50 protein-coding genes and 2 pseudogenes are annotated in these 56,812 nt (G+C 71.6%); 29 read left to right on the plus strand and 23 right to left on the minus strand.

The window, feature by feature from the left end; all coding sequences use genetic code 11:
• Positions 1-134: 134 nt before the first annotated feature.
• Positions 135-2,249 (minus strand): protein kinase, encoded by a 2,115-nt coding sequence (locus tag ACIRA5_RS07760; RefSeq protein WP_403688366.1) that lies wholly within the window; start codon positions 2,247-2,249, stop codon positions 135-137.
• Positions 2,250-2,481: 232 nt separating this feature from the next.
• On the opposite strand from ACIRA5_RS07760, the gene ACIRA5_RS07765 reads away from it, so the two are divergent.
• Positions 2,482-3,207, plus strand: a complete 726-nt coding sequence (locus ACIRA5_RS07765; RefSeq protein WP_403688368.1) for an LPXTG cell wall anchor domain-containing protein — start codon at positions 2,482-2,484, stop codon at positions 3,205-3,207.
• A 68-nt stretch (positions 3,208-3,275) separates the two neighbouring features.
• Here the strand turns inward: ACIRA5_RS07765 and ACIRA5_RS07770 are convergent, their stop codons facing one another.
• Positions 3,276-3,866, minus strand: a complete 591-nt coding sequence (locus ACIRA5_RS07770; RefSeq protein ID WP_101405161.1) for a biotin transporter BioY — start codon at positions 3,864-3,866, stop codon at positions 3,276-3,278.
• A gap of 508 nt (positions 3,867-4,374) precedes the next feature.
• Here ACIRA5_RS07770 and ACIRA5_RS07775 point away from each other — a divergent pair.
• From ACIRA5_RS07775 to ACIRA5_RS07810, 8 genes are all read left to right on the plus strand, one after another.
• A complete protein-coding gene (locus ACIRA5_RS07775; RefSeq protein WP_403688370.1) occupies positions 4,375-5,580 on the plus strand; it encodes an ROK family protein in 1,206 nt (401 codons plus the stop codon).
• Between the two features lie 346 nt (positions 5,581-5,926).
• Positions 5,927-7,012, plus strand: a complete 1,086-nt coding sequence (locus ACIRA5_RS07780) for an ABC transporter substrate-binding protein (RefSeq protein WP_403688373.1) — start codon at positions 5,927-5,929, stop codon at positions 7,010-7,012.
• 5 nt (positions 7,013-7,017) lie between these two features.
• On the plus strand, positions 7,018-7,869 hold the full coding sequence (locus ACIRA5_RS07785) for an ABC transporter permease (RefSeq protein WP_403688375.1): 852 nt from the start codon (positions 7,018-7,020) through the stop codon (positions 7,867-7,869).
• Positions 7,845-8,582 (plus strand): ABC transporter ATP-binding protein, encoded by a 738-nt coding sequence (locus ACIRA5_RS07790; protein ID WP_403688377.1) that lies wholly within the window; start codon positions 7,845-7,847, stop codon positions 8,580-8,582. The genes ACIRA5_RS07785 and ACIRA5_RS07790 overlap by 25 nt, the downstream gene beginning before the upstream one ends.
• Positions 8,579-9,913: an LLM class flavin-dependent oxidoreductase gene (locus ACIRA5_RS07795; protein ID WP_403688380.1), complete on the plus strand. Its 1,335-nt coding sequence runs from the start codon at positions 8,579-8,581 to the stop codon at positions 9,911-9,913. Before ACIRA5_RS07790 ends, ACIRA5_RS07795 begins: the two co-directional genes overlap by 4 nt.
• Positions 9,914-9,924: 11 nt before the next feature.
• Positions 9,925-10,815, plus strand: a complete 891-nt coding sequence (locus ACIRA5_RS07800; protein WP_403688382.1) for a TauD/TfdA dioxygenase family protein — start codon at positions 9,925-9,927, stop codon at positions 10,813-10,815.
• A gap of 150 nt (positions 10,816-10,965) precedes the next feature.
• Positions 10,966-12,360, plus strand: coding sequence for an amino acid permease (locus tag ACIRA5_RS07805; RefSeq protein WP_403688385.1), 1,395 nt, complete (start codon positions 10,966-10,968; stop codon positions 12,358-12,360).
• A gap of 141 nt (positions 12,361-12,501) precedes the next feature.
• A complete protein-coding gene (locus ACIRA5_RS07810) occupies positions 12,502-13,143 on the plus strand; it encodes a superoxide dismutase (protein WP_403688386.1) in 642 nt (213 codons plus the stop codon).
• A gap of 119 nt (positions 13,144-13,262) precedes the next feature.
• On the opposite strand, the gene ACIRA5_RS07815 is transcribed toward ACIRA5_RS07810, so the two are convergent.
• A complete protein-coding gene (locus ACIRA5_RS07815) occupies positions 13,263-13,919 on the minus strand; it encodes a histidine phosphatase family protein (protein ID WP_403688388.1) in 657 nt (218 codons plus the stop codon).
• Positions 13,920-14,075: 156 nt separating this feature from the next.
• On the opposite strand from ACIRA5_RS07815, the gene ACIRA5_RS07820 reads away from it, so the two are divergent.
• Positions 14,076-14,312, plus strand: a complete 237-nt coding sequence (locus tag ACIRA5_RS07820) for a hypothetical protein (RefSeq protein ID WP_403688390.1) — start codon at positions 14,076-14,078, stop codon at positions 14,310-14,312.
• 13 nt (positions 14,313-14,325) lie between these two features.
• Here ACIRA5_RS07820 and ACIRA5_RS07825 read toward each other — a convergent pair whose 3' ends face one another.
• Positions 14,326-14,982 carry a DsbA family protein gene (locus ACIRA5_RS07825; RefSeq protein ID WP_403688392.1) on the minus strand — a complete coding sequence of 219 codons (657 nt, stop codon included), beginning with the start codon at positions 14,980-14,982 and terminating at the stop codon, positions 14,326-14,328.
• A gap of 173 nt (positions 14,983-15,155) precedes the next feature.
• Here ACIRA5_RS07825 and pepN (ACIRA5_RS07830) point away from each other — a divergent pair, with 173 nt between their 5' ends.
• The 3 genes and pseudogenes from pepN (ACIRA5_RS07830) to ACIRA5_RS07840 form a co-directional block, all read left to right on the plus strand.
• The gene (pepN, locus tag ACIRA5_RS07830; protein ID WP_403688395.1) at positions 15,156-17,735 is read left to right on the plus strand and encodes an aminopeptidase N; all 2,580 of its coding nucleotides are present in this window, start codon (positions 15,156-15,158) and stop codon (positions 17,733-17,735) included.
• Between the two features lie 212 nt (positions 17,736-17,947).
• Positions 17,948-19,012 (plus strand): hypothetical protein, encoded by a 1,065-nt coding sequence (locus ACIRA5_RS07835; protein WP_403688397.1) that lies wholly within the window; start codon positions 17,948-17,950, stop codon positions 19,010-19,012.
• Positions 19,013-19,131: 119 nt separating this feature from the next.
• A pseudogene (locus tag ACIRA5_RS07840) lies at positions 19,132-19,272 on the plus strand (sigma factor); the annotation flags it as partial.
• A gap of 89 nt (positions 19,273-19,361) precedes the next feature.
• Here ACIRA5_RS07840 and ACIRA5_RS07845 read toward each other — a convergent pair.
• From ACIRA5_RS07845 to ACIRA5_RS07865, 5 genes are all read right to left on the minus strand, one after another.
• Entirely contained in the window at positions 19,362-20,501 is a 1,140-nt protein-coding gene (locus ACIRA5_RS07845) for a serine hydrolase domain-containing protein (RefSeq protein WP_403688399.1), read from the minus strand.
• Between the two features lie 114 nt (positions 20,502-20,615).
• Positions 20,616-22,370 carry a TIGR03767 family metallophosphoesterase gene (locus ACIRA5_RS07850; RefSeq protein ID WP_382182636.1) on the minus strand — a complete coding sequence of 585 codons (1,755 nt, stop codon included), beginning with the start codon at positions 22,368-22,370 and terminating at the stop codon, positions 20,616-20,618.
• A 267-nt stretch (positions 22,371-22,637) separates the two neighbouring features.
• Positions 22,638-23,102, minus strand: a complete 465-nt coding sequence (locus ACIRA5_RS07855; protein WP_352051021.1) for an NUDIX hydrolase — start codon at positions 23,100-23,102, stop codon at positions 22,638-22,640.
• 36 nt (positions 23,103-23,138) lie between these two features.
• The gene (locus ACIRA5_RS07860; protein WP_403688401.1) at positions 23,139-24,020 is read right to left on the minus strand and encodes a pyridoxamine 5'-phosphate oxidase family protein; all 882 of its coding nucleotides are present in this window, start codon (positions 24,018-24,020) and stop codon (positions 23,139-23,141) included.
• Positions 24,021-24,044: 24 nt separating this feature from the next.
• Positions 24,045-24,497, minus strand: a complete 453-nt coding sequence (locus ACIRA5_RS07865; RefSeq protein ID WP_403688644.1) for a VOC family protein — start codon at positions 24,495-24,497, stop codon at positions 24,045-24,047.
• A 125-nt stretch (positions 24,498-24,622) separates the two neighbouring features.
• Here ACIRA5_RS07865 and ACIRA5_RS07870 point away from each other — a divergent pair, with 125 nt between their 5' ends.
• Positions 24,623-25,159 carry a CGNR zinc finger domain-containing protein gene (locus tag ACIRA5_RS07870; RefSeq protein WP_403688403.1) on the plus strand — a complete coding sequence of 179 codons (537 nt, stop codon included), beginning with the start codon at positions 24,623-24,625 and terminating at the stop codon, positions 25,157-25,159.
• Positions 25,160-25,423: 264 nt separating this feature from the next.
• Positions 25,424-28,741, plus strand: coding sequence for a S8 family serine peptidase (locus ACIRA5_RS07875; RefSeq protein WP_403688405.1), 3,318 nt, complete (start codon positions 25,424-25,426; stop codon positions 28,739-28,741).
• A gap of 72 nt (positions 28,742-28,813) precedes the next feature.
• On the opposite strand, the gene ACIRA5_RS07880 is transcribed toward ACIRA5_RS07875, so the two are convergent.
• Positions 28,814-29,551 (minus strand): hypothetical protein, encoded by a 738-nt coding sequence (locus tag ACIRA5_RS07880; protein ID WP_403688408.1) that lies wholly within the window; start codon positions 29,549-29,551, stop codon positions 28,814-28,816.
• A gap of 1 nt (position 29,552) precedes the next feature.
• Positions 29,553-30,074: a sigma-70 family RNA polymerase sigma factor gene (locus ACIRA5_RS07885; protein ID WP_382117810.1), complete on the minus strand. Its 522-nt coding sequence runs from the start codon at positions 30,072-30,074 to the stop codon at positions 29,553-29,555.
• Positions 30,075-30,368: 294 nt separating this feature from the next.
• Here ACIRA5_RS07885 and ACIRA5_RS07890 point away from each other — a divergent pair, with 294 nt between their 5' ends.
• On the plus strand, positions 30,369-31,385 hold the full coding sequence (locus tag ACIRA5_RS07890; protein ID WP_403688411.1) for an aspartate-semialdehyde dehydrogenase: 1,017 nt from the start codon (positions 30,369-30,371) through the stop codon (positions 31,383-31,385).
• 51 nt (positions 31,386-31,436) lie between these two features.
• Here ACIRA5_RS07890 and ACIRA5_RS07895 read toward each other — a convergent pair whose 3' ends face one another.
• Complete coding sequence (locus tag ACIRA5_RS07895; RefSeq protein WP_403688412.1) at positions 31,437-31,961, minus strand: DUF1203 domain-containing protein; 525 nt, start codon at positions 31,959-31,961, stop codon at positions 31,437-31,439.
• Between the two features lie 111 nt (positions 31,962-32,072).
• On the opposite strand from ACIRA5_RS07895, the gene pepN (ACIRA5_RS07900) reads away from it, so the two are divergent.
• Positions 32,073-34,652 (plus strand): aminopeptidase N, encoded by a 2,580-nt coding sequence (gene pepN / locus ACIRA5_RS07900; RefSeq protein ID WP_403688415.1) that lies wholly within the window; start codon positions 32,073-32,075, stop codon positions 34,650-34,652.
• Between the two features lie 89 nt (positions 34,653-34,741).
• On the opposite strand, the gene ACIRA5_RS07905 is transcribed toward pepN (ACIRA5_RS07900), so the two are convergent.
• Entirely contained in the window at positions 34,742-36,073 is a 1,332-nt protein-coding gene (locus ACIRA5_RS07905) for a M14 family zinc carboxypeptidase (protein ID WP_403688418.1), read from the minus strand.
• A 382-nt stretch (positions 36,074-36,455) separates the two neighbouring features.
• On the opposite strand from ACIRA5_RS07905, the gene ACIRA5_RS07910 reads away from it, so the two are divergent.
• Both ACIRA5_RS07910 and ACIRA5_RS07915 read left to right on the plus strand, forming a co-directional pair.
• Positions 36,456-37,709 (plus strand): HesA/MoeB/ThiF family protein, encoded by a 1,254-nt coding sequence (locus ACIRA5_RS07910; RefSeq protein ID WP_403688647.1) that lies wholly within the window; start codon positions 36,456-36,458, stop codon positions 37,707-37,709.
• Positions 37,706-38,866, plus strand: a complete 1,161-nt coding sequence (locus ACIRA5_RS07915; protein WP_403688419.1) for a hypothetical protein — start codon at positions 37,706-37,708, stop codon at positions 38,864-38,866. Before ACIRA5_RS07910 ends, ACIRA5_RS07915 begins: the two co-directional genes overlap by 4 nt.
• A gap of 87 nt (positions 38,867-38,953) precedes the next feature.
• Here ACIRA5_RS07915 and ACIRA5_RS07920 read toward each other — a convergent pair whose 3' ends face one another.
• From ACIRA5_RS07920 to ACIRA5_RS07930, 3 genes are all read right to left on the minus strand, one after another.
• The gene (locus tag ACIRA5_RS07920) at positions 38,954-39,730 is read right to left on the minus strand and encodes an SDR family NAD(P)-dependent oxidoreductase (protein ID WP_403688421.1); all 777 of its coding nucleotides are present in this window, start codon (positions 39,728-39,730) and stop codon (positions 38,954-38,956) included.
• Positions 39,731-39,831: 101 nt separating this feature from the next.
• Positions 39,832-41,190 carry a sigma-70 family RNA polymerase sigma factor gene (locus ACIRA5_RS07925; protein WP_403688424.1) on the minus strand — a complete coding sequence of 453 codons (1,359 nt, stop codon included), beginning with the start codon at positions 41,188-41,190 and terminating at the stop codon, positions 39,832-39,834.
• A gap of 98 nt (positions 41,191-41,288) precedes the next feature.
• The gene (locus ACIRA5_RS07930; protein ID WP_403688426.1) at positions 41,289-42,392 is read right to left on the minus strand and encodes an EamA family transporter; all 1,104 of its coding nucleotides are present in this window, start codon (positions 42,390-42,392) and stop codon (positions 41,289-41,291) included.
• Between the two features lie 185 nt (positions 42,393-42,577).
• On the opposite strand from ACIRA5_RS07930, the gene ACIRA5_RS07935 reads away from it, so the two are divergent.
• The gene (locus ACIRA5_RS07935) at positions 42,578-43,075 is read left to right on the plus strand and encodes a MarR family winged helix-turn-helix transcriptional regulator (protein ID WP_403688428.1); all 498 of its coding nucleotides are present in this window, start codon (positions 42,578-42,580) and stop codon (positions 43,073-43,075) included.
• 155 nt (positions 43,076-43,230) lie between these two features.
• Here ACIRA5_RS07935 and ACIRA5_RS07940 read toward each other — a convergent pair.
• Positions 43,231-43,908 (minus strand): annotated as a pseudogene (locus ACIRA5_RS07940) (FAD-dependent monooxygenase); the annotation flags it as partial.
• Between the two features lie 93 nt (positions 43,909-44,001).
• On the opposite strand from ACIRA5_RS07940, the gene ACIRA5_RS07945 reads away from it, so the two are divergent.
• The gene (locus ACIRA5_RS07945; RefSeq protein ID WP_403688431.1) at positions 44,002-44,595 is read left to right on the plus strand and encodes a TetR family transcriptional regulator; all 594 of its coding nucleotides are present in this window, start codon (positions 44,002-44,004) and stop codon (positions 44,593-44,595) included.
• A 129-nt stretch (positions 44,596-44,724) separates the two neighbouring features.
• Here the strand turns inward: ACIRA5_RS07945 and ACIRA5_RS07950 are convergent, their stop codons facing one another.
• The 3 genes from ACIRA5_RS07950 to ACIRA5_RS07960 form a co-directional block, all read right to left on the minus strand.
• Entirely contained in the window at positions 44,725-44,964 is a 240-nt protein-coding gene (locus ACIRA5_RS07950) for a hypothetical protein (protein ID WP_054231770.1), read from the minus strand.
• Positions 44,965-45,163: 199 nt separating this feature from the next.
• On the minus strand, positions 45,164-47,302 hold the full coding sequence (gene malQ, locus ACIRA5_RS07955; RefSeq protein ID WP_403688434.1) for a 4-alpha-glucanotransferase: 2,139 nt from the start codon (positions 47,300-47,302) through the stop codon (positions 45,164-45,166).
• Entirely contained in the window at positions 47,303-47,542 is a 240-nt protein-coding gene (locus tag ACIRA5_RS07960) for a hypothetical protein (protein ID WP_067370291.1), read from the minus strand. It lies immediately after the preceding gene.
• Positions 47,543-47,888: 346 nt separating this feature from the next.
• Between ACIRA5_RS07960 and ACIRA5_RS07965 the strand changes: the two genes are divergently transcribed.
• From ACIRA5_RS07965 to ACIRA5_RS07985, 5 genes are read left to right on the plus strand one after another with little or no spacing between them, the layout of a single operon-like run.
• On the plus strand, positions 47,889-48,479 hold the full coding sequence (locus ACIRA5_RS07965; protein ID WP_352051002.1) for an RNA polymerase sigma factor: 591 nt from the start codon (positions 47,889-47,891) through the stop codon (positions 48,477-48,479).
• Complete coding sequence (locus ACIRA5_RS07970; RefSeq protein ID WP_403688437.1) at positions 48,476-49,534, plus strand: zf-HC2 domain-containing protein; 1,059 nt, start codon at positions 48,476-48,478, stop codon at positions 49,532-49,534. The genes ACIRA5_RS07965 and ACIRA5_RS07970 overlap by 4 nt, the downstream gene beginning before the upstream one ends.
• 41 nt (positions 49,535-49,575) lie before the next feature.
• Entirely contained in the window at positions 49,576-50,355 is a 780-nt protein-coding gene (locus tag ACIRA5_RS07975; RefSeq protein ID WP_403688439.1) for an ATP-binding cassette domain-containing protein, read from the plus strand.
• Entirely contained in the window at positions 50,352-51,746 is a 1,395-nt protein-coding gene (locus tag ACIRA5_RS07980) for a hypothetical protein (RefSeq protein ID WP_403688441.1), read from the plus strand. Before ACIRA5_RS07975 ends, ACIRA5_RS07980 begins: the two co-directional genes overlap by 4 nt.
• A complete protein-coding gene (locus ACIRA5_RS07985; protein ID WP_403688444.1) occupies positions 51,743-52,372 on the plus strand; it encodes a hypothetical protein in 630 nt (209 codons plus the stop codon). The genes ACIRA5_RS07980 and ACIRA5_RS07985 overlap by 4 nt, the downstream gene beginning before the upstream one ends.
• A gap of 62 nt (positions 52,373-52,434) precedes the next feature.
• Here the strand turns inward: ACIRA5_RS07985 and ACIRA5_RS07990 are convergent, their stop codons facing one another.
• A complete protein-coding gene (locus ACIRA5_RS07990; protein ID WP_067370302.1) occupies positions 52,435-52,971 on the minus strand; it encodes an HNH endonuclease in 537 nt (178 codons plus the stop codon).
• Positions 52,972-53,244: 273 nt separating this feature from the next.
• Here ACIRA5_RS07990 and ACIRA5_RS07995 point away from each other — a divergent pair, with 273 nt between their 5' ends.
• On the plus strand, positions 53,245-54,354 hold the full coding sequence (locus ACIRA5_RS07995) for a mechanosensitive ion channel family protein (RefSeq protein WP_403688447.1): 1,110 nt from the start codon (positions 53,245-53,247) through the stop codon (positions 54,352-54,354).
• A 167-nt stretch (positions 54,355-54,521) separates the two neighbouring features.
• Positions 54,522-54,731 (plus strand): DUF397 domain-containing protein, encoded by a 210-nt coding sequence (locus tag ACIRA5_RS08000; protein WP_403688449.1) that lies wholly within the window; start codon positions 54,522-54,524, stop codon positions 54,729-54,731.
• On the opposite strand, the gene ACIRA5_RS08005 is transcribed toward ACIRA5_RS08000, so the two are convergent.
• The gene (locus ACIRA5_RS08005; protein ID WP_403688451.1) at positions 54,686-54,994 is read right to left on the minus strand and encodes a hypothetical protein; all 309 of its coding nucleotides are present in this window, start codon (positions 54,992-54,994) and stop codon (positions 54,686-54,688) included. The genes ACIRA5_RS08000 and ACIRA5_RS08005 overlap by 46 nt on opposite strands.
• Positions 54,987-55,562, minus strand: coding sequence for a hypothetical protein (locus ACIRA5_RS08010; RefSeq protein WP_403688453.1), 576 nt, complete (start codon positions 55,560-55,562; stop codon positions 54,987-54,989). The genes ACIRA5_RS08005 and ACIRA5_RS08010 overlap by 8 nt, the downstream gene beginning before the upstream one ends.
• 357 nt (positions 55,563-55,919) lie before the next feature.
• Between ACIRA5_RS08010 and ACIRA5_RS08015 the strand changes: the two genes are divergently transcribed.
• Positions 55,920-56,756, plus strand: a complete 837-nt coding sequence (locus ACIRA5_RS08015; protein WP_403688455.1) for a hypothetical protein — start codon at positions 55,920-55,922, stop codon at positions 56,754-56,756.
• The last annotated feature ends 56 nt before the right edge of the window (positions 56,757-56,812 follow it).

A 56,812-nucleotide genomic window follows, 5' to 3' on the forward strand; every position in this document is an offset into this window, starting at 1 on the left:
CCCGGCGGCGGGCCGGCCCCGGGGGGGGCGGGGGTGGGCTCCCGCGGGGGGGGGGGGGGGGGGGGGGGGGGGTGGGGGGGGGGGGTGGGGGGGGGGGGGGCGGGGGCCCCCCCCCCCCCCCCCCCCCTCCCCGTTCACAGGGGCGTGAAGCTCTTCTTGACCGCGTCGTAGACGGGGAGCGCGGTCGCCTCGATGTCGGGGTGGTACCAGGTGCTGATCTCGTACGACGTGCCGCCGGAGCGGAAGCCGAGCAGTCGGACGTGCCAGAGCCTGCCCCTGGCCGTGACGGTGTACTCCCAGACGACCGCGGGCGCGCCGCGGAACGTGGTGCGCTCCAGGCGGATCCGGCGGTAGTTCAGGCCCTTGCTGGTGCCCACCTCCGCCTGCTGCCACTGCGCCAGCAGGTCACCCCGGGCCGGGGTCGCGTTGGCCACGATCTCCTGCGCGCGGTCGGGCGAGGTGTAGTGCACCTCGGAACCGCTCTGCGCCACCCGCTGCCAGCCCTGCGGCGGCACCCACGCATACAGTCCGGCCTCCTTCCGCGCGCCCGCCGGCAGGCTCGGCGGGCGTGACGTGCCGTCGACGGTGGGGGGTGGGGAGGAGGGGTCGGTGGAGGGGCCGGTGGAGGAGGTCTGCGCGGAGTTCGACGACGTCGACGAAGCCGATGGCGAGGTCGAAGTGGACGCGCCGGTCGTGTCGTGGGAGGAGCCGCCCGTCTGCGTCATGACGAGCCCGACGACCGTTCCCACGATCACCACACCACCGGCGGCGACCAGGCCCATCCGGCGCTGGCCCCGCCGTGGGACGGAGGGCACGGCGGGGCCGGGAAGTTCGCCCGGCGGCATGACCACCGCGCGGGAGACCGTGGTGTGCGTGGCGAGGGAGGGGGGTTCGGGAAGCGGTGAGGGTGCGCTGGGCTCGGGGGTGGGTGTGGGTTCGGGGGTGGGTGTGGGTTCGGGGGCGGGTGTGGGTTCGGGGGCGGGCACGGGTGAGGGTGCCGGCTCGGGGGCGGGCACGGGTGAGGGTGCCGGCTCGGGGGTTGGATCGGGCAGGGGGGCGGGCTGCGGGATGGCGTCCTGTACGGGGTCCGGCTCGGAGGCTGGTTCGGGGGGCGGCTCGGGGGCCCGCTGGGGCGGAAGGTGTTGCGCCGCGCGTATGAGGCTCACATCCAGGAGCGCGCGCGTGGGCGACTCCTGGTGGAACGGGGGGACGGGGGGCGGCGCGGCTTCCGGTGCCTCCGGCGACCCCGGCGACCCCGGCGACCCCGGCGACCCCGACGTCCCCAGCGCATCCGGAGCCTCAGCCGTCCCGCCCGCCTCCGACGTCTCGGATGCCTCTGGCGACTTGGACGCCTCCGGTACCTCCGCCATCTCCCGTGCCTCTGCCGCCTCCGATGGTTCCCGTGTCTCTGGCGCTTCCGGTGATTCTGGTGATTCCGCTGATTCCGCCGCCGGTTCGGGGACGAGCCCCGCTGCCGAGGACTCGGTCTCCTCCGGTCGGGGGAAGGCGATCGGGCGCAACGCCGTCTCGAGCTCAGCCAGACCCGGTCGGGTCGACGGCTCCTTCTCCAGCAGGGCGGCCAGGATCTCCCCCAAGTAACCAGCTGTGGAGGGGAGTTCGGGCTCCTCGTACAGGACCGCGTGCAACGTCGCCAGGGTGGTCGAACGGGAGAACGGAGAGCGGCCGCCGAGGGCCGCACAGAGCGTCGCCCCCAACGACCAGACGTCGGACGGCGGGCCCTGAGGGCGTCCGGAAACACGCTCGGGTGCCATGTAGTCCGGAGAGCCGACCAGCATCCCGACCATGGTGAGCGCCTCCGCGTCCTGGAGCGCGGCGATGCCGAAGTCGGTGAGGACGACACGATGCCCGCGCCGTTCGACCAGAACGTTGCCCGGCTTGATGTCCCGGTGGAGTACTCCCCCGGCGTGCACCTGGCGCAGGGCCGCGACCAGTTCGAGCCCGATACGGGCCGCGGTGGGCGGGTCGAGCGGTCCGTCCTCGACCACGAGTTGTTCGAGGGAGCGGCCGGCGACGAGTTCCATGACGATCCACAGCCGCTCGCCCTGGTCCACGACGTCGTAGATGCGCACGACATTGGGATGGTCGATCCGGGCCGTGGCCCTGGCCTCGCGCAGGGTGCGTTCGCGGCGGGTTCGAGTGTCCTCCGGGTCGAGTCCGTCGATCCGCATTTCCTTGACGGCGACCTGCCGGTCGAGCATTTCGTCGGTGGCTCGCCACACCCGTCCCATTCCCCCCTGGCCAATACTCTCGGCCAGCCGATATCGACCCGTCACCAATAATCCCGGAACACCACCACTCGCATTCCCCGTCAATCCCCTGCACCCCCTCAACACCCGCCACAATCGTCCGCCACAGCAGAAACACAATGGTCACACTTCATGCCGTACCAGCATAGTGCGGAGAAATCTTGTGGTACCTCTTCAAGTACTGCGAATTCAGGCGCAGCCAAGGGGGGCGAACATGAGTTCTCGTCACACGACGACCATCGCGGGATCGCTGCTCACGGCATCTTTCTCGGCCGTGATGATCCTTTCCTTCACCGCCGTCGCGGACGACCAGGGACCGGGGAGCAGCAAGGGGGGAAAGGCCATGGACGCGGCGCCGGCGGGGGTGAAGCTGACCACGCTGCTGCCCGAGAAGATCTCGGTGGACAACAGCTCGCACGAAACGGCACTGACCGCCACGGTGAAGAATGAGGGAACCAAGGACAGCGGAAAGATCCGGCTTTTGGTGGTCGGATTCGATGGCCTACAGGTCAAGAGCGTCAAGGGTTGTTCCGCCATGGCGGACAAGGATCTGCCCAAGGGTTCGAACAGTGGATTCGTGTGCGATGTCGGCAATCTCGCGGCCGGAAAGTCACAGTCGTACGCCGTCGCCGCGACCTTCGATCTGAGCAAGACCGGAAAGATCTGCCTGCCGGTGCAGGACGGCGACGGAAAGAAGACGTTCTGGCAGCAGGGACCGGTGCCGTTCGGTACGACGAACCCGTCGCCGAACGCTCCGGCCACTCCGCTGCTGCTCGACACCGAGAACAAGCCGGTGACACCCGGCGGCGACCAGTTGCCCAAGACCGGTGCCGGGAGTGACCTGCTGCCGCTCGGCGCGGCGGGGGCGGCGCTCGTCTCCGTCGGGGCGGCGGGAATGTGGTGGGCCCAGCGGCGGCCCCGCCGGCAGCCGCAGTCGTGAACGCAAGAGGCTCGCCGGGTCGTACTCGGAGTACGACCCGGCGAGCCTCTTGTGAGGGGACTGCGGCCTCAGCGGTTGAGGAACTTCCAGGCGGTCGGCAGGACGCCCATCGCCAGCGCCGCCTTCAGGGCGTCGCCGATCAGGAACGGGGTGAACCCCGCCGCGAGGGTCGCGCTCAGCGACATGCCGGTGGCGGCGGCCAGGTAGGGGAGGCCGACCGCGTAGATGATCGCCTCGCCCAGCAGCATCGTGCCCGCGGTGCGCAGGAACGAGCGGTCGGCGCCGCGGCGGGCGAGGGCGCCCACGGCGGCGGAGGCGAGCATCATGCCGAGGATGTAGCCGAGGGACGGGGCGGCGGTGCCGGAACCGCCGTCGGCGAACCACGGCATGCCGGCCATGCCGACGAGGGCGTAGAGCGCGAGCGAGAGGAAGCCGCGGCCCGCGCCGAGGGCCGTGCCGACGAGGAGGGCGGCGAAGGTCTGGCCGGTCACCGGGACCGGGGAGCCCGGTACGGGCAGGGAGATCTGGGCGGCGAGGCCGGTGAGGGCCGCTCCGCCGAGTACGAGGGTGATGTCCCTGACGCGGGAGGCCGGGAGCAGGTCGGCGAGGACCTCGCCGGGGCGGATGCCTTGGCGGGGGGTGGCGGCAGCGGTGCTCATGGGGACTCCGGCGGGTGACGGGGGGTCGGGACACGGTGACGCTATCCCAGGGGCGCGGGTGGATCACCGTGTGCGATCCACAAAGCGGGGATCCGGGACTTGGTGGAGCCCTTACAAAGGAGGCCGCATACACCTATCGGGGCGTGATGCTGGTCACTGAGGTGGGATGGTTTTGTCCGCGGAGAGGTCCGAGCGCGGCCTGTAGGGTCCCACCAATTCGCCCCGCTGGGCGTCTTCGTCCGTCTGCGGGTGGGTGGGGCTGGTCGCGCGGTTCCCCGCGCCCCCGAGACCTCGGGCGGACCGACGGTCGGCAGACGGCTCCTCTGGCCGGAATCGGGGGGAAGACCTACCCTTCAGGGCATGGTTGCCCAGGCTGAGAACTTCGCGTCGCGTCGCTATGTCGACCTGCGACGCCAGGGCACCGCCACCTGTCGCCCCGGGTAGGGCGGGCGGAGCGCATCCGGCTCGCCAAGACGCGACCGTTTCGGACACGCTCCTAGGAAGCGCCATGCCTCGTACCTCCCTGGCCCCCTCCCCTCCCGCGCCACCCCACCGCGCCACCGCCGGCGACCGCCGCCGCACCAGCGCCAGCGTCATCCTGCGCTCCGTCCTGGAACACGGCCCGGTCGCGCGCAGCACCGTCGCCCGGCTGACCGGCCTCTCCCCTGCCTCGGTGACCGACTACTGCGCCCGGTTCACCGCGCTCGGCCTGATCCGGGAGGCTCCGACGCCCCGGCAGTCGAACGGCGTCGGACGTCCCCACGTCCCCATCCACCTGGACGACTCCCGGTTCGTGGTCGGCGGGGTCCACGTGGCCGTCCCGTACACCACCGTCGCCCTGCTCGACCTGCGCGGCCGGGTCGTCACGGAGCGACGGATCGCCCACGACGACGGCACGGAGCCCGACGGCGTACTCGCGAACGCCGCCGCGGGGCTGGCCGCCCTGCTCACCGACCACCCCGGCCGCACCCCCCTCGGCGTCGGCGTCGCGGCCGGCGGCTGGGTGGACCGCGACTCCGGGACGATCGTGGAGCACGCGCTGCTCGGCTGGCGCGACGTCGACATCCGGGGCGCGCTCGGCACGCGGACCGGGCTGCCGGTCCATGTGGACGGGCACGCGCGGGCGTTGGTCAACGCGGAGCGGCTGTTCGGGCGGGCGCGCGGCAGCCGCAGCGTGCTGCACCTGTTCGTCGGCAACGTGGTGGACGCCGCCTTCGCCACCCACGACGAGGTGCACCACGGCCCCCGCTCCCAGGCCGGGGCGATCGCCCATCTGCCGTTGCCGGGCGCCTCGGAGCGGTGCGACTGCGGCCGGACCGGCTGCCTTCAGGCCGAGTTGAGCGAGCGGACGCTGTGCCGGCGGGCGCGGGAGGAGGGGGTCATCACCGCCGCCGACCCGATGCACGTGGTCGGCGCCGCGGCCGAAGGCGACCCCGTCGCCGTACGTCTGCTGCTGGAGCGGGCCCGCACGGTCGGGCGGGCGGCCCGGCTGCTGCTGGACGTGCTCAACCCGGACACGGTCGTCGTCGCGGAGGTCGGGACCGTGCATCGGGAGGACTGCCTCGGGGCGCTGCGCGCGGAGGTGGGTGCGGACCGGGCGACTTCCGTCCTGCCGACCAGTTTCCCGGAATCCGTGCTCGCCGTGGCGGGTGGATCGGTGGCACTCGACGTGGTGTACCGGGATCCGCTGGGCCTGTCACCGGGGACGAATTAATTCAGAAACTCGGAATGTTGACAGCGGTCGTACGAGGACAGGAGCATCCTCCTCATGAGCAGCTCGCGGGTGCAGGTTCCGCTGACCAAGTGCCGCGTCGTCGACCTTATGCGGGTCGCACGCACGCGTTGTTGCTGACGCCGGGTCACTGCCGCGTCGGCGCCTTGACCTGCTGCCGCGTTGACGCGCAGACGATCACCCGGTTTCTTCTGCCGCGCCCCCGGCGTGCGCCTCCTCTCTCCTCCATGCGCGCGTATTCCGCTTCTTTCACTTCCTCCCCCTGGTGAATTCCCCCTGCCCGGAATTCCGCGCGCATTTCCGCCACTTGGATCCCCGGAGTCCTCCCATGCCACCACTGTCCCCTTCGTCGTCCCCTTTCGCGCCCGGTGTGGACCGGCGGCTGTTCCTGTCCTCCCTGCTCGGCGTGGCCGCCGCGGCCGGACTGAGCGGTTGCGCGGGGGCCAGTGCCGCCGACAGCGAGTCCAAGGGGTCCCTGTCCGCCCCGCTGTCCGCCAAGGTCCCCTCCGGCACAAGCCTCAAGATCGCCTCGTACCAGAACGTCCAGCAGCTCCAGTTCAAGCTCGCGGGCCTCACCGACCTGCCGTTCACCGTCTCCAGCTGGGTGAACACCGGCGCCGGACCCGATGTCATCAACGCCTTCCGCGCCAAGTCCCTGGACGTCGCCAACAACGCGGGTATCCCGCCGATCCAGGCGCACTACCAGGGCTACGGCGCCAAGATCGTCGCGATCAACGTCACCCGTAAACCCAACTACCTCTTCGCGACCAAGCCCGGCAGCGACATCCACACCATCGCGGACTTCAAGGGCAAGAAGCTGGCGTTCTCCCAGGGTCAGGCCCAAGGCGTCGTCCTGCTACGGGCGTTGAAGCAGGCCGGGCTCGCGTACGACGAGGTGAAGCTGGTCCCGCTGACCAGCAACCAGTTCTTCACGGCCCTGCAGTCGGGCCAGGTCGACATCGCCCCGCTCGCCAACAGCCAGGCACCGGCGTACCTCAAGCAGTACGAGTCGAAGGGCGCCCGCGCGATCACCACCGACGTGGTCGACCTGCTCAACCTGCTGTGGGCGCCCACCTCCGTGCTGGCCGACCCGGCGAAGGCGGCGGCCGTCGCGGCGTACATCCCGCGCTGGGCGCAGGGGCAGGTGTGGGCGTACGAGCACCCGGACGCCTGGAACGAGGAGTTCTACGTCAGGACGCAGAACCTCACGCTCGCCCAGGCCCGGTCGATCACCGAGCTCGCCAACAAGCCGCTGTTCCCGCCGAGCTGGGACGAGGCGGTGAAGTGGGAGCAGGAGACCGCCGATCTGCTGGCCGAGGGCGGCTTCGTGAAGGCGTTCAAGGTCGGCTCGCTCTTCGACCGGCGCTTCGAGGGCATCGCGGCGAAGGCCGTCCCGGCGGAGTACCGGAAGTGACGGCCATGACGACCACCACGACCACGACCACCGTGCCGGTGACCGCCGCCGAAAAGACGCGTGCCGTACGGCGCAGGCGGCGCCGCGGCCTCGCTCCCGGCAAACGCCTGCCCGCCTCCCGGCTCGTCGGCCCCGCCCTCCTCCTCGCCCTGTGGGCGGCCGCCTCCGCCGCCGGACAGCTGGACCCGGGTGCGATCCCGGCGCCCTGGACGGTCTTGAAGACCGCCGGTCACCTGTGGACCGACGGCACGCTCCCCACCGACATCCGCACCTCCCTGGAACGTGCGGGATACGGCTTCGCGCTGGGCCTGACCGCCGGTGTGGTCCTCGCGCTGGCGGCCGGGCTCAGCCGGATCGGCGAGGCGCTGATCGACGGGACCGTGCAGCTCAACCGGGCGATCCCCACCCTGGGCCTCATCCCGCTGTTCATCCTCTGGCTGGGCATCGGCGAGACCTTCAAGATCGCCATCATCGCGATCGTCGTCTACATCCCGATCTACCTCAACCTGCACGCCGCGCTGTCCGGCATCGACCACCGCTATGTCGAACTGGCCGAGGTCCAAGGCCTGTCGAGGCTCCAGTTCGTCCGCCAGATCGTCATCCCCGGCGCACTGCCCGGCTTCTTCGTCGGACTGCGCCTCGGGGTGACCGGCTCCTGGCTGAGCCTGGTGGTCCTGGAGCAGATCAACGCCACCAGCGGACTCGGCTACATGATGTTCCAGGCCCAGAACTACGGCCAGTCGGACGTCATCCTGGTCGGCCTGCTGATCTACGGCGTCTTCGGCCTGGTCTCCGACAGCGCGGTCCGTCTCGTCGAACGGAGGGTGCTGTCATGGCGCCGCACACTCAGCAGCTGACCGCCGCCCCGGCCGTCCGACTCCGAGGTCTCAGCCGGTCGTTCGACGGCCGTACCGTCCTCGACGACATCGACCTCGACCTGCCCGCCGGACAGTTCACGGCCCTGCTCGGGCACAGCGGTTCCGGCAAGAGCACGCTGCTGCGGGCCATCGCGTGCCTGGATCACGAGGTCGTCGGAAGCGGCCGGCTCACCGCCCCGGAGCGGGTGTCGGTCGTCTTCCAGGACTCCCGGCTGCTGCCTTGGCTGCGGGTCCTCGACAACGTGCTGCTCGGCACGAACGGCAAGGAAGCGGCCGACAAGGGCCGCGAAGCCCTGGCCGAGGTGGGCCTGAAAGGCCGCGAACGCGCCTGGCCCAACGAGCTGTCCGGCGGCGAGGCCCAGCGCGCCGCCCTGGCCCGCTCGCTCGTCCGTGAGCCCGAACTCCTGCTGGCCGACGAGCCGTTCGGCGCGCTGGACGCGCTGACCCGGATCCGGATGCACGTCCTGATGCGCGAGCTGTGGGAGCGCCACCGGCCCTCCGTGCTGCTCGTCACCCACGACGTGGACGAGGCGATCGTGCTCGCCGACCGCGTCCTCGTGCTCGACCGGGGCCGGATCGGCCTCGACCTGACCATCGACCGCCCCCACCCGCGCTCCTACCGGGAGCCGGTACTGGGTGAGTACCGGGAGCGCCTCCTTGCCGCCCTCGGTGTGACGGAGGACCACGCATGACCCGCCGACTCCACCTCAACGCCTTCCTGATGAACACCGGCCATCACGAGGCGTCGTGGCGGCTGCCGGAAAGCGACCCGTACGCCCACGTCGAACTCGCCCACTACGTCGAGCTGGCCCGGATCGCCGAACGCGGCACCTTCGACTCCCTCTTCCTGGCCGACGGACCTCAGCTGTGGAGCAACCTGGCCCAACGCCCGGCCGGTGCCCTGGAACCGCTCACCCTGCTCACCGCACTGGCGACGGCCACCGAGCACATCGGCCTGATCGCCACGGCGTCCACGTCCTACAACTCCCCCTACAACCTGGCCCGCAAGTTCGCCTCCCTGGACATCATCAGCGGCGGTCGGGCGGGCTGGAACATCGTCACCACGGCCGGTGCGGAGGCCGCCCGCAACTTCGGCCTCGACGCCGAGCCCGCGCACGCCGAACGGTACGCGCGCGCCGCCGAGTTCCTGGACGTCTCGCTCAAGCTCTGGGACAGCTGGGAGGACGACGCGATCGTCGCCGACAAGGCGGCCGGCGTGTGGGGCGACGACGCCAAGATCCACCCGCCGCGCCACCAGGGCACGTACTTCAGTGTCGAGGGCGCCCTCAACGTGCCCCGCTCGCCGCAGGGTTACCCGCTGCTCGTACAGGCGGGGTCGAGCGAGGACGGCAAGACGTTCGCGGCGCGCTACGCGGAGGCGGTGTTCACCGCACAGCAGACCCTCGCCGACGCGCAGGCCTTCTACGCGGACCTCAAGTCCCGTACGGCGGCGGCCGGCCGGGACCCCGAGCACATCAAGGTGCTGCCCGGCATCGTCCCGGTGCTCGGCTCGACGGAGGCCGAGGCGCGGGCGAACGAGCAGATCCTGGAGGACCACATCGTGTACACGCACGGCGTGGACCGTCTGGAGCACCTGCTGCAGCTGGAGCCCGGAACCCTGGAGTTGGACGCCCAGCTCCCCGCGGACCTGCCTCCCGAGGCCGTCATCGAGGGCGCCAAGAGCCGCTACACCCTCGTCGTCGAACTCGCCCGCCGCGAACGGCTCACCGTACGGCAGCTGATCGGGCGGCTCGGCGGCGGGCGCGGGCACCTCACCTTCGCCGGCACGCCGGAGCAGGTCGCCGACGCGATCGAGGAGTGGTTCACGCGCGGCGCCGCCGACGGCTTCAACATCATGCCCGCCGTACTTCCCTCCGGCCTCGGTCTGTTCGTCGACCACGTCGTCCCGGTCCTGCGCGCTCGCGGCCTGCTCCGCACGGAGTACGGACCGCGCCGGACCCTCCGGGAGCGCTACGGCCTCCCCCGCCCCGCCAACCAGTACCTCCAGCCCGCTCTCGTCTGAAAGGACCCCGCATGTCCCTCGAGATCAGCAAGGTCACCGCGAACATAGGCGCCCGGGTCTCCGGCGTAGACATCTCCAAGCCGCTCGACGAGGAACAGGTCACCGCGATCCGCGAGGCCCTCAACGTCCACAAGGCCCTGGCCTTCGACGACGTGCACCTCGACGACGAGGGCCAGCAGGCCTTCGCCCGCCGCTTCGGCGACCTCACCACCGCCCACCCGACGGTGGCCGCCGTCGACGGCGCCCCGAACGTGCTCCCCGTCGACAGCGAGCGCGGGCGCGCCAACCACTGGCACACCGACGTGACCTTCGTCCTCAACCCGCCCCAGGCCAGCACCCTGCGCAGCATCACGATCCCGCCGTACGGCGGCGAGACCCTGATCGCCAGTTCGGCGGCCGCCTACCGGGACCTGCCCGCCCCGCTGCGCGCGCTCGCCGACACGCTGTGGGCCGAGCACACCAACGACTACGACTACGCGGTGCCGGACGAGCAGATCGACGAGGAACAGGCCGCCCAGCGCGCCCGGTTCACGTCCATCAAGTTCCGTACCGCCCATCCCGTCGTCCGGGTCCATCCGCTGACCGGCGAGCGCGGGCTGTTCATCGGCGGGTTCGCGCAGCGGATCGTCGGGCTGTCGGTGGGCGAGTCCCGCAAACTGCTCGACCTGTTCCAGTCGTACGTCACCCGGCCGGAGAACATCCTGCGCTGGCGCTGGTCCCCGAACCAGCTGGTCCTGTTCGACAACCGGATCACCCAGCACTACGCGATCGACAACTACGACGGCCGGCCGCGCCGCCTGCACCGGGTGACCGTCGCCGGTGACGTGCCGGTCGGCATCGAGGGCAAGGAGAGCTACTCGATCGAGGGCGACGCCTCGCACTACACGTCCGTGGCCGGGTAACACGCGCTGCACGTCCGTGGCCGAGTAAAGGAAATCTCACGCTCCGTACCGCGGGTGTCCGCATAGTGGGCAGCCTCTCCCCCTGAGCGGAGAGGCTGCCCAGACTGTGGGCGTTTTTGCCCACTCGCACGTAAGGGACCACCCGCTCTCATGTCCCGCACCACCCTCGACACCCCACCCACCGCTCCCGACGCACCCGCTCCGCTGTCCCACGGCCTCAAGCAGCGCCATCTGTCGATGATCGCCCTCGGCGGTGTGATCGGCGCCGGTCTGTTCGTGGGGTCCGGCGCGGGGATCGCCGCCGCCGGACCGTCGATCGTGATCGCGTACGCGGTCTCCGGTCTGCTGGTCATGCTGGTGATGCGGATGCTCGGCGAGATGTCCGCCGCCTATCCGTCCTCGGGCTCGTTCTCGGCGCACGCCGAGCGGGCGATCGGACCGTGGGCGGGCTTCACCGCGGGGTGGTCCTTCTGGGTGCTGCTCTGCACGGCCGTGGGGCTGGAGGGGATCGGGGCGGCGAAGATCGCCACCGGCTGGCTGCCGGGTACACCCGAGTGGGCCTGGGTCGCCCTGTTCATGGTGGTCTTCTGTGTCGCGAACCTCGCCGCCGTGAAGAACTTCGGCGAGTTCGAGTTCTGGTTCGCCGCGCTGAAGGTCGGCGCGATCAGCCTGTTCCTGGTGCTGGGTGTGCTGGCCGTCGCGGGCGTTCTCCCCGGCACCGACTCCCCCGGCGCCTCGAACCTCACCGGCCAGGGCGGCTTCCTCCCGCACGGCAGCGAGGGGCTGGTCGTCGGTCTGCTCGCGTCGGTCTTCGCGTACGGCGGTCTGGAGACGGTCACCATCGCGGCGGCCGAGTCGCAGAACCCGGTCCAGGGCGTCGCGCGCGCCGTCCGCACGGCGATGTGGCGCATCGCGCTCTTCTACATCGGCTCCATGGCGGTCATCGTCACGCTGGTCCCCTGGGACTCGAAGGAGGTCGTCGAGAAGGGCCCCTACGTCGCCGCCCTCGACCACCTGGGCATCCCCGGCGCCGGTCAGCTGATGAACGTGGTCGTGTTCGTCGCGCTGCTCTCGGCGATGAACGCCAACATCTACGGCTCCTCGCGCATCGCCTATTCGCTCGTGGAGCGTGGCCAGGGCCCGAAGGCCCTCGGCAGGGTCTCGGCCGGGGTCCCGCGGGTCGCGGTGCTCGTCTCCTGCGTCTTCGGCTTCGTGTGCGTGCTGCTGAGCTACTGGCGGCCGGACGACGTCTTCCCCTGGCTGCTGAACATGATCGGCGCGGTGATCCTGGTCGTGTGGATCTTCATCGCGGTCTCCCAGCTGCTGCTGCGGCGCCGGGTGGAGCGCGAGGCGCCGGAGAAGCTGGTCGTGCGGATGTGGCTGTTCCCGGCGCTGACCTGGGTGGCGCTGGCCGGCATGGCCGCGATCTTCGTCCTGATGGCCCGGCAGCCGGACACCCGGGTGCAGCTGTACTCCACGGGCGGGATGACCCTGTTCCTGGCGGCCGTCGGATACGCCTGGCAGCGGGCACGCGCGGCCCGCTGACCGTTCCGGCACCCCGGCCAGCCGACCGTTCCCGCTCCCCCGAAAGACCCTCGCGTGACACACGCGAGGGTCTTTTTGTTGCTAGCGTGCACTTGCAAGCCATGTGCAATAAGGTCTTACGAGGCCGGAGGGGACCCCGCCATGCCCGTCTACACACTCCCTGAGCTGCCGTACGACTACGCCGCGCTCGCACCCGTGATCAGCCCCGAGATCATCGAGCTGCACCACGACAAGCACCACGCCGCGTACGTGAAGGGGGCCAACGACACGCTGGAGCAGCTCGCTGAGGCGCGTGACAAGGAGTCGTGGGGAGCGGTCAACGGTCTGGAGAAGAGCCTGGCCTTCCATCTCTCCGGCCACATCCTGCACAGCGTCTACTGGACGAACATGACCGGGAACGGCGGCGGTGAGCCCCTCGCCGTGGACGGTGTCGGCGAGCTCGCGGGCGCGATCACCGAGTCGTTCGGCTCCTTCGCCGGGTTCAAGGCGCAGTTGACGAAGGCCGCCGCGACCACCCAGGGCTCCGGCTGGGGCGTCCTCGCCTACGAGCCGCTCAGCGGTCGCCTCGTCGTCGAGCAGATCTACGACCACCAGGGCAACGTGGGGCAGGGCTCGGTGCCGATCCTGGTGTTCGATGCCTGGGAGCACGCCTTCTACCTCCAGTACCGCAACCAGAAGGTCGACTTCATCGACGCGATGTGGCAGGTCGTCGACTGGCAGGACGTGGCCCGGCGTCACCAGGCCGCCAGGTCTCGCGCGAACGTGTTGCTGCCGACCCCCTGAGGCAGAGAGAAAGCGTCCTGCTCGTGATCGTCTTCTCACCTTTCACGTGGCAGGCGGAGAAACGGAGGGCCCCCGCGAGGACGTGACTCGCGGGGGCCCTCCTGTGTACCCGGCCCGCGTCACTCGCAGGGCACGTTGAGCGACAGCAGCGCGGCGGCCCCGTCCGTCATACGGAGTTCGGTGATCGCCGCGTTGCGCAGCCGCGGCAGAACCCTGCGGTACTCGCCCAGCGGGATGGACAGCAGCGAGCAGAGCACCAGCCGGAGCAGCGTGTTGTGGGCGACGACCAGGACGCGTTCGCCGTGGTGCGCGGCCTCGATCCGGCGCAGGACGGCCGCCCCGCGGGCCGCCGCGGTGCGCGGGTCCTCCGCCTCCGGGAAGGGGTACGACACCGGGTCGACCCGGAACGCCTTCGCCCGGGCCGGGTTCTCGGCCTCGAACTCGGCGAGGGTATGGCCCTCCACCACCCCGAAGTCGCATTCGCGCAGGGCGGGTTCGCGGTGCGCGGTGAGACCGAGGGCGCGGCAGGCGGGCTCGGCCGTGGCGACGGCGCGCGAGAGGGTCGACGTCCAGACGGCGTCCACGGGGTGCGCGGCGACCCAGCGGCCCAGCGCCTCGGCCTGGGCGTGGCCCTCGTCGGCGAGGGGGACGTCGCTCACTCCGGCGTAGCGGTTCTCGGCATGCCAGACGGTCCGGCCGTGCCGGGCGAGCAGCAGGGTCGTGCTCACTGAGGTTGCGGGACTCACGGCGCTGTGGGTCATGCTCGTCGTACTCATGACCCGCCAGTATTCCGGTCGGGGCGCGCTCGCGTGCGCGCTCCGCCGGAAGCCCGCCGTCCGGGTCTGTTCGCGGTACCGCGAAGGCCCCGTGAGGAGCGAAAAGGAGCCTCACGGGGCCTTACGGTATGGGGGCTTCCGGGGCATCGTTGCGGGATGCCGAGGGAAATGACGTACCCCTGCTACACGTGCGGGTCCTACCAGCCGCACCGCCAGCCCCGGGACGCCCGGGAGCGGGAGATCATCCGCAAGCTGGCGAACCTCCAGAAGCCGAACGCGTATGTGGACGACTACTGGATCTGCGGGCGAACCGACTTCGACTGCCGCAACATCCGCACGGCGTTGAGGGTCAAGCCGTTCGACCCGCCCCAGAAGATGCCCGACCCGGAATGACTCCTGGTGGCCCTTACAGGTTGCTGAAGTCCGGGCCCTTCGTGCGGGTCCGCTTGATCTCGTAGAAGCCGGGGGTCGAGGCGACCAGCAGCGTGCCGTCCCACAGCCTGGCCGCGGCCTCGCCCTGCGGGGTGGGCGTGACGACCGGGCCGAAGAAGGCGATCTGCTCGCCGTCGTCACCGGGGAGCGCGATCACCGGGGTGCCGACCTCCTGGCCGACCTTGTCGATGCCCTCCTTGTGGGAGGCGCGCAGCTCGGCGTCGAACTCGAAGTCCTCCTGGTCGGCGTAGTCGAGCAGGGAGGCCGGGAGGCCGACGTCCTCGAGCGCGCCCGCGATCGCCTCGATGGTCGGGCCCTCGCCCTGGTTGTGGATACGGGTGCCGAGCGCGGTGTAGAGCGGGCCGAGGACGTCCTCCCCGTGCTTCTGCCAGGCGGCGGTGACCACCCGGACCGGCTTCCAGGCCTGGGTGGCGAGCATGTCCCGGTACTCCTCGGGCAGCTGGTCCAGCTTGTCCTCGTTGAGGACCGCGAGGCTCATGATGTGCCAGCGGACCTCGATGTCCCGGACCTTCTCCACTTCCAGCACCCAGCGCGAGGTCATCCAGGCCCAGGGGCACAGCGGGTCGAACCAGAAGTCGACGGGGGTCTTGGTGGAGGCGGTCTCGGGCATGGTTCTCCTCGGAAAGCGGTGTTTCCCGCAGCAACGCCGGAGGCCACTCGCCTCATTCCCGGGTGTCACGCCTCATTCCCGGCTGTCCCGCGTCAGGGGCACATGGCAGGATCGCTCCTGTCCGTTCCGCAGTATCCATGTCCATTCCGTGACGCCCCGAGGGAGTGCCGCCCGTGCCCGGTGAGAATCTGACCCGCGACGAGGCCCAGGAGCGGGCAGCACTGCTGTCCGTGGACGGCTACGAGGTCTCCCTCGACCTGCGCTCCGCCCTGGGCGACATCGAGGCCGAGCCGCGCACGTTCCGCTCGGTGACCACGATCCGCTTCCGCTGCGCGGAGCCCGGCGCCGCGAGCTTCGCCGACCTGCTCGCACCGAGCGTCACGGCCGTGTCACTCAACGGCAAGGACCTGGACCCCGGCGAGGTCTTCGACGGCTCCCGCATCCGCCTTGAGGACCTCCGGGCCGACAACGAGCTGGTCGTCGACGCGCAATGCGCCTACTCCCGCACCGGCGAGGGCATGCACCGCTTCGTCGACCCCGAGGACGGCGAGGTCTACCTCTACACCCAGTACGAGCCCGCCGACTCCCGGCGCGTCTTCGCCACCTTCGAACAGCCGGACCTCAAGGCCCCCTTCCGCTCCGAGGTGCGGGCCCCGGAGGGGTGGACGGTCTGGAGCAACGGCGTCGGTGAACTCGTCGACGGTGTGTGGAGGTTCGCCGAGACCAAGCCGATCTCCACGTACATCACCGCGTTCGCGGCGGGCCCGTACCACTACGTCACGGACAGCTACACGCGCACCTTCGACGACGGTACGACGCTGGAGATCCCGCTCGGCGCGATGTGCCGCAAGGGTCTTGCGCCCCACTTCGACTCCGACGACGTGTTCCTGGTGACCAAGCAGGGGCTCGACTTCTTCCACGACCACTTCGACTTCCCCTACCCGTTCGGGAAGTACGACCAGGCGTTCGTGCCCGAGTACAACCTCGGCGCGATGGAGAACCCGGGGCTCGTCACCTTCCGCGAGGAGTTCATCTTCCGCGGCAAGGTGACGCAGGCGTCGTACGAGGGCCGGGCCAACGTCATCCTGCACGAGATGGCGCACATGTGGTTCGGCGACCTCGTCACCATGGAGTGGTGGGACGACCTGTGGCTCAAGGAGTCCTTCGCCGACTTCATGGGCGCGTTCGCGCTGGTCGGGGCGACCCGCTTCGAGAACGGCTGGATCACCTTCGCCAACCGCCGCAAGGCCTGGGCGTACCGCGCCGACCAGCTGCCCTCCACCCACCCCATCACGGCCGACATCCGCGACCTCCAGGACGCCAAGCTCAACTTCGACGGGATCACGTACGCGAAGGGGGCGAGCGTGCTCAAGCAGCTCGTCGCGTACGTCGGCCAGGACGCGTTCCTGGAGGGCGCGCGCCGCTACTTCAAGCGCAACGCGTACGGCAACACGCGCCTCGGCGATCTGCTGTCGGCGCTGGAGGAGACCAGCGGGCGCGATCTGGCCACCTGGTCGCGGGCCTGGCTCCAGACGGCCGGGGTGAACTCCCTCACCCCTCAGGTGATCCTGAGCGCCGAGGGCCGCGTCACGGAACTGGCCGTGCTCCAGGAGGCTCCCGAGTCACACCCCGAACTGCGCCCGCACCGCGTCGCGGTGGGCCTGTACCGGCGTGACAGCGCCGACGGCTCTCTGGTGCGGTACGCGCGCGCCGAGGTCGATGTCGTCGGCCCCCGTACGGTGATCGAGGAGCTGGTCGGCGCGGACGCCCCCGAGCTGGTCCTCGTCAACGACGACGACCTCACGTACTGCAAGATCCGCTTCGACGAGAACTCGCTGGCCACGCTGCGCGAGAGGCTCGGCGACATCACCGACCCGCTCGCCCGCGCGCTGTGCTGGTCAGCGCTGTGGAACCTCACCCGGGACGCGCTGATGCCGGCCCGGGACTTCGTGGGCCTGGTGCTGCGCTTCGCGGGCCGCGAGTCCGACATCGGCGTCCTGCAGATGCTGCACGCCTGGGCGCACTCGGCGCTCGTCCACTACGCGGCCCCCGACTGGCGTGCGGAGGGCGGCCGGCTGCTCGCCCAGGGCGCCCTGAAGGAGCTGCGGCTCGCCGAGCCCGGCAGCCAGCACCAGCTGACCTGGGCCCGTTTCTTCGCGACGGTCGCCTCCGACCAGGCCGATCTGCAACTGCTGCTGCACCTCCTGGAGGGCACCGCCAAGGTCGACGGCCTGGACGTCGACCAGGAGCTGCGCTGGGCGTTCCTGGAACCGCTGGCCGCGCACGGCGTCGCCGACGAGTCCCTCCTCGCGGCCGAACTGGCCCGCGACGACACGGCCTCCGGCAAGCGTCACCAGGTCCGCTGCCTCGCCGCCCGCCCCTCGGCGGCGGTCAAGGCCCAGGCCTGGGCCCAGGTCGTCGAGTCGGACGCACTGTCCAACGCGCTGGTCGAGGCGACCATCGCGGGCTTCGCACAGCCCTCCCAGCGGGAGCTTCTGGCTCCCTACGCCGCGAAGTACTTCGCGGCCATCGAGCGCGTCTGGGCCGAGCGGTCCATCCAGATCGGCATGGATGTGGTCAAGGGCCTGTTCCCGTCCCTGCGGGACTCCCAGGAGACCCTGGACGCGACGGACGCCTGGCTCACCGCCCACGAGGACGCGGCACCCGCCCTGCGCCGTCTCGTCCTCGAGGCACGGGACGACCTGGCGCGCACCCTGCGGGGGCAGGCGTACGACACGGCGGCGGGCTCGTAGCGACAACGGCCGGGAAATGACGGGGCCCCGGGCCGCCCATGCGGCCGCCCGGAGCCCCGTTACCGAACCCGCGCACCGGGCCCCGTAACCCCGATCCGGACCAGCGTCTTTCGGCAGTCGAACGCCCGTACTTTAGGGCGAGCTTGTCCGGATTTGTCGACGGGTGTGTAACAGCGGTTAGGGGACGGATCGGGCGCGGGAAACCCCCGGTCATGAACCACAACACCCCACTGTCCCCCCGCCCCCTCCGTCACCTGTCCCACACGCAGCGGCGGGTCCTGACCGCCGCTCAGCTGCGCACCCACGGCATCACGGCCGCCGACACCACCGAGCAGTGCCGGCCGGGCGGCCCCTGGCAGCAGATCCTCCCCGGCGTCTTCCTCCTCCACCCGGGGCCGCCCACCTCCGAGGAACGCCTGCACGCCGTCCTGCTGTTCGCGGGCCGCACCCCGGCCCATGAGCCGGCGCCGGGCATCCCCGTCCAGCCGGGCGCCGAGGAACCGCACGCCCCGCGGCCGTACGCGGACGCGCTGATCACGGGCCTGGCGGCGCTGACCCTGCACGGGTTCACCTCGTCGCCCCCGCTGACCGCCCTCGGCAAGATCGACGTCCTGGTCCCCCGGCTGCGCCGACTGCGCTCGCACGGCTGCGCCCACATCGTCCGTACGCCTTCGCTGCCCGCCCCCTCGTACCTCACGGGTGTCCCGGTCGCCCCGGTGCCGCGCGCGCTCGCCGACGCGGTGGCGGAGTTGTCGGACACGGGCACGGTACGGCGGCTGCTGACGGAGGCGGTGCGTGCCGGGCACTGCGAACCGGGCGCGGTGGTGCGTGAGTTGACGCAGGCGCGGCTGCTGAGCCGGCCGCACGTGGTGGACGCGGTGGACTCGCTGCTGGCGGAGGGCCGGGCGATCGCGGAGGACCGGCTCTACCGGATGGTACGGGAGTACGGCCTGCCCGGTCCGGTCTGGAACGTCGACCTGCGTCTGCCGGGCGGGCCCCACCTGGGCGGCCTCGACGCGTACTGGCCCGAGCAGGCGGTGGCCCTGGAGCTGGACACCCGGGCGCCCCTGCCGGGACATCGGCAGGACGACGACGCCCTCTGGTCGGAGTACGCCCGCAAGCGCGAGCACCTGGAGCGGCTGGGCATCACGGTCGTCCACGTCACCCCGCGGAAGTTGCGCGACGCGATGGAGCAGCAGGCGGCGGTGGTCCGCACCGCGCTGATGGCGGCGAACGACCGGGATCCGGCGGCGTATGTCGTGGTCCTGCCCCGGTAGCAACGGACCGGGGCGGTACCAGGAGGGGAGAGGAGGGGCCGCCGTCGATCCGGCGGCCCCTCCTCGTGCGGGTTGCCCGTGGGGTCCGGGCGGCCCCTTCCTGCCGCCATGATGGCGCGGTGGACTTCGAACCGTACCGAGGTGAGCTGGTGGCGTACGGCTACCGGATGCCGGGCTCGTTCCACGAGGCCGAGGACCTGGTGCAGGAGACGATGCTGCGCCCGTGGAAGGCCCGCGAGCGCTACGACGACACGCGCGCGTCCGTACGGACCTCCTGCTCGCCCTGCTGGTGCTGGGGGACGGTGAGGGGAGCCCGCGGTGACCTGCGTGAGGAAGGCCGTTCGGAGGCCTACTTGTCGCAGAACTCGCCCTCGATCACCGCATCGCTGTCCCCCGACCAGTCCCCGTTGAAGTTGAAGGCCAGGGAGTGGCGGCCGTCCGCCGTCGTCACGGCGGAGGACGTCGAGCCGTGGATGCCGCCGTCGTGGCCCCACACATGGACCCCGCAGCTGAGCTTGCGGTCGATGAGACCCAGGCCGTAGCGGGCGCCCGGGATCTCGTCGGCCTTCACCGTGGTCTTCATCTCCTTCAGTTGCTTCGGCGGAAGGAGCCGTCCGCCCAGCAGGGCCGCGTAGAAGCGGTTCAGGTCGGCGGAGTCGGAGATCATCTCCCCGGCGGAGGAGGCCAGGGACGGGTTGAGCTCGGTGACGTCGTACGTCGGGCCTGTCGTCGTCCGGGCCAGTTTCGAGTACGCGTGGCTGCTGGGCCGTGGGAGCGTCGTCCTGGTGCCGGGGACGGACGTGGCGCGCAGGCCGAGCGGTTCGATGACGCGGCGGCGGATCTCCGTGGCGTAGGAGTGGCCGGTGACCTTCTCGATCACCATGCCGGCCAGCACGTAGTTGGTGTTGGAGTAGCTCCAGGACGCGCCCGGCGCGAAGAGCGGCTTGTGGGTCATCGCGATCGCCACGAGCTCCTCGGGTGTCTTCGTGTCGTAGCGGTGTTCGAAGAAGCCGTCCTTCAGGAAGTACGTGCGGGCGAAGTCGTCGTCCGCCGTGTAGTTGAAGATGCCGCTGGTGTGGTTGAGGAGCTGACGGACGGTGATCCGGCGTCCGTCGTGGCCATGGCCCCGGACCACGCCCGGGAGCCACTTCTCCACCTTGTCGTCCAGCGACAGCCGCCGCTCGGCCTCCAGCTGCAACAGCACCGTCGACACGAACGTCTTCGTGATGCTGCCCACGCGGTAGTGGTCGGCCGTGCCGCGCGGCGTGTGCGTCCGCACGTCGCCCACGCCCGCCGTGGCCGACCACGTGCCGCCGTCGTCCCGCGCCGTCGCCGTCGCGCCCGGCACCCCGGCCTTCACCGCGGCGTCCATGGCGGCGCGGGTCGCGCCGTGGTGAGCGGCCCCGGCGGGAGCCGCCACCGCGGGCCCCGCCAGAGCGGCCGCAAGCGCCGCTGCCGTCGCCGCCACCAGTCCCGTACGCACTGACATGTCGTTCCCCCTTCACCGGTGAACCCTGGTCGGGGGGAGGGACTCCGGGGGCCGATGTGAAGGTTGCCCGCCTGTACGCCGGTTGGGTGGATTTCGGTCGTTCTTCGGGTTTCCTCAGGCCTTCTTGAGTACGAGCTCCGTGTTGCGGTCCCGCGAGGCGCCGGCCAGTTCGGTGCTGCGGCCCGGGGCGTTGAAGGCGAGCTCGCGGTAGAGGGCCGCGAGGCCGGTCTGGCTGAGGTCGGAGAAGTCCGTGCGGTGCGGGGCCGCGGACTCGATGAGGGTGGTGAAGAGGGAGAGCGTGCCGTCCTTGTTGTCGACGACCTCGATGATGCGGGCGAGGTGCGGGAAGTCGACGTGGGAGGCGGTGTTGATCTCCCAGAAGGAGCCGTGGTTCGGCGCGGAGTGCGCGATGATCTCGTTCTTGTGGGTGTGGCCGTTCACCCAGGCCAGCACGTTGCGGTGCTTGGCGAGCGTGGCGACCACGTCCTCGCCGCCGTGGCGCTTGTCGCTCGGGTGCGCGGGGTCGGTGCGGCGGTTGGTCATCGACTTGCTGGTGTGGTGGCTGAAGACGATGGCGTACGAGTCCTTGTTGTCGCTCAGCGTCTTGTCCAGCCAGCGCAGCTGGGTCGTCCCGATGGAGCCCATGTAGTGGCCGCCCGGGTCGGTGGTGTCGATGCTGATGCCGATGATGTCGTCGGAGATGCGGAAGGCGTAGTACTGGGTGCCCGCGGCGAGGTTGGCCTGCGAGTAGCCGTGGCCGATCGGACCGGGGCCGGTGTGCGCGGGGTCGAGGTGCGCCTTGAGGTAATCGGCGGGCGTGAAGGGGGCGCGCGACTCGTCCGGGGTGACCGAGCGAAGCTGCCGCGCGTGCGTCTTGAGGAGGTCCCTGAGCTGGGTGCCCTTGGGGTCCTTGTCGTTCTTGATGGCGGCGCGCAGGGCGACGCTCGCCGAGGCGGGCAGCGTCATCAGCTTCTTGCCGCCGACGGCGAACTCGGCGAGGAAGGAGTCGCCGTGCCGGTAGCAGCCCAGCGGCAGCGCGTCGTGGTTGCCGACCGTGGAGTACCACGGCAGGCCGAGGCCGGGGCTGCGCAGCTCACGGATGGCGGCCGCGAGGAAGCCGTGCAGATGCGGGAAGCCACGCTGCTTGTCGGCGTCGCGCAGGGCCGCGTCCGGCTGCCAGTACAGCTTGAGGCCGCTGTTCTGGACACCCTCGTAGTGGCGCGGGTCGCCGCTGTTGGGGCTGATCCGGCCGCCGCTCATGACCTTCAGGAACCAGTCCAGCTCCGTCTTGGAGTTGTTGTCCGTGTTGTCCCCGGTGGTCATGACGAAGTGCAGCGGGGAGCCGGTGACGGGGGCTCCGCGCAGCGCGTTGACCCGCTCGACGAGCGAGACGGCGCCGGCCACGGTCAGCGACTCGTGCGGACGCCAGGCGTTCGCGGCGCCGGTGCGCAGGTACTCGAGCCGCAGCGGGTGCTGGACGTCGATCAGGTGCAGGTCGGTGAACTGCACGAACGCGGCGAGCGCGGTGCGCCGGTCGGCACGGCCCGACTTGGCCGCGGCCAGGTCGCCGCGAACGACCCGCTTCCAGGCGGGGCCGTCACCGAGCCGCCGGTAGCCGCCCGAGCCGGAGCGCGGCGCGGCCACGCTCTCCAGGGTGGTGCCACGCTCGTAGGGAGCGAGGGGCGCGGCGGGCGCCTGCCGGGACACGGCGACGGCGGACTCACCGGTGCCGGTGGTGGCGGCGTGCGCCTCGGAGTCGGGCCGCAGGGCGTAGCCGATGCCCGCGGAGAGGGTCACCGCCCCGGTGGCGGCGAGCAGGGTACGGCGGTTCATGGCGGCGGAAGTGGCGACAGAGCGTATGCGCGACATGGCGCGATCTCCCCGAGTGCGAACGCGTCGGCAGTGGTCGCGGGGGGCTCGTTGCGGTAACTCCCCGCTCATACTGGATCGTTGGCACCGGGGGTGACCTGGACGTTAACGAGGCGGCAACGGGCGACGCCGATCACCGTACGTGGATCTTGGAACACCCTGCGCGTCCACGACCCCTCTCCGGACGGCCGGGACGCGGTCACTCCGTGTTCATTTTCCGGGGTAGGGGGCCAGCCCCGGCGGTCCCCCGCCGCTACTCCCCCGCCGCTACTCTCCCGCCGCCTCGGAGCCGACGCGGCCGAGGGGCGGTCGTTCCCGCCACAGCCGCAGTCCCACGTCGACCAGCGCGACCCGGTCGAGGGCGGGTACCTCGTCGAGCGGGTGCCAGGCCGCCATGTCGGTGGAGCCGTTCGTCTCGTGGCGCAGCTCGCCGCCGGTGACACGGGCCTCGTAGACGATCCGCAGGGCGTGGAAGTCGTTGGGTGAGCCGAGTCGGCGCGGGTGCGAACGCAGTACGGAGTCGACGCCGAGCAGCGCGAGGGGCTCGACGGCGTAGCCCGTCTCCTCCTCGGCCTCGCGGATGACGGTGTCGTAGGGGTCCTCGCCGTGGTCCATGCCGCCGCCCGGCAGGGTCCACCGCCTGCTTCCGTCACCCGCGACCCAGCGGGCCAGCAGCATCCGCCCGTCCCGCACGCATACGGCGTAGGCCGCCACCCTCAACTGCTTCGGCATGCCCAGACGTTACGGCACGAGGGCGGGGCAAGTCGCCTACGGCAGGGACGGGTTGGCCGGCGAGTAATCCGGCGGCGACCAGCGGATCGGACTGGCGGCACGTGTCTGAACGACCTCGATGACGGTGAGGCCGACCGTGCGCTCCCCGTCGGCCGCGTACTCCGTGCGCGCCGTGCCCGTCAGCTGCAGCACCGTCCCCGACACCCAGTCCAGGAAGAGCAGCCCGGCCCGCGGGTCCGTCTCCAGGTTGCCGAGGCTCAGAAACATGGAGTTGCCGGGGTAGTCGCGCCAGTGCAGTTCGTTCGGTGAGGTGACGTGGACGAAACCGGGGTTGCCGCCCCGGTGGCTGGCGTCGGCGCCGTGCGCGTGGACGGTGGCCAGGAAGAAGGTGTCGGCGGACTCGACGAACCGCCGCTGCCCGGGGGAGAGTCCGGCGGACCGGCGGGGCGCGCCGGGCGGGCGCTCGGTCTTCTCGTACGACTCCCTCTTCTGCAGGTACTTCGGGCAGTTGGAGAAGACCTGGTCCGCCTCGACGGCGAAGCCGCGGGGGGTCGGGCGGGCCCGGCCGTTGAGGCGCATACGGCGGCGGGTGCGCGGGTCGAGCGCGATCGTGCCGACGGAGGTGCCCGGGGCGGCGAGCGCCCGCGCCAGTGGGTCGCCCTCGCGCAGGCCGCCGCCCGTGACCGAGATCTGCCGGACACCCGTCGCCCGTACGAACCCGGGCTCGCCGGTGAGCAGCGAGGCCCATACCGCTCCGCCCGCCGGATCGGCCGCGCCCAGTACCAGCATCGGCTGGAGTTCGAGGAAGGCGGCGGCCACGGGGCGGATGCCCTGCCCGACGGACCGCCCCACATGGTCGGCGACCTCGCGCACACCCACCCGCTCCTGTACGGCCCGTGAGCCCAAGTGGTACGTCATGACACGCCCCGCTCTCCACAGACCCTAGAAGAAACCGCAGGTGGGAGCGGTGTCGGACGGCACCGGGGCCCCCTCCGCCCCGCTCGGCGCGTAGATCTCGAGGCGGGTGCCGTCAGGGTCGTGGAAGAAGATGCCGCCGGACGCCGAGCCCTCCCGGTGGGCGACCACGCCCTCGTACGCGAAGTCGACGCCGTAGTCCCGCAGGGCCGTCTCGTACTCCCTGACCTGGTCGACCGAGTCCACTTCGAGGGCGAGGTGGTGCAGGCCGGCGCGGGCCTTGTCGTACGAACCCTGCGCCTGCTGCCAGAGGGTGAGCACCGGGCGGCCGTCTCCGGCGAGGGAGCCGAGGAACGCGTACCGCCGTTCCTCCTCCTTGCCCTCGGCGATCACTCCGAAGCCGAGGACGTCGCGGTAGAAGGCGAGCGAGCGGTCGAGGTCGGTGACGTTCAGGCCGGTGTGGCCGGTGCGCAAGGTCATGACGGTCCCGTCTGTCATTGGCCGCCCCACAGCAGGCTAACCCTTGTCATCGAGATTAAGGGTTAGATTGGGGAGCGTCAACCAGTGACCTACTCTTGAGCGGTTAGCGCCGAAGGGAGCTCCCCATGCCCACCACCGCCGATCCCCGTCCGCTCACCGGGGAGCCGGTCTCGCTCGACCTGCTCAACACCCGCTGGAACCGCGAGGGAGTGACGCAGGACCTGCTCACGGACACCGGGGGCCTGGCGGTGTGGCTGGCGGCGAACGGGCTGGACTTCCCGGCCGACGACGCCGTGCTGCTGCATGCACGGGAAGCCCGTGACGCCCTGCGCTCGGCCGTCGACGGCACCCTGGAGGAAGCCGCCGCCCGGATCGACGCGGTCCTCGCGCACGGCCGCGTCCGCCTGACGCTGACCGGCCGGGGGCCCGGCGAGGAGGCGGAGTTCGGCGACCCGTCCTGGGGGCCCGCCTGGCTCGCCGCCCGCGACTACCTCGGACTGCTCGGTACCGCCCCCGACCGCATCCGCCGCTGCGCCCACGACACCTGCATCCTGCATTTCTTCGACACCTCACGGAACGGCACCCGCCGCTGGTGCTCGATGGCGGCCTGCGGTAACCGTGCGAAGGCGTCCCGCCACTACGCGCGCACGCGGGAGGCCTGAGCGGCCGGGAGCGGGCGACTGGCGGCCGGGGATCGGTCGGCCTTGCTTGTCGATGTCCTGCCATACTGCGCTTTGACCGTCATGGCGTATGGCGGAAGTACGCCATGGTTCCATCCCGCCTCGGTCAACTCTCCCCAAACAACTGCCCCTTAGGTAAAGCTGAGCGGTCATCCGGGTCCACATACCGGACTGATGTGATCGCGTCCCGTGGGAACGTCGGGACCGGTCACTCCACGCTCGTTCCTTTACCTACAAGGGATGCTGATGACCGATCCTCAGCGCGCACCGATATCGGGCGCGAGACGCGTGGCCCGCATCGCCGTGGCCGCGGGCCTGGTGGCCGCGCTCTCCGCGGCCGGGCCGATACCCATGGCCTTCTCCGCGGACCACGCACCCGCCACGCCCGATCCGGGCACCAAGTCCGCGAGCGCCAAGCTCGGTTCGGACGACGCGGACCTCCTCGCCGAGGCCAAGGCCGACGGCGCGAAGAACGTCACGATGATGATCGCCACCGCTCCCGGGCAGACCGAGCAGGTCGCCAAGGAGATGGACGCGGTCCAGGGCGGTCTCGTCGGCCGCACCTTCGACAAGGTCGGCTACGTCCGGGCCACCGTCCCGACCGCGAAGGCGGACGCGGCCATCGCCGCCGCCGCGAAGCTCCCCTCCGTGCACGGCATCGACCTGCGCCAGGACATCGCGCTCGACGACCCGACGCCGAGCGCCGACACGGCCAAGGGTGCCTCTTCGAAGGCCACGAAGACCTACGCGGCGCCCGACAAGAACACCCCCGCCGAGAACCCGTACAACCCGTCCTTCGAGACGGGCGCCGTCGACTTCGTGAAGAAGAACCCGAAGGCGGACGGCCGCGGTGTCACCATCGGCATTCTCGACTCGGGTGTGGATCTGGGTCACCCCGCGCTACAGAAGACCACCACCGGCGAGCGCAAGGTCGTCGACTGGGTGACGTCCACCGACCCGGTCTCCGACGGCGACGGCAGCTGGCGGCGGATGACCACCGCGGTCGCCGGTCCCTCCTTCTCCATCACCACGAAGAGCCAGGGCACCGAGGCGTTCAAGGCTCCCGCGGGCGACTACAAGTTCAACTACATGTACGAGTCCGACACCGCCGGCGGCGACGAGGCGGGCGACCTGAACCGGGACGGCGACACGACCGACGCCTGGGGCGTGCTGTACGACCCGGCGTCCGGAACCGTGCGGGTCGACACGAACGACAACCTCGACTTCACCGACGACGCGCCGATGAAGCCGTACAAGGACGGCTTCCAGATCGGCTACTTCGGCAAGGACGACCCGGCGACCGACGTCGTCGAGCGCATCCCGTTCGTCGTCGAGATCCGCAAGGACGTCGTCTACAACGCGTCCGGCGCCAAGTCCGACTACGTCAACATCGGCCTCATCTCCAGCGAGCACGGCACGCACGTCGCGGGTATCACCTCCGCGAACGGCCTGTTCGGCGGCAAGATGAACGGCGCGGCCCCGGGCGCGAAGATCGTCTCGTCCCGTGCCTGCCTCTTCGGCCCGAGCTGCACCAACGTCGCGCTCACCGAGGGCATGATCGACCTCGTCGTCAACCGTGGCGTCGACATCGTCAACATGTCCATCGGCGGCCTGCCCGCGCTCAACGACGGCAACAACGCGCGCTCCGAGCTCTACACGCGTCTCATCGACACCTACGGTGTCCAGCTGGTGATCTCCGCGGGCAACTCCGGCCCCGGCGCCAACACCATCGGCGACCCCGGCCTGGCCGACAAGGTCATCTCGGTCGGCGCGTCCATCTCCAAGGACACCTGGGCCGCCAACTACGGCTCCGTCGTGGAGAAGAAGTACGCGATGATGCCGTTCTCCTCGCGCGGTCCGCGTGAGGACGGCGGCTTCACGCCGACGCTGACCGCGCCCGGCGCCGCGATCAACACCACGCAGACCTGGCTGCCGGGCTCCCCGGTCGCCCAGGCCGGCTACTCCCTGCCGGCCGGCTACTCGATGCTCCAGGGCACCTCGATGGCCTCCCCGCAGGCCGCCGGCGCGTCCGCGCTGTTGCTGAGCGCCGCCAAGCAGAAGGGCATCGCCCTGACGCCCGCCAAGCTGCGCACGGCCCTCACCTCGACCGCCGACCACATCAAGGGTGTGCAGGCGTACGAGGAGGGCGCGGGCCTCATCAACATCGTGGACGCGTGGAAGTCGATCAAGGACGACGCGACCGCCCACGGCGCTGCGCCTTCCCACTACGTCGTCAAGGCCCCCGTCGACACCGCGATCGACTACGCCCTGAAGACCCCGGGCTACGGCACCGGCCTCTACGACCGCGAGGGCGGCCTCAAGGTCGGCGTGAAGAAGTCGTACGACATCACCATCACGCGTACGTCCGGACCGGACAAGGCGATCCGCCACGAGCTGCACTTCGAGAACAACGCCGGTGACACCTTCCGGATCGTCGGCTCCGACGAGGTCAAGCTCGAACTGAACAAGCCGGTCACCGTCAAGGTCGCAGCGAGGGCCTCCTCGGCCGGCGTCAAGAGCGCGATCCTCGAGGTCGACGACCCGCGGACCGAGGGCGTCGACCAGCAGATCCTGACGACGGTCGTGGTCTCCACGCCGCTCAAGTACAGCTACTCCGCGTCGAGTTCGGTGCAGCGCAACAGCACGCGGTCGTACTTCCTGACCGTGCCCGAGGGTGCGAAGGCGCTGGAGGTCGCGATCGGCGGGCTGAAGGACCTGAGCCAGACCCGGTTCATCTCCATCCACCCCTACGGTGTCCCGGTCGAGGACACCGGCACGCCGTACTGCTACAGCAACTACCCGAACACCAACGGCTGCAGGCCCGACGTGCGTTCGTACGCGGACCCGCAGCCCGGTGTCTGGGAGGTCGAGGTCGAGGCGCGCCGTACCTCGCCGCTGCTCGACAACCCGTACAAGCTGGAGGCCACCGTGCTCGGCGCGGTCTTCGACCCGGCCGTGGTGACGGTCCCCGAGGCCAAGGTCGGCACGCCGGTCACCGCCTCCTGGAAGGTGACGAACGGTTTCGCGGCGCTCGACGGCACCCTGAAGGGCGGCCCGCTCGGCTCCTCGAAGACGGCCCGGCCGACCATCGCGGGCGGCGCCACCCAGACCAGCACGGTCGAGGTGCCGGCCGGCGCCGCGTCGCTCGACGTCGCCATCGGCAACGTCTCGGACACGGCCGCCGACCTGGACCTGACGGTGTACGACTCCGCGGGCAAGCAGGTCGCGCAGTCCGCGGACGGTGACTCGGAGGAGGCGGTCTCCATCCCCAACCCCGCCGCCGGTACGTACACCATCGAGGTCGTGGGCTACTCGGTCCCGTCGGGCTCGACCGCGTACGACTACCGTGACGTGTTCTTCTCCTCCGCGCTCGGCTCGGTCAAGGTCGACGAGTCGGCGCCGGTGAAGCTCGCCACGGGCGGTACGGCGACGGTGTCCGGCGAGGTCACCGCGGCCGCGCCGGCCCCCGAGGGACGCGAGTTCTTCGGCCAGGTCCAGCTGGTGAACGCCCGCGGCACGGCCGCCGGCCTCGGCAGCGTGAAGATCGAGAAGGTCACCCCGTAGCAACCGGCTGACCTACGAGGGGCGGGCGTCCGGAAACGGGCGCCCGCCCTTCTTCACGGGCACATGCCTTCTTCACGGGCACGTGAGGGTGCGGGACGCGGGCAGCGCCTTCACGATCCATGCCCGTTCGTCGGCGATGGCCTTCTCCCCCGTGGTCCAGCCGGTCGGTGTCGCCGGATCGTCCTGGAGGGCCACGAGTACCCGCTCGCCCTCGCGCGGCCGGGGAGCCACGTCCTCGTCCAGGAGGAGGACGACCTCGGCCTTCCCCTTCTCGGGCTTGTAGTAGCGGTCCACGTGGAGGGTGATCCGGTTCTCCGTGGTGCCGGGGAGCGGCTCGACGTCGGCGACCGTGCCCTCCGCGACGAGCCGGGCGCAGGCCAGATAGCCGGGGGCGCTGAGCGAGGCGCTGCCGCCCGCGGTCCCGCTGTCGGCCGCCTTGGCCCCGCTGGCCTCGGACGTGCCTGCCCCGTTGTGCGCGAGGATCCAGCCCATGCCGACGACCATCGCGGCCACGGTGGCCGCGACGAGGGTGCCCAGGACCAGGGCCAGGGGACGGCGCCCGCGGTTCCTGGGGGCGCCTTCGGGGCGGCGGGTGTGCTTTCTGGGGGCCCGTACCGGGACCGGCTTCGCTTCCTCCACAGGGTCCGTCAGCGCGTCCCCGATGACCGCCAACTGCTCCCGCAGCAGCGCCACATCGGCCACCGCCTTCCGGTGCTCGGCCATGAACTCCGGGTCGTCGCCCGCCCCTTCGGGCAGAGCCTCGTCAGTGATCGCGGCCAACAGCGCGTCCACTCCCTCATACTCGGCCACGTCACACCACCTCGTCCTCGTGCAGGCGGGCGCGCAGGGCGCGGACCGCCGAGTGCAGCCTGCTCTTGACCGTGCCCTCCGGGATGCCGAGCTCCTCGGCGATCCCGCGCACGGACAGATCGGCGTAGAAGCGCAGGACGAGGACCTGGCGCTGGGCGTCGGGCAGCTCGTCCAGGCCCTGCGCCACGGCGAGCGAGAGCACGCTGGAGTCCTCGTCACGGGCGTCCGCGGGCTGCCGCAGCGAGGCCAGCCGCTCGCCGAGCCGCTCCTGGCGCCGCTTGGCCCGGTGCCAGTCCATCGCCAGGTTCGAGGCGACGACCGCCGCCCAAGCGGACACGTCACGCGGCGCCTCGTCCCCCTTCGCCGCGCGTTCCAGCAACCGCAGGCGGACCTGCTGCACCCCGTCCGGCAGGTCCGCCTGCGGTACGCCACCGAGCGCGAGCACTGCCCGCACCCTGCGTTCCTGGGCCGCGTCCAGGGGATCGTCCGCCCCCTGGACCCGGCGTGCCTTTCTGCGCAGCACTCCGCCCCTCCCCTCCCGCGTTTCCTCTACGACGCCGGTGCGGGCCAAAACGTTCGGCCACACGTGAAGGAGTCGTACGTCACACCTGGCCGGGGCCGGTGAGGACGCCCGCGCCGTACGGCTTGCGGTTCCCGGCGGCCCACGGACGGATTTCTTTCGGATGCCGCGGCCATGCCGAAGGGCGGACGTGTCCCATTCCTCGGGCGGCACGGGCAAAGGATTGGACACGCGGGGACTGGTCAGACGCATGATGGAAGCGCTGGACCACGTAAAACGCACGCCAAGGGAGTCGCCGTGAGGGTCGGAATCGTCGGAGCCACCGGTCAGGTCGGCACAGTCATGCGCAGGATCCTCGTCGAGCGGGAGTTCCCGGTCGACGAGCTGCGGCTGTTCGCCTCGGCGCGTTCGGCCGGGACGGTGCTCGACGGTGTGACGGTGGAGGACGCGGCGACGGCGGACTACTCCGGCCTGGACATCGTGCTGTTCTCCGCGGGCGGCGCGACCTCCAAGGCGCTGGCCGAGAAGGTCGCCGCGCAGGGCGCGGTCGTCATCGACAACTCCTCCGCGTGGCGCAAGGACCCCGAGGTCCCTCTGGTGGTCTCCGAGGTGAACCCGCACGCGATCGCCGACCGCCCCAAGGGCATCATCGCCAACCCGAACTGCACGACGATGGCCGCGATGCCGGTCCTGAAGCCGCTGCACGAGGAGGCGGGCCTGGAGGCGCTGGTCGTCGCCACCTACCAGGCGGTGTCCGGCTCGGGCGTCGCGGGCGTCGCCGAGCTGCACGGCCAGGTACTGAAGGTCGTCGCGGACGCCGACAAGCTGACCCATGACGGCGGCGCGGTCGACTTCCCCGAGCCGGGGGTCTACAAGCGCCCCATCGCCTTCAACGTGCTCCCGCTCGCGGGGTCGATCGTCGACGACGGCCTGCACGAGACGGACGAGGAGCAGAAGCTCCGCCACGAGTCCCGCAAGATCCTGGAGATCCCCGCCCTCAAGGTCTCCGGCACCTGTGTCCGCGTCCCGGTGTTCAGCGGCCACTCCCTCCAGGTGAACGCCCGCTTCGCGCGTCCGCTGAGCGTGGAGCGCGCGACCGAGCTGCTGGCCGGCGCCCCGGGCGTCGCCCTCTCCGAGATCCCGAACCCGCTCGAGGCGGCCGGCAAGGACGCGTCCTACGTGGGCCGCATCCGCGCCGACGAGACGGCCGAGCACGGTCTCGCCCTCTTCGTCTCCAACGACAACCTCCGCAAGGGCGCCGCACTGAACGCGGTCCAGATCGCGGAGCTGGTGGCGGCGGAGCTCAAGGGCTGACGCCCGCACCACGTGCCCCGGGGGCGGTCACCGCACGGTGACCGCCCCTCCTCACACCCGCCGCACCTCGTAGAGGAAGCACCCGTACTCCACCGCCCGTACGTGGACGAGCGCCACCTCCGGGTCGGCGAAAGCCTCGTCGAAGGCCTCGTCGAAGGCGTCGGTGTTCTCGACCAGACGGCCGCCCAGGATGTGGCCCTCGGCGGAATAGCGGCGGACCGTGCGGTGAGCGCCCGGGAAGGGCTGGCCGTGCAGGTCGGGGCCCGGGCAGTCGTCGGCGTGGATGAAGACCGGGCCCTGTTCGTCGTACGCGCCCGGGTCGACGCCCGTCCCGGTGGCCCAGCGGCGCAGCGGCGCGTAGGAGACGAGGGCGATGCGCTCGCCCGGTTCACTGCGCCGCAGACAGCAGCGCAGCGGCGCGCCGCCCTCCTCGTCCGTGAAGGGAACCATCGGGCGGTCCGCATCGTCAGCTGTGCGGAGATCCTTCAGGACCGCCGGGTCGATGGGGCGTGCCGTGTACGTCGTCGCGTATGTCGTCATGTCCGTCGTCGCGTCCGTAGTCGTGTGCGTCGTCATGTCTCCAGGCTCGCGCCCGCGCCTGCCTGGCACCGGCGGGAAGCGGACATCGCATCCGTGCAGGTCCCATGGAAGGATGGCGCAACCGTCACATAACGAGGAGATGACCGCGTGCCTGGCACAAACCTGACCCGGGAAGAGGCGCAGCAGCGGGCGAAGCTGCTCACCGTTGACTCGTACGAGATCGATCTCGACCTCTCGGGCGCGCAGGAGGGCGGCACCTACCGGTCCGTTACCACGGTGCGCTTCGACGTCGAGGAGAACGGTTCGGAGACCTTCATCGACCTGGTGGCTCCCGCCGTTCACGAGGTGACCCTGAACGGGGACCCTCTCGACCCCGCCGAGGTCTTCGCGGACTCGCGGATCGCGCTTCCGGGGCTCCTGGAGGGCCGCAACGTCCTGCGTGTCGTGGCCGACTGCGTGTACACCAACACCGGTGAGGGCCTGCACCGCTTCGTCGACCCTGTCGACCAGCAGGCCTACCTCTACACCCAGTTCGAGGTCCCGGACGCGCGCCGGGTGTTCGCGAGCTTCGAGCAGCCCGACCTGAAGGCCACCTTCCAGTTCACCGTGAAGGCGCCCACCGGCTGGACCGTGATCTCCAACTCTCCGACGCCCGAGCCCAAGGACGACACCTGGGTCTTCGAGCCGACGCCGCGGATCTCCACGTACATCACCGCGCTGATCGTCGGGCCGTACCACTCCGTGCACAGCGTGTACGAGAAGGACGGACAGAGCGTGCCGCTCGGCATCTACTGTCGGCCCTCGCTCGCCGAGTTCCTCGACTCGGACGCGATCTTCGAGGTCACCCGGCAGGGCTTCGACTGGTTCCAGGAGAAGTTCGACTACGCGTACCCGTTCAAGAAGTACGACCAGCTCTTCGTGCCGGAGTTCAACGCCGGCGCGATGGAGAACGCGGGCGCGGTGACGATCCGCGACCAGTACGTGTTCCGGTCTAAGGTGACCGACGCCTCGTACGAGGTGCGGGCCGCCACGATCCTGCACGAGCTGGCCCACATGTGGTTCGGCGACCTGGTCACCATGGAGTGGTGGAACGACCTGTGGCTGAACGAGTCGTTCGCCACCTACGCCGAGGCGGCCTGCCAGGCCTACGCCCCCCAGTCGCGCTGGCCGCACTCCTGGACGACCTTCGCCAACTCCATGAAGACGTGGGCGTACCGGCAGGACCAGCTGCCCTCCACCCACCCGATCATGGCCGAGATCAACGACCTGGACGACGTCCTCGTCAACTTCGACGGCATCACGTACGCGAAGGGGGCGAGCGTCTTGAAGCAGCTCGTCGCGTACGTCGGTATGGACGAGTTCTTCAAGGGCGTGCAGGCGTACTTCAAGCGGCACGCCTACGGCAACACGCGCCTCAGCGATCTGCTGGGCGCCCTGGAGGAGACCTCCGGGCGCGACCTGAAGACCTGGTCGGAGAAGTGGCTCCAGACCGCCGGCATCAACATCCTGCGGCCTGAGGTCGAGACGGACGCGAACGGGGTCATCACCTCCTTCGCGATCCGTCAGGAGGCTCCGGCGCTCCCGGAGGGTGCCAAGGGTGAGCCGACCCTCCGCCCGCACCGCATCGCGATCGGCCTCTACGACCTCGACGACGACAGCGGCAGGCTGGTGCGCGACGAGCGTGTCGAGCTGGACGTCGACGGCGAGCTGACGGCCGTACCGGAGCTGGTCGGCAAGCGCCGCCCGGCGGTCTTCCTGCTCAACGACGACGACCTGTCGTACGCCAAGGTCCGCCTCGACGAGGACTCGCTCGCCTTCGTCACCGAGCACCTCGGCGACTTCGAGTCGTCCCTGCCCCGTGCCCTGTGCTGGGCCTCGGCCTGGGACATGACCCGCGACGGTGAGCTCGCCACCCGCGACTACCTGTCCCTGGTCCTGTCGGGCATCGGCAAGGAGTCCGACATCGGTGTCGTGCAGTCGCTGCAGCGCCAGGTGAAGATGGCGATCGAGCTGTACGCCGACCCGACGGCCCGCGAGGCGCTGCTGACCCGCTGGACGGACGCGACGCTCGCGCACCTGCGCGCCGCCGAACCCGGCAGCGACCACCAGCTCGCCTGGGCACGTGCCTTCGCGGCGACCGCCCGTACGCCGGAGCAGCTGGACCTCCTGGAGAGCCTGCTGGAGGACCGGGAGACCATCGAGGGCCTCGCCGTCGACACCGAGCTGCGCTGGGCGTTCGTCCAGCGGCTCGCGGCGGTCGGGCGCTACGACGAGGCGGAGATCGGCGCCGAGGCGGAGCGCGACAAGACGGCGGCCGGTGAGCGGCACGCGGAGACGGCCCGGGCCTCGCGTCCCACCGAGGAGGCGAAGGCGGCGGCCTGGGCCGCGGTCGTCGAGTCCGACAAGCTCCCGAACGCCGTGCAGGAAGCGGTGATCGGCGGCTTCGTGCAGACCGACCAGCGCGAACTGCTCGCCCCGTACACGGACAAGTTCTTCTCCGTGGTGAAGGACATCTGGGACGCCCGTTCGCACGAGATCGCCCAGCAGATCGTGGTCGGTCTCTACCCGTCCGTCCAGGTCTCCGAGGAGACCCTCGCCAAGACGGACGCGTGGCTGGCCGCGGCCGAGCCCACCCCGGCCCTGCGGCGCCTGATCTCGGAGTCCCGCTCCGGGGTCGAGCGCGCGCTGAAGGCCCAGGCGGCGGACGCGGCGGCGGCGTCCGCGTAGTCCGTCGTACGTGAGTGGGGGCTCCCGGCGTCGTGCCGGGAGCCCCCTTTCGCGTGAGCGGGCGTGTCGGCGCGGGTGGGCGCCCGGGGTCACACCAGGGCGCGGGCGAGTGCGAGCATCGTGCGGATCTGGAGCTCGGTCTGGTCGGCCACGGGGACCCAGCGGGCGTCGAAGGTGCTCGCCAGCTCACGTGCCCAGGCCTCCACGAGGGTGTCCAGCGCGGGGGCGCCGCCCAGGGCCTGCCGCATCATGGCCGCCGCGCGCAGCGGGATGCGCCGGGCGGCGACGCCGAGCGAGACAGCGTTGCCCATGGTGGTGGCGAGTTCGGCGGAGTTCCAGGTGTCCACGACTCCGGGGCCGATGTCCATGAGCTCGCGGGCGGCGGTGAAGTGGGCGATCTCCTCAGGGGTATCGGGTGCTCTGGGCCCCAGTTCCCCGACCACCGCCTCCAGTTGTTTGGCCCGGCCGAGCAGGATCTCGCTCGCCTCCGCGACCTCGCGCCGGGGCTCGGCGACGGGCCGTGGATCGCTGACGCCCGCCACGCTCCAGATGGGCGCCTCGACGACCGCCGACACGGTTCCGTGTCGCATCGCGTACAGCCAGGTCGCCTGCGAGGTGAAGCCGGACGGGTCCCGTTCCTCGGTGGGGCCGCTGTCCGGCAGGACGAGCACGCCCGGGCTCTCGGCCAGCCATCCCATGCCGTCGAACGGCCGGTGTTCCAGGGGAATGCCGAGGTCCGCCGCGATCCGACGGTAGGTGGCCGCCGCCCCCGGCACCGCGCGAGTCAACTGCAGAAAGGATCCGCCCACTTCGACGCCGTGGAGCGAGAACTGCACGACCGGGCGCAGTTCGTCGATGAGCCGCACCAGCGCCTCGGACTCCGGCATCACTGGACGCGGGTCACTCGCGACGGGCGGAAACTCGGGCTGCGCGGCGAAGGCGGGCCGGTAGAAGCGCCGGTAGTAACCGCGGAGGGTCGGCGAGGCCTCGGCCGCCGGCCCCTCACCGGGCCGTCCCGCAATGGGCAGCCCTGTACCGGGCCGTCCCTCACCAGGCAGCCCCGCACCGGGCCGTCCCTCGGCGGGCCGCGCGGTCAGCCATCGCCCGGCGAGGCTCGCGCCGTCCGGGTCGAGGCAGAGCAGGAAGTTCCAGGTGCAGCCGGACTCCTGGAGCAGCGCGGGCTCCCGCGCGAACCTCTCGGCCAGGGAGAGCGAGGTGACCCCGCCCACCGGTTCGTTGGCGTGCGCGCCGGCGACCGTGAGGATGTGCCGAGGACCGTGTCCGGCCGACAGCAGCCACAGCGGCCGGCCGGCACGCGAGGTCCCGACGGCACGCAAACGCAGTGCACCGGGCCGTGCCGCCACCGTCGCGCGAGCGCGTCGCAGCAGCTCACCGAGGGTGGGATACGGGGTTCCCCGCATGCCGGGCTCCGGTCAGGTGCCGTTCGCGTTGCTGTCCCCGGTGGTCTCCTTCTTGTCCAGCGGACGGATCACGATCTTGGCGGCCATGTGGCCCCCTCTCTGTGTGGGCTCTGCGGTGGCCTGGGGCCTGTCCGGCGAAACGGATCAGCCGCCGTTGCCTCCGCTGCTGTCGCCCGTGGTCTCCTTCTTGTCCAACGGGCGGATCACAATCTTGGTGGGCACCCCAACTCCTCTCGTCGGTAGGGACGTTGAGCGTTGCGGGCGCGATCGCCGACCGCGTCTTGTCAAGGCTCGACTCGGGGGACCAGAGTGTCAAGGCATGTACCTGTAACGGGAAGGGGTCCTGGTGACGGTGCCGGTCGACACGCTCCGCAGGCCCCGGATCAAGCCCGAGCACCGGCCGTACCGCACGATCGACGGCAACGTCCGCATCGGCAGCGTCATCCACGGTATCGGCGCCGAGATCGAGGACCCGCAGGGCTGGGTCTGGACGCTGGTCGAGACGATGGACGGAACGCGGGAGCCGTCGGCGGTGGTGGGCGAGGTGCTGAGGGCGCATCCCGAACTTCCCGACCTCACACCCGAGGACGCCCGGCAGGCGATGGGGGACCTGCTCGACGCCGGGTTCGTGGAGGACGCGGCGGCGCCCGTGCCGGTGTCCGAGCGGGAACGGCTGCGCTACAGCCGGGGGGTGCCGCTGCTGCGCTGGATGGACCTCGGCCCCCGGACGAGCCCCTGGGACGCCCAGCTCCGGCTGCGCCGGGCCCGGGTGCTGCTGGTCGGCGTCGGCGGCACGGGCGGGTACGCCGCGCAGAGCCTGGTCGCCTCCGGGGTCGGCCGTCTGCACTGCGTGGACCCGGACGTGGTGGAGCTGTCCAACCTCAACCGCCAGCCCCTCTTCCGCGAGTCCGACCTCGGCCGCCCGAAGGTGACGGCCGCGCTCGCCACCCTGCGGGCGCTGAACTCGGACGTGACGGTGACCGGGGAGCGCCGGGAGATACGACACCCGGCGGACCTGGCGGAGCTGATACGGACCGGGGCACCCGAAGCCCCGAGCCTGTCGGACCAGGGCGGACCGCCCCAAGCCCCGAGCGAGCCGATACAGGCCGGGGCACCCGACGTCCCTCCCCCGGCGCGGGGCTCGTACGACCTTCTCCTCCTCGCCGCCGACCGTCCCGACGACATCCGTCGCTGGGCGAACCGTGTCTGTCTGGCCGCGGGCCTGCCCTGGGTCGACGCCGGCTACCGCGGCCCGCTGGTGACGGCCGGGGTCCACGTACCCGGCCGGGGTGCCTGCTGGGAGTGTCTGCGGGCCGGTGAGGTGGCCCGCCGCGAGCTGCGCCTGGCGCCCGGCCAGGACGACGGGGTCGCCTCCCCGCACCTGCCGTGGAATCCCGCGACCGCGGTCACCGCGGGCCTGTCCGGCGGACTGCTCGCCCACGCGGCCCTGGCCCTCCTGACCGACATCCCGGCGCTCGACCCCGGCTTCCGCTTCGGGATGAACCTGATGCTGCCGGGCGACCCGGTGCTGCAGCGATTCCCCCGGCGGCCCGACTGCCCGGCGTGCGGCGACGGACCCGCCGACGGGGCTACCGGCACGAGCGGAGCCACCGGCGCGGCCGGGGAGCGCGCGTGAACCGCGTGCGCCTGCACACCCTCGACTCCCGCCCCGACGGCGACGAGTGGATCGTCGGCCGGCTGGCTACGGGCCGTTTCGTCGCGCTGCCCGAGGTCGGCAAGCAGGCGCTGGACCTGCTCGGGCAGGGGCTGAGCACCGCCGAGGTCGGACACCGGCTGCGGGAGACCACCGGCGACGACATCGACGTGGCCGACTTCGTCGAGGCGCTGGTGGACCTGGGGTTCGTCGCCGAGCTGGACGGACGAGAAGTGGCCTCGCCACCCCCGCCGAAACCGACGCTCGCCCGGATCAGGCCCCGCCACGTGCGCTGGGTGCTCAGCCCGGCGCTGCCCGTCCTCATCGCCCTGCTGATCACCACCACCCTGCTCACCCGCCCACCCGTTCCCCTCAGCTACCACACCCTCCTCTGGAGCCCGCACGGCAGCGCGGTGATCGCACTCGGCGCGGGCTTCGGCTGGACGCTCCTGCTGCTCCACGAGTGCGCGCACCTGGTGACCGCCCGGGCGACCGGCGTGCCCGGCCGCATGCGCCTCGGCACGCGCCTGCAGTTCCTGGTCATGCAGACGGACATCAGCGGCATCGAACTCGCCCCGCGCCGCCACCGGTTGACCGCCTACCTCGCCGGGATCGCGACCAACCTCACCGTCGCCTCCCTGGCCGCCCTCGCCGCGGGCGCCACGCACGGCACCCCCCGCCGGATCCTGGCCGCCGTCGCCCTGCTCGCCCTGCTCCCCCTCCCCTTCCAGCTCATGGTCTTCATGCGAACGGACCTGTACTTCGTGCTCCAGGACCTGACGCGCTGCCGCGATCTGTACGGGGACGGGGTGGCGTACACGAAGTACGCGGCACGACGGGCGCTGCGCCGTACCACCGCCCCGGACCCCAGCCTCGAACTCCCCGCCCACGAACGGCGGGCGGTGCGCGCGTACAGCGTGGTGCTCGTCGTCGGCACCACGCTGTGTCTCGCGTTCCTCGCGACGCTCACCCTGCCCGCGGACATCACGCTGTTCGCCCGCGCGGTGGCGCACCTGGGCCCCGGCCACTCCCCCGCCGTGCGCCTCGACGCGACGGCCGTCGTGGTCGCGCTCGGCGGGGTGCATGTGCTGTGGGTCCGCACGTGGTGGCGCGACCGCCGCGGCCGTCGGTCCTCCTAGCCGGCCCTCCTAGCCGGTCGTTCCTGCCGGTCGTTCCTGCCGGTCGTTCCTGCCGGTCCTCCTGGCCCGTCGTCCTAGCCCGTCGTCCTAGCCCGGGAACATCCCGCCGGTGACGTTGACGAAGGTGCCGGTGATGCCGCCCGCCTGGTCGGAGGCGAGGAAGGCGGCGGTCGCGGCGATCTCGGGGAGGGTGGGGTTGCGGCGGGTCATGCGCATTCCGGCCAGGTTCGCGAGCAGGCCCTGGAGGGCGTTCTCGTCGAGGGCCATGGCGCCGTCGACCGCGGCGAGCTTCTCGCGGGTCAGCGTCTCGGGCACGCCGGCCGCCCACAGGCCCACGGCCCGCACCCCGCGCGGCCCCAGTTCCATCGCCAGGTTGCGTACCAGCGTGTCGATCGCCGCGTCCGCCGGGCCCGTTCCGCCCATCATCGGACTGCCGTGCGCCGAACCGCTGTTGAGCGTGAGGACCACGCCGGAGCCCCGCTCGGCCATACGGCGGGCGGCGGCGCGGGCGGTGACGACGTGGGCGCGGATGCCGGTGACGACCGGGCGTACGAAGTCGTCGACGGGCATGTCGAGCAGCGAGGCACCCTGCACATCACCCCGGGTGACGAGGTTGAAGGAGATGTCGACGGCGTCCAGCGACGCGATGTGCGCCTCGACCGCCGCCTCGTCGAGCGCGTCGACGACCGCCGTCCCTGCGTGGCCGCCCTCCGCCTCGATGTCCTTGGCCACCGCGTCGAGCGTCGCCGCCGTACGCCCCACGAGGTGCACGTGGGCACCCTCGCGGGCGAAGGTACGGGCGACGGCGCCGCCGATGGATCCGCCGGCGCCGTAGATGACCGCGGTCTTGTCGGTGAGCAGCATGGTGAACCTCCGTGAGGTGGGTTGTCGGAGCGGCCCGTGCGAATCGGCCGTACGAGTCAGCCGTACGAGTCGGTCATGCAGACGTACGCGCCGTCTCTCACTCATCGGTCGGCGGGCAGCCGCAGCGGCAGTCCGAACGCCGGGAAGAGATGCGGCTCGAAGGAGGTGATCTCCACGATCCGGTCGCCCTCGATACGGAGGACGTCGAGGACCTGTGCGCGGTAGACGGTCGTACCCGGGCGCCGGACGTAACCCCCCGCCGCGAGCTGCCCGTTGGCGCGGGCAGGCAGGTGGCGCCAGTGGCCGAGGAACATCGGGGAGGCGGGGTCGAGGCTGACGGACAGGAACTCCACGAGCGCCTCGCGGCCGACGAACCAGAACGGGTTCGGCGGCATGGTGAGCGTGATGTCCTCGCTGAGCAGGGTGGCGACCTCGGTGAGGTCGAGGCGTTCGGCGGCGGCCATGTATCGCGCCAGGATCTCGCGCTCACGGACGTCCGCCTCCGCGGTCCACTCGGCGCGGCGGCGGGGCAGGTGGTCGCGCAGGGTGGGCCGGGCCCGTTGCAGCGCGCTGTTGACTGAGGCGACGGTCATGTCCAGTACCGCGGCGGTCTCCGCGGCGGCCAGCCCCAGGACGTCGCGCAGGACGAGGACGGCGCGCTGGCGGGGCGGCAGATGCTGGATCGCGGCGAGGAGGACGAGCTCCATGGTCTCCCGGGAGACGGCCAGCGCGTCGGGTTGCTCTTCGGTCGAGGGCAGGTCGTCGTCGGGGTAGGGCTGGAGCCAGGTGATGCGGGCCGGGGGCTCGGCGCCGCCGTGGTTCATCCCGGGCAGCGGCTCGTACCGCTGTGGGCGGCGCGCCGTGCGCCGCTGGAAGTCCAGGCAGGCGTTGGTGGCGATCCGGTACAGCCACGTCCGTACGCTCGCCCGCCCCGCGAACCCGTCCCGGGCCCGCCAGGCCCGCAGGAACGTCTCCTGCACGAGGTCCTCGGCATCGTCGTACGAGCCCGACATCCGGTAGCAGTGCACGCGCAGTTCGCGCCGGTACGACTCGACGAGCGCGGCGAAGTCGCTCTCCGCGAGGCCCACTTCCGTAACGGTGCCGGTCGTGACGAGATCCACCGCACCGGGTTCGTCCATGACGCGCTCGTCCATGACGGGGTCCGCCGTACCGGGATCCGCCGTGTCGCGGGCCGTCCGGGCGATACGCCGCAACCGTCCCACGGAGGTGGCCAGCTCGCTCACCCCGGAGTAGAAGACGGCGGGCGGAGCCGGGACCAGCTCACGGACCTGCCGCCCGACCTCCTCGATGAGCCCCTGAGCGGTGTCCGCGGGCGCCGCCCGCCGCTCCCGGTACGCCCTCTGCCGACAGGCGGCCGAGCAGTACACGGAACTCCGCCCCTTGCGCCCGGTCCGCCCGGCCAGCGCCTTCCCGCAGCCAGGACACACACCGTCGACCACAGGAACCTCCAGGAATCCGGGAATCGGGAATCGGGAATCGGGGGTTGGGGGATGGGGGTTGGGGGACGGGAATTACGTCACGCGCGGACGACGTGACGTTATCGCCGCTCCCCCAGCCCCGCAGCCGCCTCCCGCGAAGCCTCCAGCACCCGCCCCACCGCCGCACCCTCCTCCACCCCACGCCGCACCGCCACCACATGCCGGTGCGGGCGGTCACCGAGCAGCACCCCGGCGCAGGCGACGTCTATCGAATCTTTTCGATCATTCCTTTCAGAAGAACTGAACGATCCAGCGGGAGCCGGCCGCCCGCCCCGCGGCCCGAGCTGACGCGGCCCGAGCTGACGTGGCCCGACCTGGCCGAACACCGTCGCTCCGAACGCCAGCGCCATCCCCGCCACCTGCACCGGCGTCAGCGACTGCCCCAGCGCCGCCCAGCCGATGACGGCCGCGGTCAGCGGCGACAGCGGGCCGAGGAAGGTGACCTGGGTGGCGCTGAGCCGGCCGATGCCCCGGAACCAGAGCCAGTACGACACCGCCGTGTTCGCCAGGGCGAGGTAGAGGTATCCGCCGACCGCCCGGCCGTCCAGCGCGGGCGGCGCGCCCTCGACCAGGAGGGCGACCGGGACGATCAGCAGCCCGCCCGCCGTCAACTGCCAGGCGGTGAGCGCCAACGGACCGACCCCGTCCGGCCGGCCCCACCGCTTGGTGAGCACCGTGCCGGTGGACATCGACGCGGTCGCGGCGAGCGCCGCGAGGACCCCCACCGCGTCCAGCGCGCCCGCCGCCTTCAGCACGACGAGGCTGACACCGAGGGCCGCGGCGATACCGGTCAGGAGCGTCCGCAGGGTCGGGCGGTCACCGAGCAGCAGCGCCGCGAGGCCCGCGACGAACAGCGGCCCGACCGAGCCGACGACCGCCGCCATGCCGCCGGGCAGCCGATACGCGGAGAGGAACAGCAGCGGGAAGAAGGCGCCGATGTTCAGCGCGCCCAGCACCGCCGCCTTCCCCCACCAGGCGCCGCGCGGCAGCACCCGGGCCAGCGCGAGGAGCAGCAGCCCGGCGGGCAGGGCTCGCATCACCCCGGTGAACAGGGGGCGGTCGGCGGGGAGGAGCTCGGTGGTGACGGCGTAGGTGCTGCCCCAGGAGACGGGGGCCAGCGCGGTCAGGGCTATGAGAGCGGGACGGTTCGCGTTCGCGGCCATGAGGGCACCCGATTCCAAAGTAGGCCAGTGGAAAGTAGCTTAGCTCTAAGCAGCTTTGAGTCAAGCTACTTTTCACTGAACAACTCACCTCAAAGCGACTCACCTCAAAGCAACTTCCTCGTCAGCTACTCCCTCGCCAGCTACTTTCTTGCGGGCAATCGACCCCTCGGCGGATACTCGCCCCCATGGAGACGCCCCAGGACCCGGTCGACGCGATCATCGAGCAGTGGGCCACCGTCCGTCCGGACCTCGACACCGCCGCGATGGAGGTCTTCGGCCGCGTCTTCCGGCTCGCCCGCACGATGGGCGACCGGATGGAGAAGGCGTACGCGCCCTACGGGATCTCGCGCGGGGAGTTCGACGTGCTCGCGACCCTGCGTCGCTCGGACGCCCCGTACACCCTCTCGCCCCGGCAGCTCTCGGCGACGCTCATGCTCACCACCGGCGGAATGACCGGGCGCCTGGACAAGCTGGAACGCGCTGGGCTGCTACGGCGCTCCCCGGACCCGCACGACCGGCGCGGACTCCAGGTGACGCTCACGGACAAGGGGCTGCGGCTCATCGATGAGGCCGTCGTCGCGGGACTCGCCGTCCAGACGGAGGCCCTGGCCCACCTCGACGAGGAGCGGGCCGGTCAACTGGCCACCCTGTTGCGCGAGTTGCTGTTGGGCACCGGCGCCTAGGGTCTCGGCCGGGCCGGCCGAGCCCGGCCCTGCGGACCTCAGCTCGCCATGGCGACCCGGCTCGACCTGACGCGTATCACGGCGAGCCGGCCCAGGACCTGAGCCAGTGCCATCAGCAGCAGCGCGGCGGTCCAGGCGGCGGAACCGGTGAGTGATCAGTTCGACGACCGATCCTCGCCCAGCGCCGCCGCCAACGCCCTCTCGACGGCCGCCGCGTCAGGGGATTCGGCGGCCCAGGCCACATATCCGTCGGGCCGCACCAGCAGGGTCGTACGCCGGTCACTCGCCCAGCCCTCCACGGTGAGACGGTCCTTGCGGCCGTCCAGGTCGTCCAGGCCGTACGCCCGGACGGCCGCCGTCGGTGCGACGAGGACGAACCGGCCGCCACGCAGGGCCTCGTAGAGGCGGCCGTCCTTCAGGGCAACGTCGGGGACCCGGGTGCCGACGAGGGCGTGAGAGCCGCGCGGGGCCCGGTAGGCGAAACCGATGCCGGTGATCCGACCCGCCGCCTTCCGGCCCACGGGGCCGACGCCATTGAGGACCATGGTGAGCGCGGAGCGCAGCGCCAGCGTCCAGGGGTGCTTGGCCATCGCGAGCCGGACGATCCCGCCGCTGCTGCGCAGCACCGCCTTGCCGACGGGGTGACGCTCGGCCTGGTAGGTGTCCAACAGGCCCGTGTCCGCGTGGCCGTTGACGACCAGCGCGAGCTTCCAGCTGAGGTTCGCCGCGTCCTGGAGGCCGGCGTTCATGCCCAGCCCGCCGGCCGGGGTGTGGACGTGGGCGGCGTCACCGGCGAGGAAGACCCGCCCGACCCGGTACGCGGATGCCTGGCGCACTGTTGGTCAACGTTTGTTGGCCAACGCTTGTTTACCAACATAGGGAGCCCACTCTGGACTGTCAACAACCGTTGGCCTACAGTTGTTGACATGCCCGACAAGGAACTCCCCGCACCCGCCCCGTCCCCCGCGGCCCGCCGCTCGGACACCACCCGCACCGCCATCCTCACCGCCGCGCGCGAACGCTTCGCCGCCGACGGCTACGAGCGCGCCACGATCCGCGCGATCGCCAAGGACGCGCGGATCGATCCGTCGATGGTGATGCGGTACTACGGCTCGAAGGAAGGACTGTTCGCCGCGGTCCTCGACGTCGACCTGCGGCTGCCGGGCCCGGACGGGCTGAACGCGCACGAGGTGGGCCGCGTCCTGGTGAGCCACTTCCTCGATCTCTGGGAGGAGAACGAGGTCCTCACCGTGCTGCTGCGGGTCGGTGTGACCAACGCGGACGGCGCCGCGCGCATGCAGGGCATCTTCCGGGACCAGCTCATGCCGGTCGCGCTGCGCGTGTGCCCCGACCCGGAGCAGGCGCCGGCCCGGGCCGCGCTGACCGCCTCACAGGTGCTGGGCATGGCGATGGCCCGCTACGTCCTGCGGTTCCCGCCCGCCCTCGCGCTGCCCCGCGAAGAGGTCGTGGCGTGGCTGGCCCCGACGGTGCAGCGCTATCTCACGGCGCCGCATCCGTGACGGACCCCGAAAAGGCTTCCCCGAAAACACGTCGAGGGAGTCCGCGCACCCGGTGGGTGCGCGGACTCCCTCGATCGAGAAGGATCCAGGCCTCGGCGTGCGGCCGGGGCTTCAGGAAGCGAGCCGGAATCAGGTCCGCTTCGGCTGCTTGTCGGACTTGTCCAGGACCATCACGAGGCCCGCGATGACCAGGAACAGGACGATCGGCGTCACGACGTAGAGGCCGAGCGTTTCGATCACGCTCAGGCCCTTGCCGGGGTCGTCACCGTCGTCGCGGGTCAGCGCGAGCGCGGGGGACGACATGAGCAGCATCATCAGCGTCGTACCGGAAGCCAGGGCGCCGGCGCGCAGGGCGTTCTTCTTGTCCACGGTGCAAACGTAGCGAACACCTGAATGAGTCGCGCGCCCGGGGTGCCGTACGGAGGCCGCACCCCCGCCTGGACGCCCCGCTCACCCGTCTCGGTCACGCCCGCTCACACGCCTCCGTCACGCCCACGCGCACTCCCACCGTCACCCCGTTCATCGCTCCCCCGGTCCATCGCTCCCCCGTTCATCGCTCACGCGGCCATCACGTCCACCACGCCCACCCCCCGGACCGTCCCCGCAGCACGTCGATCAACGCGTACAGCCGGGGCGAGGCCGCCAGCTCCTCCAAGGTCACCGGGCGGCCTTCCGCGTCGGCGATGGGCAGTCGCCAGTTCGGGTACTGGTCCCACGTGCCCGGCAGGTTCTGCGGTCGCCGGTCCCCGACCGTGTCCGGGAGCCACACGCCGATCATGCGGGCCGGGGTGCGCAGCAGGAAGCGGTGCACGGCCTGGATCTCGGCCTCCTCCGACACCGCCGAACCCGCGTCGCCCGCCCCGTGCAGCAGCCCGAGGCGGGCGAGCAGCGCCAGCCACTCCCCCGTGTCCGCCGTGGCCGCGGTCCGCTCGTCCTCCAGGGAGCCGGTGAGCAGGCCGAGCCGGTCGCGGAGTTCGACGTGGTCGCCGGTGAGCCGGGAGGCCGTGGGCGGCAGGTCGTGCGTGGTGGCGGTGGCCAGGCAGTCGGGGCGCCAGCGCTCGGGGGGCAGAGGCTTCCCGTCGCCGTCCCAGTCCCGTTCGAACCACAGCACCGAGGTGCCGAGCACCCCGCGCTCGTGCAGCGTCTCGCGTACGCCGGGCTCGACCGTGCCGAGGTCCTCGCCGATCACCAGGGCCCCGGCCCGCGAGGCCTCCAGGGTCAGGATCGCGAGCATGGCCTCGGCGTCGTAGCGGACGTACGTGCCCTCGGTGGGCGGCTGTCCCTGCGGCACCCACCAGAGCCGGAACAGGCCCATCACATGGTCGATGCGCAGGGCGCCCGCGTGCCGGAGGAGGGCGCGCAGAAGGCGGCGGTAGGGGGCGTAGCCCGAGGCGGCGAGGCGGTCCGGGCGCCAGGGCGGCAGGCCCCAGTCCTGGCCGCGTGCGTTGAAGGCGTCCGGGGGCGCGCCGACGGACATGCCGGCCGCGAAGTACTCCTGCTGCGCCCAGGCGTCGGCTCCGCCGGGATGCACGCCGACCGCGAGGTCGTGCACGAGGCCCACCGCCATCCCGGCGTCGCGCGCGGAGCGCTGGGCGGTGGCGAGCTGGGCATCGGTGAGCCAGGCGAGGCGGCTGTGGAAGTCGACGCGATCCATCAACTCGCCGCGGGCGCGGGTGGTTTCGGGTGAGCGCGGGTCACGCAGGCCCACCGGCCACCGCTGCCACTCGGGGCCGTACGCCTCGGCGAGCGCGCACCAGGTGGCGTGGTCCTCCAGCGCCTCGCCCTCCTCGGCGAGGAAGTCGACGTAGGCGGCGCGTCGGCCGGGCCCGAGCGGCACTTCGTGCACCAGTTCCAGCGCTTCGCGCTTGAGCTCCCACACGGCGTCGCGGTCGATCAACGCGCCCTTGTGGAGCACGGATTCGCGCAGTCGCCCGGCACGCTCCAGCAGCGCCCCCACCCGGCCCGGATCGTCGACGTAGGCGAACTCGGGGATGTCCTCGACCCGCAGATGGACCGGGTCGGGGAAGCGGCGGGAGGAGGGCCGGTACGGGGAGGGGTCGGTGGGGATGCCGGGTACGGCCGCGTGCAGGGGGTTGACCTGCACGAATCCTGCACCGAGCGCCCGGCCCGCCCAGGCGGTGAGTTCGGCGAGGTCGCCGAGGTCGCCCATGCCCCAGGAGCGCCGGGAGAGGAGGGAGTAGAGCTGGACGAGGAGTCCGTACGTGCGTCCGGGCGGCGCGGGCAGCCGGGCGGGGGCGGCGACGAGGTGGGCCTCGGCGGTGCGGCCGTCGGGGGCGGTGGCGTGCAGGGTGTGGACGCCGGGCGGGAGCTGCTCGGCGGCGGCGCGGGTCTCGCCCTGTTCGGTGGTGATGCGCAGCCGGGTGCCGGTCGGCAGCCCGGCGAGCGCGGCGGGCGGGCTGTTGCCCCAGCACACCACCGTCGGCGGCAGCAGCCGCTCCCGTGTCTCGGCCTCCCGGGCGGCGAGGGCCGCGCGGACGGCGTCCGGGCTGCTCGCGTCGACGCCGAGCGCCGCCAGGGCCAGGGCGACCGCGGTGTCCGTGGCCGCGACCGTACGGTCCGGGGAGGGGCGGTAGGAGGTGGCGACGCCGTGCAGTGCGGCGAGCCGCGCCAGCGGTGCGTGCGGGTCGGGAGGGCCGGCCGGCGAGGAGCCGGCGGGCGAGCGGTCCGCGGGCGGGCGAGGCGCCATCTATACCCCCGAGATGTCCGTGGCGGCGCCGGTGGAGACGGGCTCGCTGGTCAGGTGCGCGGCGTCGGCCAGCGGCGGTTCGCTGGTCAGCGGCTCGGCGTCGGGGAGGGGAGGTTCGCTGGTCAGCGGCGGTTCGGCGGAGGAGCCCTCGGCGCTGAAGACGCACACGTGGGGCTCGACGGAGGGCTCCGTCGGGCGTTTGGAGAGGGCCGAGAGCAGAAGGTGTGCCGATGCGGCCACGGGGGTCTCCTTGTCGTCGTACGGCGGGAAGCGGGTTACGGCAGCTCTACCCAGCGGGCGCCGGGGCAGACGTACGAGGACGGACAAGGTGCGTTTGGTCACAGACCGTACCCGGCGCGGGGGCGCCCGGCACAGCGCGCGGGCGCGCGAGTGCCGGCGTGCGGGACGCGGAGCGGGGGACGCGGCGGAGTACGCGGCGCGCCGGACGGCTCGGGACTGCTCGGGACGGCTCGGGACTGCTCGGGACTGCTCGGGACTGCTCGGGACTGCCGTGAAGCGATGTGCCGTGGTGTGAACCGATGGGTTCGCGGGGGCCGATAGACAGGGTGTGAGACTGTTCCGCCCCATGGGGGGCCACCGGGAGGACGTGACGGACGCGGCGCTGCTGCGGGCCGTGGCGGACGGGGACTCGGCGGCGATGGCCGCGCTGTACGACCGGCACGCCGGGTGGCTGCACACACGGCTGACCCGGCGGTGCGGCGATCCCGAGGTCGTGCGGGAGGTGTTGCAGGACACCTTCGTGACCGTGTGGCGGTCGGCGGCCGCGCACCGCGGCGCGGAGGCGGGCGGCTGGCTGTGGACGATCGCGGCGCGACGGCTCGTCGACGCGCGGCGGGTGCAGGAGCGGGCCGAGCGCGTCGAGTACACGGCGCCCGTGCCCGCGCCCTCCGCCGAGGAGCGCGTACTGGCGGGCCTGGAGTACGGGGACGTGGGTACGGCCCTGGACCGCATCTCGCCCGAACTCCGCGAGGTGCTGCGCGCCACGGTCGTCGACGGGCTGACCACGCGCGAGACCGCCCGGCTGCTCGGTATCCCGGAGGGCACGGTCAAGACCCGGGCGAGGCGCGCCCGCGCGGAACTCCGCGCGGCGCTCGCGCACCTGAATCCGCCCTCGGCCCCGTTCCTGGACCCATCGCTGCTGGGAGGCACGGCATGACCGGCTGGCACGCGCCCGACGACGTCGTCGCCCGTTACTCGGACGGTTCCCTTCCTGAGACGGACGCCTGGTCCCTGGAGAAACACCTGGAAGGCTGCGGCACGTGCGCCGCGCGGGTCTCGCGCGCGGCCCGGGAGGGGGCGGCGGGGGCGGTGCTCGCGGAGGTGCGGGACGCGGTGCTGACGGCGGTACTCGAGTCGGCACCGGCCACGGCGGCCAGGCACGCGACGGCCACCTCGCCCTCCGCGACGGCGCCGACCCCCGCCGCCGTACCGACCGCACCTTCCGTACCGACCGCACCTTCCGTACTGCCCGCACCTTCCGTACCCGGCGTACCGATCGCACCCCCCGTACCGACCGCACCGACCGCACCGCCCGCACCCGCCGCCTCAAGGCGCCCCCGAGCCGTCGGGGGGCGGCTCGGGTGGATCCTCTGGGCGGCCGGGCCCGCCCTGCGCGGGGCCTGGGCGGGGGCCGTCGCGCTGGTCGCCGTGGGGGCGCTCGCGCTCGCCTACGGGGGCGGGTTCGACGGCACACGGCCGTTGCTGCTGGCCGTGGCTCCGATCGTGCCCGTGGCGGGGGTCGCCCTCTCCTACGGGCGGCACGCCGATCCACTGCACGAGATCGTCGCGACATCGCCCTCCGGCGGCCTGCGGCTGATGCTGATGCGGACGGCCGCCGTACTCGCGGTGAGCGTGCCGCTGCTGACGTTGGCGGGGTTGCTGCTCCCCGCCACCGACCCGCGCCTGCCGCAGGCACCCGCGGCGGCCGCCTGGCTGCTGCCCGCGCTCGCCCTGACACTGGCCACGCTCGCGCTGTCCGGATACGTGGGCTGCCGTACCGCCTCCGCGGTGGTCGGCGGCGGCTGGCTGCTCGCGCTTGCGGCGCCCCTCCTCACGGCCCCCGACCCCGGCCTGACGGCCCGTCTCGCGCAGCAACTCTCCCTCTACTTCACCGGAGCCTCGCCGCAGTGGGGCTGGGCGGCCGCGGCCGCGCTCTGTGCCCTCCTCCTCGCCGCGCGCCGTTCCGCGTATGACCGTCTGGAGACGATGTGAACCCCCTTGGCAGGCCCGGCACTTCGACGACGGACGACGCCATGGGTACCGCGACCGCCTCCATACGGGTCTCGGGGCTGACCGTGCGGCACCGCAGGACCACCGCACTGGACGCCGTCGACCTGGACTTCGGTCCCGGCGTCCACGGTCTGCTCGGCCCCAACGGCGCGGGCAAGACCTCCCTCATCCGGGTCCTGGCGACGATCGCGGAGCCCACCGCGGGCCGGGTGCGGATGCTCGGCAACGACCTCCGTCACCGGCACAAGCGCGCTGCGGTCCGCCGCGAACTGGGGTATCTGCCGCAGGACTTCGGGTACTACCCGGGGTTCACGGTGCGGGAGTTCGTGGCGTACGTGGCCTGGCTGAAGGAGGTACCGGCCGCTGCCGCCCCGGCCGCGGTCGAGCGCGCCGTCGCCCGGGTCGGGCTCGCCGACCGTATCGACGCCAAGGTCAAAACGCTGTCCGGCGGCATGATCCGGCGCGTCGGCATCGCCCAGGCCGTCGTGAACGACCCCCGCGTCCTGCTCCTCGACGAACCCACCGCGGGTCTGGACCCCGAGCAGCGCGTGGAGTTCCGGGCGCTGCTGCGCGAGCTGGGCCGGACCGCCACGGTGATCGTCTCCACCCACCTGGTGGAGGACGTGGCCGCGGCCTGCACGGACGTCACCCTGATCGAGGCCGGCCACGTCGCCTACCGCGGGACACCCCAGTCCCTCGCCGCCATCGGCGCCGACGGCCACGCGTCCGACGGCAACGCGATCGAGCGCGGCTACACCACGGTCCTGCGCGGCCACCGCGCCTCGACGGGGGCCGCCCGGTGAACGTACGCATCCAGCCCCACGAGGAGCACGCGCCGCCCCGGGAGGCGCCCGCCCGGAGAGCGGGTTCCGCCCCCCACCCCCTCCGCGTCGAGTCCCTGCGCGGGTTCGCCCCCTGGGCGGCCGGGGCACTGCTGCTCGCTCTCTCCTGGACGCTCGCCGCCACATCGGCGCAGTGGCAGGGCAGTTGGGGTGTGACGACGGGCAAGCTGAGCACCGCGGCCGGCGTGATCGGCGTTCCGTTCGCGTTCGCGGCCGGCGCATGGCAGGGCGGCCGGGAGCGGCGGCTGCGGATGACGGAGCTGCGGGCCTCGACCGCTCGTACCCCGCTCGCCCAGCTCCTGACGGCCGCCCTGCCGCTCGCCTGCTGGCTGGCGGCGGCCTACCTCGTGGCGGTGGCCGGCGTGCTGCTCGCCTGCGCGCCGTACGCGTCGGCGGGCGGCCCGGTCCCGACCGTCTTCGCCGGGGCCGCGCTCTCGATCGCCGCGTGCACGCTACTCGGTCAGGTGGCCGGGCGGCTGCTGCCCTGGCGGCTGACCGCTCCCACGCTCGCGATCTGCGGATACGTCCTGTACGGCACCCTCGGTCTCTCCGAGTCGGACCTCCACGGCCTCGCCCCCGCCTACCTGAGCCTGGTCGGCGACGACGAGGTCCCGGTCTGGTGGTACCCGCTCGTATCGGCCCTGTGGCCGGCCGGGCTCGCCGCCACCGCGGCCCTGGCCCATGCCGCGTACCGCCGGGCCACCGCGCTGCTGCCGCTCGCGGCCGCGTTCGGCGCCGCGGTCGTCCTGGTCCACACGGGCGACGGCATGCTGCGCGACAACCCGCTCGCCCACCGCCAGGTGTGCGACGACTCCACCACCCCGCGTGTCTGCGTCAACGCCGTCCACCCGGGCATGCTGCCGGACGTGGCCCGCGCGCTGTCCGGTCTCACCGGCCGGCTGAAGGGCGTGCGCAACCTGCCGGTGCGCTTCGAGGATCTGCCGCGCTCCTCGCGCGAGGACGAGGCACAACTGCCGATGCTCACCCCGTTCGGCTGGAGCGCCGTCCGCGGCAAGGTGACCGATCCGGAGCGGTACGCCTGGGAGGCCGCCACGCTGCTGGTCCGCCCGGAGTGCGAGGAGCCGCCGTCCGCGCAGCGGGTGCGGGTCACCGACACGGTGGTCCTGCGCTGGCTGGCCCCGGATTCCGGTCACGAGAACCTGCGCGAGCGCCAGGTGGCGGTCGCCCGGCAGCAGGGTGACACGAAGGAACTCGCGACGTTCCGCGCCGAGGACAGGGCGTACGCGCACCTCACCGCCATGACCGACGACGAGCGCCGCGCCCTGCTCAGCCGCTACTTCGCCACGGCCCACGACTGCGACCCGAACCCGAGCGAGGTCCCGTCCCCGTGAACTCCCCGCGCAGCGTCACCCCGCCGACCGCGCTCGCCCTTTACGCCCGCTCCCGCGGCCTCCCGACCACCCTGGCCGCGTTCGCCTGTGCCGCCCTTCTCACCCTCTGGGTCGCGGGCCGCCCGGACGCCTTCCTCGACCCGTACCGCAGGGTCCCGCTGCTCTCCCTCGCCCCGCTGCTGGCCTCGGCGGCGATCGGGCTGAGCCTCCACTCGTACGCGCGGGACCTGGACGACACCGCCGTACGCCCCTGGTGGCCGAGGCGCCTGGCTCATCTGCTGGTCCTCACCGCGCTCGCGGCGACGATGCTCGCGCTCGCCGTACCGGGACAAGCACAGGTGTTCGGTTCAGCGGGGATGGTCCGCAACACACTGGGCGCCGTCGGCATCACGGCGGCCGGGGCGGTTCTGTTCGGCGCCCGGGCGAGCTGGATGCCGACGATGCTGTACTTCAGCGCCGTGTACCTGTCGGCCGCCTCGCCGCGCATGAGCGGGGAGACAATCCTCACCTGGCCCATGCAGACGGGCCCACAGGCCGGCGCCTGGGCCGCCGCCCTCGCACTCTACGTACTGGGCTCGGCACTCTACGCGGTGCGCGGCGCCCGCCCCGAAGGACCCCGCGGCTGACGCGGGGCCGCACGGGGCGGACCACGGGTCCCGGGGCCGGGGGAACACAAAGGCCCGGATCGTCAGGCGGAAATGCCGTCGATCCGGGCCATCGCATCCTCCGCGCCGTACGGCTGCAGGTAGGGCAGCCAGCGCGGGTCCCTATGCCCCGTTCCGATGATGCGCCAGGCGAGCCCCGTCGGCGGGGCGGGTTTGTGGCGCAGGCGCCAGCCGATCTCGACCAGGTGGCGGTCGGCCTTGGTGTGGTTGCAGCGGCGGCATGACGCCACCACGTTGTCCCAGGCGTGCTGACCTCCGCGGGAGCGCGGGATGACGTGGTCGACGCTGGTTGCGACGCCACCGCAGTACATGCACCGGCCGCCGTCGCGGGCGAACAGTGCCCGACGGGTCAGCGGAACGGGCCCCCGGTAAGGGACCCGTACGAACCTCTTCAGCCGGACCACGCTGGGCGCGGGGACAGTAACGGTTGCGCTGTGCATAAAGGCGCCGGATTCCTCGAGGCAGATGGCCTTGTTCTCGAGGACGAGGACGAGCGCGCGGCGGAGCGGTACGACGCCGAGTGGCTCGTACGACGCGTTGAGGACCAGGACGTGCGGCACGGATGCCTCCTTGTACGCCGGCGGCGCGTGGCTCGCGCCGGGACGATCTGCAGTCAGTCTCCCCTCTTGCCTGGTGGAAGCGCCACCATGTCCCGGTAACGGGCTGGGAGTGTTTTCGACCACACCCTCTTTCATCCCCAGGTGAGTACGGTCTCTCCCTCGAACATTGCAACGATCCACACACGATGCCCCGTTAGTGTGGTGGTTCTGCCCGCCGCTGCCCTCACATGTCCCCGAGCCGCGGGCGGACCGCTACGCCTGGAGGTACCTTCCGTGTTCTTGACCGCCCTGTTGGCCTCGGGGTCCACCCCGTCGCCGTCCCCCTCGGCGACGACGGACCCGACGACCGCCACGCTTCAGGACGCCCAGCAGAGCGCGACCAACGCCGCCAGCTGGGTCCAGCAGAACTGGTCCACGTGGCTGGCGATCGGTCTGCGCGTCCTGCTGATCCTGGTGATCGCGGGGGTACTGAGAGTGGTGGTGCGGCGGGCGATCACCAAGCTGATAGATCGCATGACCCGCACGGTCCAGGCGGTCGACGGCACGGCCCTGGGCGGCCTGCTGGTGAACGTCGAGCGCCGCCGGCAGCGCTCGCAGGCGATCGGCTCGGTCCTCCGCTCGGTCGCCTCCTTCCTGATCATGGGCACCGCCGCGCTGATGATCCTGGGCACGTTCCAGATCAACCTGGCCCCGCTGCTGGCCTCCGCCGGTGTCGCGGGTGTGGCGATCGGTTTCGGCGCCCGCAACCTGGTCACGGACTTCCTCTCCGGCGTCTTCATGATCCTTGAGGACCAGTACGGCGTCGGCGACACGATCGACGCGGGCGTCGCCTCCGGCGAGGTCATAGAGGTGGGCCTGCGCGTGACGAAGCTGCGCGGCGACAACGGCGAGATCTGGTACGTCCGCAACGGCGAGGTCAAGCGCATCGGCAACCTCTCCCAGGGCTGGGCCACGGCCGGCGTCGACGTCACGGTCCGCTCGCACGAGGACCTGGACAAGGTGAAGCGCACCCTCGACGAGGTCGCCGAGGCGATGACCAAGGAAGAGCCCTGGAACGAGCGCCTGTGGGGCCCGATCGAGGTCCTGGGCCTCGACAGCGTCCTGCTCGACTCGATGGTCGTCCGCGTCTCGGCGAAGACCATGCCCGGCAAGGCGATGAGCGTCGAACGCGAGCTGCGCTGGCGCATCAAGCGCGCCTTCGACGCCGCGGACATCCGCATCGTCGGGGGCCCCACGGTGCCCACGGAGGAGGAGCCCGTCGACCCGACCGCCGCGGTGGCGGCCCCGTCGGTCCTCGGCAACCCGGCCTCCCCCCAGTCGGAGGCGACCGCCCCCATCCCGGCCCCCGCCGCGGCCCCGGCCGCGTCGAGCGCGCCGAAGTAGGCCCTGGCCGTACGTGCGAGGGGGCGGCACCGGATGTTCCGGGCACCGCCCCCTCACACGTATGAGCAAGCCCACAGCTCCGGCGCGCGCATGAGCAGGCCCATGGCTCCGGCATCAGCCGAACGGGTGCGGCTTCGGGCGACACCTCCCTGCCCGACTTCAACTTCGTGAAGTCCAGTCACAGCCGACTCGACGGCGAATGCGTCGAAGTCGCCCGCACCATCCCCGGCCCCATGGCCATCCGCGACTCCAGGCACCCCGATGGCCCGATACTCCGCCTCGCCCCCACCGCATGGGCGCACTTCAGCGCGCCAGGACCCGCGCTCAGCCGTCAACCGGTCCGCTCGCGCCCCGTCGCGTGGAACTTCCCCACGTAGGAATCGGGAGACAGTTCGCTCTCCCGCATGAGGGAGAAGACCTCCACCCCCACGCCCGGCACCCCGTCCATCCTGAACGCCTCGGCGAAACCGGTGTAGTCGGTGTCCTCCAGTGCCGCGCAGTACTCACCCGCCTCGGCCTCCGCGCAGCCGATGGCATCGTCCAGGGAGCCGGCGGTCCACAGCGTCACCCGCTCCTCGTAGACGCCCAGCTCACGATGGCGGAAGACGCACCGGACGCCGTACCACGACTGCTCATCCACGGGCGGTCCCGGACTCCAGCCCGGTCGCCCCGGCTATCTGACACACCGCGGCGAACGAGGACCCCTTGCCCAGTCCGGCCACCCCCAGGAGTCCCTCACCGTCCCGGACGTCGAGGACGACGTCTCCCGAGGGCGCGTCGAAGGACATCGATCCCCAGACGGACTGCTTCCCCCGCCCGGGACGCCACCGGAAATGGATCTCCTCCTGGCCCTTCTCGGCGACGAGGAACGCCCGCTCCGACACCGCCAGCCTTTCGCGGACCCGCTCCTGCCACCCGTCCGAGACCGGCACCGGGCGCAATACGTGCGTCTGCCGGTCGTCCAGCGCCTCGTCGGAGAGCGGGATGCCGGCCGCGCCGGCCCGCCGCCGCAGCGACCACACCCCGACCACCGCCACCGCGAACGTGAGGATCCCCCATATCAGAGGACCGAAGACCAGTTCCCCGCTCACGGAATCCCACGTGAAACCGTCGTTCACCAGGTCGATGAACATCATGGTGAGCGCCAGCGACACACACTTGGCCGCGGCCGCGCGCCAGCACGCCATCAGCAGCTTCACGAGCCTCATGGGCGAGGCCCCCGCCCCGCCCCACCCCGCCCCAAACGGTTCACTCTCATGTGGCCGGATCCTATGAACAGGAACCTGTGAAGGTGACCGGATATCGACCCCGTCACCATCCCCCCTTGAGGGCACATCACGGTTCCCGACGGGGCAGATCATCTCAAAGTCCCGCACCCTCTCCCACCTGCACGTCTGCCGATCGTGACGAAGCCGTGATGTGCCTGGAGGACGCCCTCGGAATTAACCCTCTTCACATGTCCCCCGCATTCCGGCCACATCCCGCAACCGTCTACTGTCGCCCCAACAGCGAGCCCTTGTTCTGGAGCTACACGCCCAGGGGCCCGCTTCGAATGTGGGGAATCCATGCGCAAGTTCGCCATCGGCGCCGCCGTTTCCGGCGCCCTGGCCCTGTCCGCCCTGGCCGTGCCGTCCGCGTCGGCCGCCACGCCGGACCTCACCTTCTCCAAGGTGGTGGTCAACAACGGCAAGGCGATCGTTGTCGGCACCACCAGCACGGTGAAGGTCCCGATCACGTACACCCTGACCCGTCCGGCCGACTTCGTCATCGACTACAAGACGAGCGCCGCGGGCATCACGCTCTACCGTGGCGCCTCCCTCTCGAAGATCTACAACGAGATGGAGCCCGACGACGTCCCGAACTGCACCGCGACGACCACGACCGCCACCACGGTCACGGAGTCCTGCACGGAGGTCATCGCCCTCGCCCCGCAGGACTACCTGTACGAGGCTGCGGACGCCACCACCTGGAAGGCCGCCGGCTTCTACGGCCGCACATCCCAGGACAACGACGCCTCCGACGGTCACATCAGCACGGAGTACGGCTTCGACCTCTGGGGCCCCCTCGGCTCCGTCCAGGTCAAGCGCGCCGCCAAGCTCACCACCAACGCCACCCCCGAGCCGGTGACGAAGGGCAGGACCCTCACCGTCAAGGGCGCGCTGACCCGCGCCAACTGGGAGACCAGCAAGTACTCCGGCTACCAGGGCCAGCCGGTCGCCCTCCAGTTCAAGGCCAAGGGCGCCAACGCGTACAAGACGGTCAAGACGGTGACCTCCGGCACCTCGGGCGCCCTCACCACCACGGTCAAGGCCTCGGCCGACGGCTCCTACCGCTACAAGTTCGCGGGCACCTCCACCACGGGCGCCGCCACGGCCACGGGCGACTACGTCGACGTGAAGTAACCGAGGACGGGCCCTCCCCCGACTCACCCCAGGTCGCCCCCGCGGCAGACGGATTC

It is taken from the genome of Streptomyces sp. NPDC096311, assembly GCF_044763085.1.
In the GTDB taxonomy this organism is placed as follows: Bacteria; Actinomycetota; Actinomycetes; order Streptomycetales; family Streptomycetaceae; genus Streptomyces.

Bases quoted from the DNA above. Each gene is read 5' to 3' on its own strand.
- ACIRA5_RS07760 (WP_403688366.1), bottom strand. From the start codon at position 2,249: ATGGGACGGGTGTGGCGAGCCACCGACGAAATGCTCGACCGGCAGGTC.
- ACIRA5_RS07765 (WP_403688368.1), top strand. From the start codon at position 2,482: ATGAGTTCTCGTCACACGACGACCATCGCGGGATCGCTGCTCACGGCA.
- ACIRA5_RS07770 (WP_101405161.1), bottom strand. From the start codon at position 3,866: ATGAGCACCGCTGCCGCCACCCCCCGCCAAGGCATCCGCCCCGGCGAG.
- ACIRA5_RS07775 (WP_403688370.1), top strand. From the start codon at position 4,375: ATGCCTCGTACCTCCCTGGCCCCCTCCCCTCCCGCGCCACCCCACCGC.
- ACIRA5_RS07780 (WP_403688373.1), top strand. From the start codon at position 5,927: ATGCCACCACTGTCCCCTTCGTCGTCCCCTTTCGCGCCCGGTGTGGAC.
- ACIRA5_RS07785 (WP_403688375.1), top strand. From the start codon at position 7,018: ATGACGACCACCACGACCACGACCACCGTGCCGGTGACCGCCGCCGAA.
- ACIRA5_RS07790 (WP_403688377.1), top strand. From the start codon at position 7,845: ATGGCGCCGCACACTCAGCAGCTGACCGCCGCCCCGGCCGTCCGACTC.
- ACIRA5_RS07795 (WP_403688380.1), top strand. From the start codon at position 8,579: ATGACCCGCCGACTCCACCTCAACGCCTTCCTGATGAACACCGGCCAT.
- ACIRA5_RS07800 (WP_403688382.1), top strand. From the start codon at position 9,925: ATGTCCCTCGAGATCAGCAAGGTCACCGCGAACATAGGCGCCCGGGTC.
- ACIRA5_RS07805 (WP_403688385.1), top strand. From the start codon at position 10,966: ATGTCCCGCACCACCCTCGACACCCCACCCACCGCTCCCGACGCACCC.
- ACIRA5_RS07810 (WP_403688386.1), top strand. From the start codon at position 12,502: ATGCCCGTCTACACACTCCCTGAGCTGCCGTACGACTACGCCGCGCTC.
- ACIRA5_RS07815 (WP_403688388.1), bottom strand. From the start codon at position 13,919: ATGAGTACGACGAGCATGACCCACAGCGCCGTGAGTCCCGCAACCTCA.
- ACIRA5_RS07820 (WP_403688390.1), top strand. From the start codon at position 14,076: ATGCCGAGGGAAATGACGTACCCCTGCTACACGTGCGGGTCCTACCAG.
- ACIRA5_RS07825 (WP_403688392.1), bottom strand. From the start codon at position 14,982: ATGCCCGAGACCGCCTCCACCAAGACCCCCGTCGACTTCTGGTTCGAC.
- ACIRA5_RS07835 (WP_403688397.1), top strand. From the start codon at position 17,948: ATGAACCACAACACCCCACTGTCCCCCCGCCCCCTCCGTCACCTGTCC.
- ACIRA5_RS07845 (WP_403688399.1), bottom strand. From the start codon at position 20,501: ATGTCAGTGCGTACGGGACTGGTGGCGGCGACGGCAGCGGCGCTTGCG.
- ACIRA5_RS07850 (WP_382182636.1), bottom strand. From the start codon at position 22,370: ATGTCGCGCATACGCTCTGTCGCCACTTCCGCCGCCATGAACCGCCGT.
- ACIRA5_RS07855 (WP_352051021.1), bottom strand. From the start codon at position 23,102: ATGCCGAAGCAGTTGAGGGTGGCGGCCTACGCCGTATGCGTGCGGGAC.
- ACIRA5_RS07860 (WP_403688401.1), bottom strand. From the start codon at position 24,020: ATGACGTACCACTTGGGCTCACGGGCCGTACAGGAGCGGGTGGGTGTG.
- ACIRA5_RS07865 (WP_403688644.1), bottom strand. From the start codon at position 24,497: ATGACCTTGCGCACCGGCCACACCGGCCTGAACGTCACCGACCTCGAC.
- ACIRA5_RS07870 (WP_403688403.1), top strand. From the start codon at position 24,623: ATGCCCACCACCGCCGATCCCCGTCCGCTCACCGGGGAGCCGGTCTCG.
- ACIRA5_RS07875 (WP_403688405.1), top strand. From the start codon at position 25,424: ATGACCGATCCTCAGCGCGCACCGATATCGGGCGCGAGACGCGTGGCC.
- ACIRA5_RS07895 (WP_403688412.1), bottom strand. From the start codon at position 31,961: ATGACGACGCACACGACTACGGACGCGACGACGGACATGACGACATAC.
- ACIRA5_RS07905 (WP_403688418.1), bottom strand. From the start codon at position 36,073: ATGCGGGGAACCCCGTATCCCACCCTCGGTGAGCTGCTGCGACGCGCT.
- ACIRA5_RS07920 (WP_403688421.1), bottom strand. From the start codon at position 39,730: ATGCTGCTCACCGACAAGACCGCGGTCATCTACGGCGCCGGCGGATCC.
- ACIRA5_RS07930 (WP_403688426.1), bottom strand. From the start codon at position 42,392: ATGGCCGCGAACGCGAACCGTCCCGCTCTCATAGCCCTGACCGCGCTG.
- ACIRA5_RS07935 (WP_403688428.1), top strand. From the start codon at position 42,578: ATGGAGACGCCCCAGGACCCGGTCGACGCGATCATCGAGCAGTGGGCC.
- ACIRA5_RS07945 (WP_403688431.1), top strand. From the start codon at position 44,002: ATGCCCGACAAGGAACTCCCCGCACCCGCCCCGTCCCCCGCGGCCCGC.
- malQ (WP_403688434.1), bottom strand. From the start codon at position 47,302: ATGGCGCCTCGCCCGCCCGCGGACCGCTCGCCCGCCGGCTCCTCGCCG.
- ACIRA5_RS07965 (WP_352051002.1), top strand. From the start codon at position 47,889: ATGGGGGGCCACCGGGAGGACGTGACGGACGCGGCGCTGCTGCGGGCC.
- ACIRA5_RS07970 (WP_403688437.1), top strand. From the start codon at position 48,476: ATGACCGGCTGGCACGCGCCCGACGACGTCGTCGCCCGTTACTCGGAC.
- ACIRA5_RS07975 (WP_403688439.1), top strand. From the start codon at position 49,576: ATGGGTACCGCGACCGCCTCCATACGGGTCTCGGGGCTGACCGTGCGG.
- ACIRA5_RS08010 (WP_403688453.1), bottom strand. From the start codon at position 55,562: ATGAGGCTCGTGAAGCTGCTGATGGCGTGCTGGCGCGCGGCCGCGGCC.
- ACIRA5_RS08015 (WP_403688455.1), top strand. From the start codon at position 55,920: ATGCGCAAGTTCGCCATCGGCGCCGCCGTTTCCGGCGCCCTGGCCCTG.